The 57,671-nt window shown below is 40.5% G+C and carries 60 protein-coding genes (1 of these 60 running past the window's edge); 9 read left to right on the top strand and 51 right to left on the bottom strand.

Annotated features, from left to right (window positions below; translation table 11 throughout):
- From ftsZ to ACRD64_RS19750, 14 genes are all read right to left on the bottom strand, one after another.
- Nucleotides 1-1,045: the 5' portion of a cell division protein FtsZ gene (ftsZ, locus tag ACRD64_RS19815; protein ID WP_430935282.1), read on the bottom strand. 449 nt of this gene lie to the left of the window's left edge; 1,045 of the gene's 1,494 nt are visible here — the first part of the coding sequence; it begins with the start codon at nt 1,043-1,045; its stop codon lies off the left edge, out of view.
- Nucleotides 1,046-1,164: 119 nt separating this feature from the next.
- Nucleotides 1,165-2,511 carry a cell division protein FtsA gene (gene ftsA / locus ACRD64_RS19810; RefSeq protein ID WP_430935280.1) on the bottom strand — a complete coding sequence of 449 codons (1,347 nt, stop codon included), beginning with the start codon at nt 2,509-2,511 and terminating at the stop codon, nt 1,165-1,167.
- Between the two features lie 3 nt (nt 2,512-2,514).
- On the bottom strand, nt 2,515-3,330 hold the full coding sequence (locus tag ACRD64_RS19805; RefSeq protein WP_430935278.1) for a cell division protein FtsQ/DivIB: 816 nt from the start codon (nt 3,328-3,330) through the stop codon (nt 2,515-2,517).
- A gap of 197 nt (nt 3,331-3,527) precedes the next feature.
- The gene (murC, locus tag ACRD64_RS19800) at nt 3,528-4,901 is read right to left on the bottom strand and encodes a UDP-N-acetylmuramate--L-alanine ligase (protein WP_430935276.1); all 1,374 of its coding nucleotides are present in this window, start codon (nt 4,899-4,901) and stop codon (nt 3,528-3,530) included.
- Nucleotides 4,902-4,903: 2 nt separating this feature from the next.
- Nucleotides 4,904-5,989, bottom strand: a complete 1,086-nt coding sequence (gene murG / locus ACRD64_RS19795; RefSeq protein WP_430935274.1) for an undecaprenyldiphospho-muramoylpentapeptide beta-N-acetylglucosaminyltransferase — start codon at nt 5,987-5,989, stop codon at nt 4,904-4,906.
- 69 nt (nt 5,990-6,058) lie between these two features.
- The gene (locus ACRD64_RS19790; RefSeq protein WP_430935272.1) at nt 6,059-7,240 is read right to left on the bottom strand and encodes an FtsW/RodA/SpoVE family cell cycle protein; all 1,182 of its coding nucleotides are present in this window, start codon (nt 7,238-7,240) and stop codon (nt 6,059-6,061) included.
- A 29-nt stretch (nt 7,241-7,269) separates the two neighbouring features.
- Nucleotides 7,270-8,610 carry a UDP-N-acetylmuramoyl-L-alanine--D-glutamate ligase gene (gene murD, locus ACRD64_RS19785; RefSeq protein WP_430935270.1) on the bottom strand — a complete coding sequence of 447 codons (1,341 nt, stop codon included), beginning with the start codon at nt 8,608-8,610 and terminating at the stop codon, nt 7,270-7,272.
- Between the two features lie 5 nt (nt 8,611-8,615).
- Nucleotides 8,616-9,848 carry a phospho-N-acetylmuramoyl-pentapeptide-transferase gene (mraY, locus tag ACRD64_RS19780; protein ID WP_430935268.1) on the bottom strand — a complete coding sequence of 411 codons (1,233 nt, stop codon included), beginning with the start codon at nt 9,846-9,848 and terminating at the stop codon, nt 8,616-8,618.
- Nucleotides 9,849-9,897: 49 nt separating this feature from the next.
- Nucleotides 9,898-11,358, bottom strand: a complete 1,461-nt coding sequence (locus ACRD64_RS19775) for a UDP-N-acetylmuramoyl-L-alanyl-D-glutamate--2,6-diaminopimelate ligase (RefSeq protein WP_430935266.1) — start codon at nt 11,356-11,358, stop codon at nt 9,898-9,900.
- Nucleotides 11,359-11,360: 2 nt separating this feature from the next.
- A complete protein-coding gene (locus ACRD64_RS19770) occupies nt 11,361-13,469 on the bottom strand; it encodes a penicillin-binding protein (RefSeq protein WP_430935264.1) in 2,109 nt (702 codons plus the stop codon).
- 56 nt (nt 13,470-13,525) lie between these two features.
- The gene (locus ACRD64_RS19765; RefSeq protein WP_430935262.1) at nt 13,526-13,906 is read right to left on the bottom strand and encodes an FtsL-like putative cell division protein; all 381 of its coding nucleotides are present in this window, start codon (nt 13,904-13,906) and stop codon (nt 13,526-13,528) included.
- Between the two features lie 2 nt (nt 13,907-13,908).
- Complete coding sequence (gene rsmH / locus ACRD64_RS19760; RefSeq protein WP_430935260.1) at nt 13,909-14,814, bottom strand: 16S rRNA (cytosine(1402)-N(4))-methyltransferase RsmH; 906 nt, start codon at nt 14,812-14,814, stop codon at nt 13,909-13,911.
- Nucleotides 14,814-15,290, bottom strand: coding sequence for a division/cell wall cluster transcriptional repressor MraZ (locus ACRD64_RS19755; RefSeq protein ID WP_430935258.1), 477 nt, complete (start codon nt 15,288-15,290; stop codon nt 14,814-14,816). The genes rsmH and ACRD64_RS19755 overlap by 1 nt, the downstream gene beginning before the upstream one ends.
- A gap of 291 nt (nt 15,291-15,581) precedes the next feature.
- Nucleotides 15,582-17,501 carry a DUF4914 family protein gene (locus ACRD64_RS19750; protein ID WP_430935256.1) on the bottom strand — a complete coding sequence of 640 codons (1,920 nt, stop codon included), beginning with the start codon at nt 17,499-17,501 and terminating at the stop codon, nt 15,582-15,584.
- A 234-nt stretch (nt 17,502-17,735) separates the two neighbouring features.
- On the opposite strand from ACRD64_RS19750, the gene ACRD64_RS19745 reads away from it, so the two are divergent.
- The 7 genes from ACRD64_RS19745 to ACRD64_RS19715 all read left to right on the top strand — a co-directional run bounded on the left by ACRD64_RS19745 (nt 17,736) and on the right by ACRD64_RS19715 (nt 27,605).
- The gene (locus ACRD64_RS19745) at nt 17,736-18,572 is read left to right on the top strand and encodes a 1-acyl-sn-glycerol-3-phosphate acyltransferase (RefSeq protein WP_430935254.1); all 837 of its coding nucleotides are present in this window, start codon (nt 17,736-17,738) and stop codon (nt 18,570-18,572) included.
- 28 nt (nt 18,573-18,600) lie between these two features.
- Nucleotides 18,601-19,557: a GNAT family N-acetyltransferase gene (locus ACRD64_RS19740; protein ID WP_430935252.1), complete on the top strand. Its 957-nt coding sequence runs from the start codon at nt 18,601-18,603 to the stop codon at nt 19,555-19,557.
- Between the two features lie 213 nt (nt 19,558-19,770).
- Nucleotides 19,771-20,136, top strand: a complete 366-nt coding sequence (locus tag ACRD64_RS19735; RefSeq protein WP_430935250.1) for a DUF6686 family protein — start codon at nt 19,771-19,773, stop codon at nt 20,134-20,136.
- Between the two features lie 183 nt (nt 20,137-20,319).
- Nucleotides 20,320-22,548: a formate C-acetyltransferase gene (pflB, locus tag ACRD64_RS19730; protein ID WP_430935248.1), complete on the top strand. Its 2,229-nt coding sequence runs from the start codon at nt 20,320-20,322 to the stop codon at nt 22,546-22,548.
- A gap of 216 nt (nt 22,549-22,764) precedes the next feature.
- A complete protein-coding gene (gene pflA / locus ACRD64_RS19725) occupies nt 22,765-23,508 on the top strand; it encodes a pyruvate formate-lyase-activating protein (protein WP_430935246.1) in 744 nt (247 codons plus the stop codon).
- A gap of 111 nt (nt 23,509-23,619) precedes the next feature.
- Nucleotides 23,620-24,402: a formate/nitrite transporter family protein gene (locus tag ACRD64_RS19720; RefSeq protein WP_430935244.1), complete on the top strand. Its 783-nt coding sequence runs from the start codon at nt 23,620-23,622 to the stop codon at nt 24,400-24,402.
- A gap of 275 nt (nt 24,403-24,677) precedes the next feature.
- On the top strand, nt 24,678-27,605 hold the full coding sequence (locus ACRD64_RS19715) for an FAD-binding and (Fe-S)-binding domain-containing protein (protein ID WP_430935242.1): 2,928 nt from the start codon (nt 24,678-24,680) through the stop codon (nt 27,603-27,605).
- 41 nt (nt 27,606-27,646) lie between these two features.
- Here ACRD64_RS19715 and ACRD64_RS19710 read toward each other — a convergent pair whose 3' ends face one another.
- From ACRD64_RS19710 to rpsL, 36 genes are all read right to left on the bottom strand, one after another.
- Nucleotides 27,647-30,973 (bottom strand): two-component regulator propeller domain-containing protein, encoded by a 3,327-nt coding sequence (locus tag ACRD64_RS19710; RefSeq protein WP_430935240.1) that lies wholly within the window; start codon nt 30,971-30,973, stop codon nt 27,647-27,649.
- Nucleotides 30,974-31,371: 398 nt separating this feature from the next.
- On the bottom strand, nt 31,372-32,676 hold the full coding sequence (locus ACRD64_RS19705; RefSeq protein ID WP_430935238.1) for a citrate (Si)-synthase: 1,305 nt from the start codon (nt 32,674-32,676) through the stop codon (nt 31,372-31,374).
- Nucleotides 32,677-32,974: 298 nt separating this feature from the next.
- Nucleotides 32,975-34,276, bottom strand: coding sequence for a phosphopyruvate hydratase (eno, locus tag ACRD64_RS19700; protein WP_430935236.1), 1,302 nt, complete (start codon nt 34,274-34,276; stop codon nt 32,975-32,977).
- Between the two features lie 111 nt (nt 34,277-34,387).
- On the bottom strand, nt 34,388-34,966 hold the full coding sequence (gene rplQ / locus ACRD64_RS19695) for a 50S ribosomal protein L17 (protein WP_430935234.1): 579 nt from the start codon (nt 34,964-34,966) through the stop codon (nt 34,388-34,390).
- Between the two features lie 5 nt (nt 34,967-34,971).
- Complete coding sequence (locus tag ACRD64_RS19690) at nt 34,972-35,964, bottom strand: DNA-directed RNA polymerase subunit alpha (RefSeq protein WP_430935232.1); 993 nt, start codon at nt 35,962-35,964, stop codon at nt 34,972-34,974.
- Nucleotides 35,965-35,973: 9 nt separating this feature from the next.
- Nucleotides 35,974-36,579 carry a 30S ribosomal protein S4 gene (rpsD, locus tag ACRD64_RS19685; RefSeq protein ID WP_430935230.1) on the bottom strand — a complete coding sequence of 202 codons (606 nt, stop codon included), beginning with the start codon at nt 36,577-36,579 and terminating at the stop codon, nt 35,974-35,976.
- Nucleotides 36,580-36,720: 141 nt separating this feature from the next.
- Nucleotides 36,721-37,110, bottom strand: a complete 390-nt coding sequence (rpsK, locus tag ACRD64_RS19680) for a 30S ribosomal protein S11 (protein ID WP_066632644.1) — start codon at nt 37,108-37,110, stop codon at nt 36,721-36,723.
- A gap of 10 nt (nt 37,111-37,120) precedes the next feature.
- A complete protein-coding gene (rpsM, locus tag ACRD64_RS19675; protein WP_430935227.1) occupies nt 37,121-37,498 on the bottom strand; it encodes a 30S ribosomal protein S13 in 378 nt (125 codons plus the stop codon).
- A gap of 11 nt (nt 37,499-37,509) precedes the next feature.
- Nucleotides 37,510-37,626: a type B 50S ribosomal protein L36 gene (gene ykgO, locus ACRD64_RS19670; protein ID WP_071792536.1), complete on the bottom strand. Its 117-nt coding sequence runs from the start codon at nt 37,624-37,626 to the stop codon at nt 37,510-37,512.
- Nucleotides 37,627-37,638: 12 nt separating this feature from the next.
- The gene (infA, locus tag ACRD64_RS19665; RefSeq protein ID WP_027472434.1) at nt 37,639-37,860 is read right to left on the bottom strand and encodes a translation initiation factor IF-1; all 222 of its coding nucleotides are present in this window, start codon (nt 37,858-37,860) and stop codon (nt 37,639-37,641) included.
- Between the two features lie 16 nt (nt 37,861-37,876).
- Nucleotides 37,877-38,662, bottom strand: a complete 786-nt coding sequence (gene map, locus ACRD64_RS19660; protein WP_430935224.1) for a type I methionyl aminopeptidase — start codon at nt 38,660-38,662, stop codon at nt 37,877-37,879.
- 22 nt (nt 38,663-38,684) lie between these two features.
- On the bottom strand, nt 38,685-40,010 hold the full coding sequence (gene secY / locus ACRD64_RS19655; protein ID WP_430935222.1) for a preprotein translocase subunit SecY: 1,326 nt from the start codon (nt 40,008-40,010) through the stop codon (nt 38,685-38,687).
- 6 nt (nt 40,011-40,016) lie between these two features.
- On the bottom strand, nt 40,017-40,463 hold the full coding sequence (gene rplO / locus ACRD64_RS19650) for a 50S ribosomal protein L15 (RefSeq protein WP_430935220.1): 447 nt from the start codon (nt 40,461-40,463) through the stop codon (nt 40,017-40,019).
- 28 nt (nt 40,464-40,491) lie between these two features.
- Nucleotides 40,492-40,668 (bottom strand): 50S ribosomal protein L30, encoded by a 177-nt coding sequence (gene rpmD / locus ACRD64_RS19645; protein ID WP_430935218.1) that lies wholly within the window; start codon nt 40,666-40,668, stop codon nt 40,492-40,494.
- 11 nt (nt 40,669-40,679) lie between these two features.
- On the bottom strand, nt 40,680-41,198 hold the full coding sequence (rpsE, locus tag ACRD64_RS19640; RefSeq protein ID WP_430935216.1) for a 30S ribosomal protein S5: 519 nt from the start codon (nt 41,196-41,198) through the stop codon (nt 40,680-40,682).
- 5 nt (nt 41,199-41,203) lie between these two features.
- A complete protein-coding gene (gene rplR, locus ACRD64_RS19635) occupies nt 41,204-41,560 on the bottom strand; it encodes a 50S ribosomal protein L18 (RefSeq protein WP_430935214.1) in 357 nt (118 codons plus the stop codon).
- Between the two features lie 20 nt (nt 41,561-41,580).
- Nucleotides 41,581-42,132 (bottom strand): 50S ribosomal protein L6, encoded by a 552-nt coding sequence (gene rplF, locus ACRD64_RS19630; protein ID WP_430935212.1) that lies wholly within the window; start codon nt 42,130-42,132, stop codon nt 41,581-41,583.
- A 16-nt stretch (nt 42,133-42,148) separates the two neighbouring features.
- Complete coding sequence (gene rpsH / locus ACRD64_RS19625) at nt 42,149-42,544, bottom strand: 30S ribosomal protein S8 (protein ID WP_430935210.1); 396 nt, start codon at nt 42,542-42,544, stop codon at nt 42,149-42,151.
- A 63-nt stretch (nt 42,545-42,607) separates the two neighbouring features.
- On the bottom strand, nt 42,608-42,877 hold the full coding sequence (gene rpsN, locus ACRD64_RS19620; RefSeq protein WP_430935208.1) for a 30S ribosomal protein S14: 270 nt from the start codon (nt 42,875-42,877) through the stop codon (nt 42,608-42,610).
- A 6-nt stretch (nt 42,878-42,883) separates the two neighbouring features.
- Nucleotides 42,884-43,435, bottom strand: coding sequence for a 50S ribosomal protein L5 (gene rplE, locus ACRD64_RS19615; RefSeq protein ID WP_430935206.1), 552 nt, complete (start codon nt 43,433-43,435; stop codon nt 42,884-42,886).
- The gene (rplX, locus tag ACRD64_RS19610) at nt 43,435-43,755 is read right to left on the bottom strand and encodes a 50S ribosomal protein L24 (protein ID WP_430935204.1); all 321 of its coding nucleotides are present in this window, start codon (nt 43,753-43,755) and stop codon (nt 43,435-43,437) included. The genes rplE and rplX overlap by 1 nt, the downstream gene beginning before the upstream one ends.
- Before the next feature lie 20 nt (nt 43,756-43,775).
- Complete coding sequence (gene rplN / locus ACRD64_RS19605) at nt 43,776-44,141, bottom strand: 50S ribosomal protein L14 (protein ID WP_430935202.1); 366 nt, start codon at nt 44,139-44,141, stop codon at nt 43,776-43,778.
- 2 nt (nt 44,142-44,143) lie between these two features.
- Nucleotides 44,144-44,401 (bottom strand): 30S ribosomal protein S17, encoded by a 258-nt coding sequence (gene rpsQ, locus ACRD64_RS19600; RefSeq protein ID WP_430935200.1) that lies wholly within the window; start codon nt 44,399-44,401, stop codon nt 44,144-44,146.
- A gap of 7 nt (nt 44,402-44,408) precedes the next feature.
- Complete coding sequence (rpmC, locus tag ACRD64_RS19595; RefSeq protein WP_430935198.1) at nt 44,409-44,606, bottom strand: 50S ribosomal protein L29; 198 nt, start codon at nt 44,604-44,606, stop codon at nt 44,409-44,411.
- 8 nt (nt 44,607-44,614) lie between these two features.
- Nucleotides 44,615-45,043, bottom strand: a complete 429-nt coding sequence (gene rplP / locus ACRD64_RS19590) for a 50S ribosomal protein L16 (protein ID WP_430935196.1) — start codon at nt 45,041-45,043, stop codon at nt 44,615-44,617.
- Nucleotides 45,044-45,072: 29 nt separating this feature from the next.
- On the bottom strand, nt 45,073-45,777 hold the full coding sequence (gene rpsC / locus ACRD64_RS19585; RefSeq protein ID WP_430935194.1) for a 30S ribosomal protein S3: 705 nt from the start codon (nt 45,775-45,777) through the stop codon (nt 45,073-45,075).
- On the bottom strand, nt 45,778-46,200 hold the full coding sequence (rplV, locus tag ACRD64_RS19580; protein WP_430935192.1) for a 50S ribosomal protein L22: 423 nt from the start codon (nt 46,198-46,200) through the stop codon (nt 45,778-45,780).
- Nucleotides 46,201-46,235: 35 nt separating this feature from the next.
- Nucleotides 46,236-46,505, bottom strand: coding sequence for a 30S ribosomal protein S19 (rpsS, locus tag ACRD64_RS19575; RefSeq protein WP_430935190.1), 270 nt, complete (start codon nt 46,503-46,505; stop codon nt 46,236-46,238).
- A gap of 19 nt (nt 46,506-46,524) precedes the next feature.
- On the bottom strand, nt 46,525-47,349 hold the full coding sequence (gene rplB, locus ACRD64_RS19570) for a 50S ribosomal protein L2 (protein ID WP_430935188.1): 825 nt from the start codon (nt 47,347-47,349) through the stop codon (nt 46,525-46,527).
- 5 nt (nt 47,350-47,354) lie between these two features.
- Nucleotides 47,355-47,645, bottom strand: a complete 291-nt coding sequence (rplW, locus tag ACRD64_RS19565; protein ID WP_430935186.1) for a 50S ribosomal protein L23 — start codon at nt 47,643-47,645, stop codon at nt 47,355-47,357.
- A gap of 24 nt (nt 47,646-47,669) precedes the next feature.
- Nucleotides 47,670-48,290 (bottom strand): 50S ribosomal protein L4, encoded by a 621-nt coding sequence (gene rplD / locus ACRD64_RS19560; RefSeq protein ID WP_430935184.1) that lies wholly within the window; start codon nt 48,288-48,290, stop codon nt 47,670-47,672.
- On the bottom strand, nt 48,290-48,907 hold the full coding sequence (gene rplC, locus ACRD64_RS19555) for a 50S ribosomal protein L3 (protein WP_430935182.1): 618 nt from the start codon (nt 48,905-48,907) through the stop codon (nt 48,290-48,292). Before rplC ends, rplD begins: the two co-directional genes overlap by 1 nt.
- Nucleotides 48,908-48,990: 83 nt before the next feature.
- Nucleotides 48,991-49,296 (bottom strand): 30S ribosomal protein S10, encoded by a 306-nt coding sequence (rpsJ, locus tag ACRD64_RS19550; protein ID WP_027472457.1) that lies wholly within the window; start codon nt 49,294-49,296, stop codon nt 48,991-48,993.
- Nucleotides 49,297-49,308: 12 nt separating this feature from the next.
- On the bottom strand, nt 49,309-51,420 hold the full coding sequence (fusA, locus tag ACRD64_RS19545; protein ID WP_430935179.1) for an elongation factor G: 2,112 nt from the start codon (nt 51,418-51,420) through the stop codon (nt 49,309-49,311).
- 29 nt (nt 51,421-51,449) lie between these two features.
- Nucleotides 51,450-51,926 (bottom strand): 30S ribosomal protein S7, encoded by a 477-nt coding sequence (gene rpsG, locus ACRD64_RS19540; RefSeq protein ID WP_430935177.1) that lies wholly within the window; start codon nt 51,924-51,926, stop codon nt 51,450-51,452.
- 130 nt (nt 51,927-52,056) lie between these two features.
- Nucleotides 52,057-52,431: a 30S ribosomal protein S12 gene (rpsL, locus tag ACRD64_RS19535; protein WP_430935175.1), complete on the bottom strand. Its 375-nt coding sequence runs from the start codon at nt 52,429-52,431 to the stop codon at nt 52,057-52,059.
- Between the two features lie 592 nt (nt 52,432-53,023).
- On the opposite strand from rpsL, the gene ACRD64_RS19530 reads away from it, so the two are divergent.
- Nucleotides 53,024-55,546 carry a carboxypeptidase-like regulatory domain-containing protein gene (locus ACRD64_RS19530; RefSeq protein WP_430935173.1) on the top strand — a complete coding sequence of 841 codons (2,523 nt, stop codon included), beginning with the start codon at nt 53,024-53,026 and terminating at the stop codon, nt 55,544-55,546.
- Nucleotides 55,547-55,788: 242 nt separating this feature from the next.
- Here the strand turns inward: ACRD64_RS19530 and ACRD64_RS19525 are convergent, their stop codons facing one another.
- Nucleotides 55,789-57,024: a hypothetical protein gene (locus ACRD64_RS19525; protein ID WP_430935171.1), complete on the bottom strand. Its 1,236-nt coding sequence runs from the start codon at nt 57,022-57,024 to the stop codon at nt 55,789-55,791.
- Here ACRD64_RS19525 and ACRD64_RS19520 point away from each other — a divergent pair.
- Nucleotides 56,994-57,389, top strand: a complete 396-nt coding sequence (locus tag ACRD64_RS19520; RefSeq protein ID WP_430935169.1) for a hypothetical protein — start codon at nt 56,994-56,996, stop codon at nt 57,387-57,389. The two genes, ACRD64_RS19525 and ACRD64_RS19520, sit on opposite strands and share 31 nt — an antisense overlap.
- Nucleotides 57,390-57,671: the final 282 nt, after the last annotated feature.

Genomic DNA, 57,671 nt, shown 5'->3' with positions numbered 1-57,671 from the left:
CCTCCCCCTCATCGTCTGCTAAAGAAAAGCGTTGAACTTTCGGCTCGTTTCTCTGGGAAAATTCGGCAATGTTTTTGGTGTTGAAACCGGTAGCTATAATGGTAACGCTAACATTATTCTCCAATTTTTCGTTCGTGCCCGTTCCCCATATGATGGAGGCACTCATCCCCACTGTTTCCTGCACAAAATCGGTTACCTCACCAACCTCGTCCATGGTAATTTCTTCCACGCCCGAAGTAATGTTAAGTAAAATATTTTGTGCTCCACAGATATCATTGCTGTTTAACAATGGCGACTCCAACGCTTGCTGAATAGCCAGCAATGCTCTATTATCGCCGGAAGCAGAGGAACTGCCCATAATGGCCACTCCACTATTTTTCATCACGGTTTCCACATCGGCAAAGTCGACATTTATATAGCCGTGAACCGTAATGATTTCAGCTATTCCCTTGGCTGCGGTTGACAGCACGTCATCCGCTTTGGAGAAGGCATTGGATAGTTTTAGATCACCGTACATCTCGCGCAGCTTCTCATTGTTGATCACCAGGAGCGAGTCCACGTTCTTCTCCATTTCGGCTATTCCATCCAAAGCCTGGTTTATTCTTAATTTCCCTTCGAACTTAAACGGAATGGTAACAATACCGACGGTGAGAATACCCATATCGCGGGCTGCCTTAGCGATAATCGGGGCAGCGCCAGTTCCTGTTCCACCACCCATACCGGCGGTGATAAAAACCATTTTGGTGTTGTCCTGCAATACTTTTTCAACCTCACCGATATTCTCGATGGCCGCTTGCTTTCCTTTTTCCGGTTTGTTTCCTGCACCGCGTCCTTCGGTGAGCGACTCGCCCAATTGAATTTTTATAGGCACCGAGCTATTTTCCAATGCTTGCTCATCCGTATTGCATACTATAAAGTTCACATCTTTAATACCCTGATTGAACATGTGATTTACCGCATTGCTACCACCACCTCCAACTCCAATTACTTTAATAATACAATCGCGGTTTTGAGGTATATCGAAATTCATTAACTCCTCGCTCATGTTTTTTGTTTTTTAGATATCCTGCCCTACAAAGACAGGACACATAACTACATGTTATTATAATATATTCAGGCCTGAGCCAGCTGGCTTAGCAGTTGGCTTAGGCCAGCAGCTATTTGCTACATCTCCACATCTTTCTCGTCAAATATTCCTGCTATGGTCTTTTTAAAACTTCCAAACAGGTCTCCTGTCGTATATTCGGGTTTTTCTCTGCGTTTTTTCTCTTTACGCGGCTGGGATGTCACTTTTCTGCTTTGAACTTCGGCATCTTGAAATTCATCGGAAAACAACTCTTGCTCAACCACCTTTTTAACCGGATTATCCATGGCACTCAACAGCAGCCCGATACTGGTCGAATACATCGGTTTGCCGGCATCTTCCACATTGTTCTCTGCCAGATATTTGTTAGGTATACCAATACGTACCTCGAGTCCTGTGCGGAACTTCACCAGCTGCGGTAGGTTTTTCAACAACGAGCCACCACCTGTTATCACAATCCCCGCACCCAACTTATCGTAAAGCTTAGAAGATTCTATTTGATACATCACATAATCCACAATCTCTTCCATACGAGCTTGGATAATGTATGCCAGCGATTTAAAAGATATTTCCTTGGGCTCCCAACCTTCAATTCCAGGTATGGTAACCACCATATCCTCACGTTCCAGGTCGCCCAAGGCAGAACCAAATTGAGTTTTCAATGATTCAGCTTGTTTTTGCAATACCGCACAACCTTCTTTCACATCTGAAGTTACCACATTACCTCCAAACGGAATTACGGCTGTATGCTGAATGACCCCATCGTAAAATACGGCCACATCGGTTGTACCCCCACCAATATCCACCAATACCACGCCGGCCTCTTTTTCCTCATCTGTCAGCACCGACCGTGCCGAAGCCATTGGTTCCAGGATCAGATGATTCAGCTTTAAACCTACACGGTTGATGCACTTCTCGATGTTATTAACCGAAGCAATCCTTCCCAAAACGATATGATAATTACCCTCTAAACGACGGCCAGACATGCCGATGGGATTTTTGACTCCCGCTTCGTTATCCACCACATAATCCTGCGAAAAAACATGCAAAATATTTTCACCCGCTTCCAAAGGAATCTTGAAGTTATCCTTATATAACTGATCCACGTCGTACTGTGTTATTTCGTGACTCGTTTCTATATATCGGTAACCTCTGTTTCGCAAGCTTTTAATATGCTGACCGGCAATACCCACGTAAACCTCGTGCAATTTAACGTCATATTTGGCCTCTACATTAAAAACCAAATCCTTGATAGCATTCACCGTTTCCTCAATATTAAGCACAACCCCCCTCTTCACACCTGTCGACGGTACTTTTTCTATACCGACAATGTGCATTCTACCGTGCTCAGTTTTTTGTCCAACAACAGCTACAATTTTTGTGGTACCGATGTCGATAGCAGCAATTAAATTGGAAGTATCACTCATATGTTATTTTTTTGTACAAATTATTTGACCTTCGAACTGTAAATTAATCTCTTTGTAATTATTCCACTCCCTGGGATGCAATCCTTTGCGATACAGTGCATATAGATTCCTCATCTTGACCGGATAATTTTCGAGCGACCCCAAATAAATAATTTGATCGCCAACACGGGGAGCCAAAGAGAACTCTCCGTTTTGTTCAACATATACTTGCTCTATTTGCGCATTCCAGAACTCATTTGACTTGATGAATCTTGCAAATTCAATCACCTCAAACAGACTATCCAACTTGTTAACATGTCCGCTTATCACTAATACATGTGCAGCATAGCTATCAAACAAAGGCATTTTTTCACCTTCCTCATCAATGTAATACGAAGAGAGCCCTGAAAACACCCTACATAACGGTTTCCTTTGCTCCAGCCTCACATTCAAATGGCCTCCAACAGTGTAATAGGCCTCACACTCGCTGACTGCCTCATGCTTTTTTATGAAATGCTCAATCTCCTCACAATCTATGGCTTCCAGCTTACCACCTAAAACATTGGGATATTTATTGAGCAGCACATTACGCATTTGGGTTGAGGTAATAAAACCAGCTTCGATGCTGTCGTTGACCACAACATGTATGTCGGAGCAAACCACCTTACTTTTACCATTTGAAACAAAAGCAAAAAGCACGGGAAAGTATGCTATCACCAATCCCCACAGTATCATATTTTTAACTTTAGCTACCATTATCCTCTTACCTACTTCAACCCGTTTAAATATATTTGAATAAACAAAACTTACTTCTATCAAAGCCTGCTTTTTTATAAACAATCGGCAGGTTTTTATTAACGATTAACGAATATAATTTTCCAAAATATGGGAAAGCGTTTCCATGAAATGCATTTACGGGTAAAATCCCGCCTCGATTTTATTTTAAAAACGCAGTAGATTCAACCTCTGTATATCTATAAAAAACAATCTATTCAATTCATTCACTCTGATTGTTACAAAACAATATATTTTAAATTTCACTTTAGAACCTCAACAACCTTATCAATTTCCTTATCGATATCACCGGCACCCATCATTAACAAAACTTCCGGCTTCATTGACTTTATTTCCTTTATCAATTCTTTTTTAATCGTCAACCTTTTCACCGGCAAGTCTACCAAATCCAAAATAAGCTTCGATGTGACCCCCTCCATTGGTTTTTCCCGTGCCGGATAAATATCAAGCATGATGAGTTCATCCAATTTGCCCAGGCTTTGCGCAAACTCTTTATAAAAGTCATTCGTTCTGGAAAACAAATGGGGCTGAAAGACACCCGTCACCTTACTATCCGGGTACAACGCCCGAACGGATCGAATCGTGGCTTTTATCTCTTCGGGATGATGGGCATAATCATCAATCAGCACCAGGTCATCACGTTTAATCCGATAATCGAACCTGCGTCTGATTCCTTTAAATTCAGACAAGGCCGACCTTATCTCCATGCCCGTAGCCCCAACCCAATAGGCTACCGAACAAGCACCCACCGCGTTTTCAACATTGACCAGGCCCGGAACGCCTACTGTAATATCTTCAATCAACACGCCCTGTGCATTCAAATCAAAATGATAAAGACCATCCACCAAACGAATGTTTTCGGCAAAAAAATCCGCTTCTTTATCTTCCAAGGAATAAGTTATATGCTTCACGCCTTCACCTGCCTTAAACGCCAGATCGATCTCCTTTTTGGTAAGCAGAATACCACCCGGCTTCACCAAATAGGCAAATTGCTGAAACGACTCTTTCACCGAACTATCGTTGCCATACACATCCAAATGATCGGCATCTGCACTTGAAACCAAAGCCAAATAAGGCTTCAACCTCAAAAAAGAACGATCAAATTCATCTGCTTCCAAAACCACAAAGTCGGACTTATCCGAAAGCAACAAATTTGTTTTATAGTTCTGGGACACCCCTCCCAAAAATGCACTACAGCCTACATTTGACTGCTTTAACAAATGTGCAATCATGGTTGATATTGTTGTTTTCCCATGCGTTCCGGCCACACAAATACCTTTGTGCTGATGGGTTAGCAACCCCAGCACTTCGGACCGCTTTTTCACGGTAAACAAATGTTCTTTAAAATAAGTCAATTGTTTATGGTCGGGAGACACCGCCGGGGTATATACCACCAATGTGTATACCGGATTTTTATATTCACCCGCTATCAACTCCACTTTATCCTCAAAATGAATTTCAATCCCTTCTTTCTGCAGCTCGCCAATCAAAACAGTTTCTGTACGGTCGTATCCAGCCACCGCATATCCATTGGCCTTAAAGTAACGCGCCAGGGCACTCATGCCAATCCCGCCAATTCCAATTAAATAAACACTATTTACCCTACTAAAATCCATTTTTATCTCTTAACCAACTTACATATTTCTTCTACAATTACTTTAGCGGCATCCGGCATTGCAAATTTTTTAACATTACGTTTCAACCGTTCAAGTTCCTCGTCATTATTTAACAGCGCCAACACTTTTGCCACCAGTTCATCTGACACGTTTTTATCCGCCACTATTTCGGCCGCCCCCTCTTTCACCAATGCCATGGCGTTTTTGGTCTGATGATCTTCCGACACGTTAGGTGACGGCACAAACACCGCCGCTTTTCCCAGCAAGGCTATTTCCGAGATGGACGAAGCGCCTGCCCTGGAAACCACCACATCAGCCAACGCAAATGCTGCTTCCATTCTATCTACAAAAGCCATGATTTTTATGTTCTCATTTTCGGGAACGGCATCCTTTATCTTCCCGTAATAATATTTACCTGTTTGCCAGATCAGCTGAACGCCTTCTTTTTCCAGCCGCCCGTAGCCTGCCTCAATCCCTTCGTTGATTGTCCTGGCTCCCAGGCTTCCTCCGGTTACAAACACCACTTTTTTATTTGGGTCAAGCCCGAAATATTCAGCGGCCTCTTTCCTACTCACTTTACCCAACAAGTTTTGCCGTATGGGATTACCCGTTCGTATAATCTTATCCTTTGGAAAAAATCGTTCCATTTCGGGATAGGCAACACATATTTTACTCACCTTTTTTGACAATATCTTGTTCGTTACACCCGGATAGGAATTCTGCTCCTGGATAACGGTAGGAATATTTCTATTGGTCGCCACCCGCAAAACCGGGCCACTCGCATAGCCACCAACACCTACCACCACATCCGGTTTAAACTGCCGCACCACCCGTCGCGCCTTCATCATACTTGCCGCCAATTTAAAAAAGAAGGTCACGTTTTTCAAGGTAAGTCTACGCTGGAAACCCGCCACAGGTAAACCCACAATTTCATATCCTGCCGCCGGTACCTTTTCCATCTCCATCTTCCCTTCGGCCCCAACAAATAATATTTGTATTGACGAATCCAATTCTTTTAAAGCATTCGCTATTGAAACTGCCGGAAATATATGTCCTCCGGTTCCTCCTCCACTTATTATCACCTTCATAACTTATTCGACTTAATATTACAAGACTAGAGACAATTAACTGATTTAACCCGCCATATGCATTAGAAATTAAACACCAGCTACCTCCGCTTCTTCTTTTAAACGCTGCGCTTCTTCCATATTATTTCTGCTGACCGCCAAAATAGCGCCCATAGCAATACAGGTAAATATAATAGACGTACCCCCCATGCTTACCAATGGCAACGGTTGTCCGGTAACCGGAAATATACCTACCGCTACACCCATATTAAAAAAGCCCTGGAACACCAGCAGGTATGACAAGCCGATGGCTAAAAAAGCCGGAAACGTACGTGTGCTCCCACGGACAATCACACCTGCCCTAAACAAGAACACTACGTAACACATGATTACAAAGAAGGCCCCAATTGTCCCCCATTCCTCAACTATGATCGCAAAAATAAAATCGCTATACGGGTGAGGCAGAAAGTTTCGTTGCTTACTGTTCCCCGGACCTTTGCCAAACAAGCCGCCGGTTGCGACCGCCATTTGTGCCTGTCGGGATTGGTAACTCCCCTCCGACTCCTGGTCTTCATCGTTTACAAATCTTTCGATACGTGCTTTCCAGGTTTCGGCCCTATGTAAGAATGGCAAATAAGGTGATGCCAAAAACAAAATAGTGACCAACATAACTACCACCCCAACTGTTCCGAACAAATATTTGAATGGCACACGACCAATAAACATCAGTAAAAATGCGATAAATCCAATCAAAAAGGCCGTAGAGAAATCTTCCGTAAAAATGAGCAGGCACACGATTCCGACATAAGTCATGATGGGTTTAAACGCCCCTTTGGCCCCATGCTCATCGTCCTGGTTACGGGCAAGCGTTCGGGCGATGTACATGATCAAAGCTAACTTTGCCAGTTCGGAAGGCTGAAACGAAATACCGATACCCGGAACCGTCAGCCACCGCGAGGCCTGGTTCAGGCTTATACCAGTAGCCAGGGTTATAAGAAGTAACCCAATGGAAACCCATAATGCCACCGTGGCATATTTGGCAAACATCCGGTAATCCATCTGGTGAATCCCCCAAATTACAGCAATCCCTACCAACAGAAACACAAAATGCTTGAGCATATAGTAATACGTATTCCCTCCCTGGTACTTGTACGCCAACGAACCGGTTGAACTGTATACAGCCAACAACGAAACAGCCGCCAACATGGCTATCACCCCCCACAATATGGGGTCTCCTTTAAAGTACTTTTGTAAGGTAGCCTTTAGTCCCATTTAATTATATTCAATTAGCACAAACAGTACTACAGATTTCTAACACATTCTTTAAACAAACGACCACGCTCTTCGTAATTCTCAAACAAATCGAAACTCGCACAGGCCGGGGATAACAATACCGAATCACCTTTATCCCCTAAATAATAAGCTGACTTAACAGCCTCGGCCATACTGGAAACTTCAACAACAGTTGGCACGACTCCCTTAAAGCTTTCCATCAGTTTTTTATTATCAGTGCCCAAACACACCAAAGCTTTCACCTTTTTTTTAGCCAGCTCTATTATGTCGGAGTAATCATTTCCTTTATCCACTCCCCCTGCAATCCATATCACCTTGGTATCCATACTCTCCAATGCATACCACGACGAGTTAACATTGGTAGCCTTGGAGTCATTGATAAAATTCATGCCCCTAACCTTCAGCACCTTTTCCAAACGATGTTCTACCCCCTTAAAGCTGAGGAGGCATTCGCGAATGCCAGGCTTTCGGATTTGAAACAGATGTGCAACGATACCCGCTGCCATCGTATTATAACGATTGTGCTGTCCCTGAATGGCCAGCTGCTCCATAAATACACTCATGGCATCCCCCTTTAGATTAAACACTATTTTGTCATCTTGAAAAAAAGCTCCCTCACGGATCTCTTTAAAATTTGAAAACGGTAACTGTTGCGCCTTTATATCACGCACTTGCAACTCCCGTGAAATATTTTCATCGTCCAAACAATAAATAAAATAGTCATCCGCTGTTTGGTTTTGGATAATTTTAAATTTAGAAGCAATGTAATTTTCCATTTTGTAATCATACCTGTCCAGGTGATCCGGTGTGATATTTAACAAGACAGCTATATCTGCTTTAAAATCAAACATTCCATCTAGCTGAAAACTACTCAACTCCAACACGTACCAATCCTTAGCCTTTTCAACCGCTATTTGGCGGGCCAGGCTGTGCCCAATATTCCCGGCCAAGCCAACTTTTAATCCTGCACCTGTCAATACATGATAAGTCAGCAGGGCGGTAGTGGTTTTTCCGTTGCTTCCGGTGATTGCCACAAATTTTGCATCGGTATGTCTTGCTGCAAATTCTATCTCCGAAACAACAGGAATCTTCCGCTCCCTTAACGCCTTTATTATTGGAACTGAATCAGGAATTCCAGGACTTTTCACCACTTCATCTGCCCTATAAATTTTATCTTTCGAATGCTGTTCCTGCTCATACACTATCCGATTGTCATCCAACTCCTTTTTAAAAGCCTCTTTTATAGTTGACTTATCAGACACAAAAACATCATATCCTTGCTTTTGTGCCAACAACGCCGCACCTACACCACTTTCTCCGGCCCCTAATATGACAATCCGCCTTCTCACTATTCCTATCTTACTTTAAGTGTTACAATTGTTAATACCGCCAGAATAATTCCTACAATCCAAAATCGGGTCACAATCTTAGATTCTGTATATCCCATCTTTTGATAATGATGATGCAATGGTGCCATTTTAAAAACCCTACGACCTTCACCATATCTCTTTTTAGTGTATTTAAACCATGATACCTGGATCATGACTGAGATATTCTCCACCAGGAAAATCCCACAAAGGATAGGAATCAACAATTCCGTTTTAATGATAATGGCAAAAACCGCAATTATACCACCCAGTGTCAAACTACCGGTATCCCCCATAAAAACCTGGGCCGGGAAAGAGTTATACCATAAAAATCCGATAGTGGCACCGATAAAGGCACTCATAAAAATCACCAGCTCCGCCGATTGCGGGATATACATTATATTAAGATATTCGGCAAATACGGTGTTACTGGAAACATAGGCAAGTATACCCAGAGTGGTACCAATGATGGCGGATGTCCCCGTTGCCAGGCCATCCAAACCGTCGGTCATATTAGCGCCATTAGACACCGCAGTGATGACAAAAATAACTGCCAGCACAAACACCACCCATCCCCACTTGGCAGCACTTTCCCCCATAAAACTCACAAACCAGGCATAGTCGAACCGGTTGTTTTTCATGAATGGAATCGTTGTTTGGGTAGTTTTAATATCCACGGTTGCCGGACGTTCAACCTGCTCACCCGCGTCGTTGGTCACAACAATTGTTTCGCCGGGAATTTTCTCTCTCACCACAACCGAATCACTAGACCACAAAGTCAAACCAACAATCAGTCCCAGTCCTATTTGACCGATGATTTTGAAACGCCCTGCGAGACCTTCCTTATTCTTTTTAAATACTTTAATATAGTCATCTAAAAAACCAATCACCCCCAACCAAACGGTAGACACCAGCATCAAGATAATATAAACATTGGACAGCTTGGCAAACAGGAGGGTTGGGATTAGTATTGATGCAATTATGATGACACCGCCCATTGTTGGCGTCCCTTTTTTTGCATATTGCCCTTCGAGATTTAAATCGCGAACGACTTCCCCAATCTGCTTTTTCTGCAACAGATTGATCACGCGCTTACCGTAAATGGTACCTATCAAAAGGGAAAAAATCACGGCCAAACCCGAACGGAACGAAATATATTGAAACATTCCTGCTCCGGGAATATCCATCTGCTCCAAGTATTCAAAAAGATAGTACAACATACTTTTGTTTCTTAACCTATAAAAACACGATTACAATAAGACTCTCGACTTATGATATCATTTTAAAAATTTCCTTAATCACTTCTCTATCATCAAAATGATGTTTCACCCCTGCTATTTCCTGATAATCTTCATGTCCTTTGCCCGCCACCAAAATAATATCGCCACGCTTCGACAACATGCAAGCCGTTTTAATGGCCTCTTTTCTGTCAATGATCGACACCACTTTTATTCGATTTTCAAAATCCACCCCTTCCATCATATCATCTACAATAGCTTGCGGATTTTCCGATCTGGGATTATCCGAAGTCAATATCACCCTGTTACTTCCCAATACAGCCACCCTGGCCATCTCGGACCGCTTAGATTTATCTCTGTCGCCACCGGCCCCTACAACTGTAACCAATTCCTGTCCCAGCTGACGGATTTGATTGATGGTTTCTATCACATTTTTTAACGCATCCGGGGTGTGGGCATAATCCACAACCGCCGTAATACCCGACCTGGAACGTATAGTCTGAAACCTCCCATCTACCGAATGCAAGCGGCTTAAACTCAACAACACCTCTTCTTTATCTCTGCCTAAAGACATCGCAGTTCCATATACCGCCAATAAATTCTGTGCATTGAACTTTCCTATAAAAGGGGTCCATACCTCATTATTATTAATTAACAGTTGCATCCCCTCGAACATACTCTCCACAATTTTTGCCTTATAGTCTGCCATTGCACGTATCGAGTACGTTTTTATACGGGCTTTGCAGTTTTGCACCATTACCATGCCGTTCTTATCGTCCACATTTATCATGGCAAAAGCATCCTTCGACAATTCGTCGAAGAAAGTTTTTTTAGCTTTCAGATAACCACTGAATGTCTTATGGTAATCCAGGTGATCATGCGTTAGGTTGGTAAAAATACCTCCCTTATATCTTAATCCTGCTATCCGTTTTTGATCGATGGCATGTGAACTCACTTCCATAAAACAATACCTACATCCTGCATCCACCATTTGGCGCATGATTTTATTCAGAGCAACCGGATCGGGTGTAGTATGCGTAGAAGCCAATTTTTTGTCGCCAATATAATTTGCCACCGTACTAAACAACCCCGATTCAAAGCCCATATCGCGAAAAAGCTCGTACAACAGGGTGGCGACGGTTGTTTTACCATTGGTTCCTGTGACTCCAATCAGCTCCAGCTCTTCCGATGGTTTTCCGTAAAAACCCGAAGCGATTTCCCCCAAGGTCAACGCGCTATCCTCAACAACCACAAAGGTGATATTAGCATAACACTCCTTGGGCAATTCTTCGCAAACCACAATAGAACAACCAGAGGCAATTGCCTTGGCAATAAAAGAATGACCATCCACATTCACCCCCCGCACCGCTACAAACAATGTATCGTCCGAAGCCTTCCGAGAATCAAAAGTGATCCCGGTAAAGACAACATCGTTGTTACCGACCAGCGTTTTCACCTGTGTCCATTCTTGTATTTGCGAAACCTTTGTCATTTCTATCCTAGCTTAATAAATACCTTTGTTCCGTTTCTCAATCTCGTTCCCGCCTGTACCGATTGGCCAATCACCCTTCCGCGTCCCGATACGATCACCTTCATCCCCAAATTCTCCAGCAGGGCAACAGCATCTTTAGCACCCATTCCTTGAACATTAGGCACCAACCCATTGGAAAACGTTTTTCTGCTAAAATTAACTTTATGCTCCTGCGCACTGGTAGAAATCCACTCCGACTGAACATCTTTACCATCAATGGTCACATTCAATTCCTCAAAGACGGCCAGCAGGTCTTCTTTTTTTCCTCCTTTGGAATAGGGAAGAATGCCTTCTGCAGGAATCTCTACCGGATGTTCGTCCAACATATCAAAACCCGAGGCATACACCCTGTCAGAAATTTGCTTAAACACCGATCCGGCTACGATATTCCCATAATACACATTATTCGATGGTCCGTTAACTACCACGATACACGAATACCGGGGTCTATCCGCAGGAAAATATCCGGCAAACGAAGCCTGATATTGCACGCCGCCATTCTTGTAGCCCCCACTCCCCTTTGCAATTTGAGCCGTACCTGTTTTTCCGGCTATCTTATAATTTTTGTTTTTTATATTCCGTCCCGTGCCGTTTTCAACCACACCCACCAATAACTCATGAACCTTTTCAATGGTTCCCAAAGAACAAATAGACGGATTCAGCACCACGGGCTCATACGATTTCACTTCCTCACCATGTTGATAAACCCCTTCCACAAAATAGGGCTTCATCATTTTCCCGTTATTGGCCACTGCATTATAGAAGGCCAATATTTGCAAGGGCGTCAATTTTGATTCATAACCAATCGAAATCCAAGGCAAAGAAACACCAGACCAAGATTTTGATCCCGGGTACTTAATCATTGGCTCCCCCTCACCTTTAATTTCCAATCCGTGTTTCTTATTCAAACCCATAGCATAAAGCCTATCTATGAATCGTCTGGGATTTGAATTATAATTTTCAAATATCATCCTGGATATCCCAACATTGGACGATTTCTCAAAAACCTGTCGGTATGTAATTTTCCCATAGCCACCATGATGGCTATCCTTCATATTACGATCGTAAAAGCGATGGACTCCCCGCCCTGTATCAATGGAATCATCCAGATTTATATATCCATCCTCCAAAGCAGCCATGATACTGGCCAGTTTAAATGTTGACCCCGGTTCGGTGGCCTCACCTATGGCATAATTAAAATAATCCTCAATATAAACCCCTTCACTTTTCCTGTGCAGATTCACCAAAGCTTTGATAGCTCCGGTTTGAACCTCCATCAATATAGCCACCCCATGATGCGCATTATGCTTTACCAATTGTTGTCGCAAGGAATTTTCTGCGACATCCTGAATTTCAATATCTATAGAAGTAAGAATATCCATTCCGTTCTGGGGTGGCATTACCTCCTCCGGCACCCATCGTCCCGAAATACGGGTAAACGTGCTCACCCCGTTCTTGCCCTTTAAATCTTCGTTAAAAGCACGCTCCAAACCCACCATGCCACCTTTCTCTTTTTCCTCGTACAATTTTCCGATAGTACGGGAAGCCAAAATCCCAAAAGGTTTTTTACGCTGATCTAATTGCTCGGGGATGAAGCCACCGACGTTTTTGCCGAGTCGGAAAATTGGAAATTCCTTTATTTTTTTCAGTTCGGTAAACGAAACCCTTCTGCGATGGATCCGGTAATACCTTTTATGCTCCTGTCGGGCTGCAGTCAGATTGCGTTTGTAGGTATTTGCCGAGCGATCCTTAAAAAACTTCGACAAACAAATGCTCAGACTATCTATATTTTTATTAAAAATATCATTGGTAAGTCCGTGTGCCATCATATCCATATACAAACGATAACTGGGCACCGAACAAGCCAGCTTGCGACCATCACTGGCTAAAATATTACCTCTATTTGCTTCAATTTGACGTTCCTTATTGGTCATTTTTTCTTCCAAGGCACGCCACTCAGCCCCTTCAAACGCCTGCAAGTGCACCACCTTACCAAAGACAAAGACCGCCAATACTACCACTGCCAGATAGATGACACCAACTCTCCATGTTATGTCTCTTTTAATTGTCATTCTCTTAGTCTTTGTAACAAAGCACCAAATACTTGGAGTTTATTATCCTCTATGCACTAATCCGCTTTCTTTACCACAATTTTTCTTGGAGGCACCGTTAGCTCTTGCAGCTCTACCCCCGCCTCTCTTACCTTGTTTAAAATAACAGACTGCTTACTGAAATACATCAAGTCTGATGATGTCGTAATGGCTTCAATCTGCAATTCCTGAATCTCCTTATTTAATTCTGCCGCTCTCTTGAGCAACTTTTCAACTTTAAAATGATTGGATATATACGCGAAGGCCAACATTGTTAGAAATAGGAAATAGGGCAGCTGCTGCACCACTACTTCCCTTGTAAAAATCCTGCCCGAAACAAAATCCCTGAGCGATATCTTTCTAAAAGCAACGTCGCCTGAACCAACAAACTCTTTATCTTTCCTTTTCTTTTTAGCCATAACTACAACTTTTCACATATTCGTAGCTTTGCACTTCTTGACCGAGTATTGATTTTTAATTCTTCCTCCGATGGCAAAATAGGTTTTCGACTAATCGGCTTAAACGGGACAATACTTTTACCATAAAAGTCCTTTTCGGGCTGTGTTTGCTCACAATCACCGGTTTTCATAAAGTTCTTCACCAACCTATCCTCCAGGGAATGATATGAAATCACCACCAAACGCCCCTCCTCGGCCAACACATCCTTGGTCTGCATCAACATTTCCTTTAATGCTTCCATTTCCCCATTTACCTCAATCCGAAGTGCTTGAAACACTTTGGCCAGAAACTTATTTTTATCACGGGAAGGAACGCAGGTTTCGGCTATCTCCAATAAATCCGAGATCATTTTAAAATGACTGCCCTGCCGCTTTGAAAGAATACCTCGTACTAACTTACCCGCATTCTTTATTTCGCCATAATTTTTAAATATCCGATACAGACCATCCTCTTCGTAATTATTAAGCACATCCGCAGCTGTTAAACCCGATTGCTTATTCATTCGCATATCCAGCGCGCCTTCAAAGCGAAATGAGAATCCTCTTTCCGGAGTATCAAAATGGTGAGACGAAACACCCAGGTCCGCTAAAATCCCATCCACTTTTTCTATGCCGATATATCTGAGAAAGTGTTTTAAATAACGAAAGTTGTGACGGACAAAAATCAAACGCTCATCCTCAGGTCTATTCAGATAAGCATCCTCATCTTGGTCAAACACAACAATACGACCGCCTTTCAGGTGTTTTAAAATCTCCTTGGTATGTCCGCCACCTCCAAAAGTGACATCAACATACACCCCACCTTCCTTCAAATTAAGACCTTCGACACACTCCTTTAACAGAACCGGCACATGGTATACATTCTCCATTACACGCCCTCCTTTTCTTCGCTATTTGACTTTCCTCCAAGTTTAGCTTGAAGATAAGCATCCAATTCACTTTCACTCATTTCTCCTACTCCATAATCCGCACTATTCCACACTTCAATTTTCTCGTCTACCCCTGCCATCACAACCTCTTTGGGCGATTCAATAATTTGCATTAATCGTTTGGGAAATAACATTCTGCCATTTGCATCAAAAGATACCTCGGCTGCAGTTCTTACATATTGACGATAGGCTAAACTATCAGACCTGTCATGCATATTCAGCTTTGATCGAATGTCGTCAATATGCAACTCCCAGGCCGGATACGGGTACGCAAACAGGCAGTTTGTATGCAGATCTTTCCTAACCACAAAACGGTTCTCCTCCATGGCATTCATCACTTTTTTAAAGTGCGAAGGCAACACGAAGCGTCCCTTTGCGTCGGCTTTACAAACAAAATCACCTATAAATGTGGCCATTAGGATTGATAATTATTTTTGGTAAAAGTATGAATTTTTCAAACCACAATCAACCACTTTACGCCACTTTAATCCACTTTGTTGATAACTTTTTTCCCTTTTCCTTGCAAACATCATTTTTCAGGATGAAATCTGCCGGAATTCAGTTGGGTACTCCGCGTTGAGAAACGGATATAAAAAAAACAGCTACATTCTAATGCAGCTGCCTATATGTTTGATAAAAAGAGAGTTTACATTGTCTCTTTTTAATCACTTTGCCTAGCTAATCGAAACCGTTCATGAAAGCATTACTCAATCTTGGTGGCTGTTAAAAAACGAATATTGAAAATCCATGGGCATAATTTCTAAATATTCATCAACGGTCGCGTTGGACAAACAAGCCTCAATAATCCGTTTTCCAGTAACGGATATTTCAGATTTTAAATACTTTGGCAATTGACTTCTGAAAAATTCATGAAGTATTTCTGCTCCATCATCAAAAGCAGATTCTCCTACCTCAGCTTGTTTATGAACCTGCAAAAACCTTTTTGGTATTTCTTCTCCCTCAATCGTGATATAATTTAACTCAAAACCCAATAACGAACAGCGCGCTTTTTGAAATTGATCACTCCTAAGTTTGGCGTTACCCCGCCTTGTTAAGTATTCCCTCATTAACAATTGGGGTCTAAACCCAACCTTCCAGGCACCAATGTACTGATTGGGCACAAGCGTGTATCGCATTCGGGGGGTATTGATGATTTGCTCCAATAACAAATTGGCATGTGTTATCATTTTGCCTGCGGCAAATGGCCAGTAGGAACCAACCCCTTCACTTCCCATTCCTCCACCTCCAACAATGCTAGGGTTAGCATGTCCCCGAGGAGACACAAGCCTCCACAGCCACGCTAATGCAGGCGGCAGAATGTGGAATAACCCAAGAATCCCGTACGTTGGATTTTCTTTTGTACAAGGCGGAGTCCGGACACCAAAGCTCCTGATGTCTACCGTTGCCGGCGTTTTAATAACATTGGGGACAATATTTCTGGGAACTACTACTCTTGGATTCGGGCATCTTACACCCGGACTGTCTTCGATATGGTTCCAAATTAATGCAGTGCATTCCGGGTTCGATTTTATATTTAAAAACAACAAGGGCTCCTCGGTCTTTATCGTTAGTTTCTCAAGAAAAGGGTCGTCTCCATAATCATTTACACTATCAACCCTTATAAACCAGGAATTTTCAGCATCTAAAACAGTTAACTTACCGTTATTTTTTTGGACAGATGGATGGCATAAGGCCATATCATCCGTCACTGGATTGAAAGAACAGAACAAAGGAATATTGATTAATTTTTTTTCACCAGTCAAGGAATTTTCACCAATCAAAACTTGTCCGTTTTCTTCCCTAACAATTTTTTGGTGCATCTCACTTTTTCCTCCGCCACTGGCGCCTTCGTGCATAAAGGTGGTGACATTATCGTATGGACTTACCACCTGCACTGTTGAACAGTGGGCCGTAACCCAACCCTCCCTTTCGCCTTTTGTCAGCAAAGCTCCATACAGTCCTTTTTTGGCACTAGGCCCGGGATATAGATTGTATGAAAATATCTCATGCAGATCCTCAGATCTTTTGTGCACCACTATTTGTTTTCCGTCAAAATGCGTATGCCGGAAGGTAGGTGCTACATAAATAGCCGATTCTACATCAAAATCCCAGGGTAGTTCATTAACGGGTATGATACGCTGAAGCATGGCCAACCCCATAGCGAAGAAACCCGCATTTTTAGGCGCTATAGCAATACCTCCTGAACCGATATTTTCAAATCCTGCAAAGTAAAAGAATATGGCTAATTCCTGGTCCTGAAGCCATTCTAAAGTTTCTTTACGCAAAGTATCAAAACCGTACCCCAACCGATCTTCAAAGCGTTCTTTATCTGTGGGTAGGTCATCAGCAATTAACATGGTATCGGGATCTCTGCGCCTCATATATGGTTCTACGTAATTAGCCGACACGCCATTGCTAACCCTATGAACAATCGCTTCGGTAACTTCACCCTTACCCGGTATTGTATATTTCACCTCGTAACAACTATTGTCGCCTCCCACAGCAGCTTTCGCCAATTGCTTCACGGTATCAAAAGTTTGAAAAGTTTTGCAACCGCCAAGAACTACATAAACATCATCGGGCAGACTAATTCTTTTCTTTTCAAGTTTTTTAAACAAATCTTTCATAATAAAAAGTATTTATAAGATCCTCCAGTCAGGCCATACCAAATCTTTCACTATTAAAAGATAACAAATTAAATAGGATGGACGAAGAATTAAGAGGTCTTTTTAATAGCAGGTTTTGTTAGACCATAACTTAAGGGTCATATCAAAAAACAGTCTAATCAAATATTCACTTTTTTACATATGGGCTATATGTTTAATTTTTTTTTTATAAAATTGAGCCTCATTTTATAAAACATGGAGGAGAAAGCAAAACAACAATTCACCAAAATCGATATCGAAAAGGTTTTTAGGGATAAAAACCCCGGTATTTTAAAATGGATTCCTAAATTCGTTATCTCTTACCTAAAAAGGGTAATTCATCAAGATAGCCTAAATTGGATGTTAGAAAAATATCCCGATAGCTATAATGTAGAATTCGGAAAAGTTTGCACGAGTCATTTCGGCGTAAAAAGCAAAAGTTTTGGATTGGAAAACATTCCAAAAGACGGGCGATATCTGTTTGTATCAAATCACCCTTTGGGCGGTCTGGACGGAATAATATTCATGAACGAAGTAGGCCGTGTTTTTGACAACATAAAATTTCCCGTAAACGACATCCTGTTACAAATTGGCCGCTTTAACGATATTTTCGTCCCTATTAATAAACATGGCGGACACTCTCGACAAGCCGCCAAACTTATCGAAGAGGCATTTGAATCTGAAAATCAAGTACTGTTTTTCCCTGCCGGATTGGTTTCGCGCAAACAAAAAGGAGGCATTAAGGACCTGGAATGGAAACCTAACTTTATTAAAAAGGCAATCAAACACCATCGAACTATTGTTCCGGTTCATATAGAAGGACGTAACTCGAACTTTTTCTATAATCTGGCTCGCTTGAGAAAATTTCTTGGACTTAAGGCAAACATTGAAATGCTTTACCTCGTAGATGAGATGTTCAAGCAAAAGGACAAACATATTACCCTAAGATTTGGGACGCCCATAAGCTGGAATGAACTAAAAAATGGAGAGTCGCCGAAAACTTGGGCCGAAAAAATAAAGGAAACAGTCTACAGCTTACCAAAATTAATTTAATTTTGCATTTGCTAACATGTATAAGTTCATGGACAACAACAAACACATAATTGCGCCAATAGCCAAGGAAAAGCTTGAGGCCGAATTAACTAAAGAAAGATTTGTTCGCCACACCAACAAGGGCGGCAATAAAATATACGACTTTAGGGGGGACGAAGCCCCTAATTTAATGTTGGAAGTAGGCCGTTTAAGAGAGGAATCATTTCGTCAGGCAGGGGGAGGAACCGGTAAAGAAGCGGATATTGACGATTACGATACTGCAGAAGTACCTTACCGCCAATTAATAGTTTGGGACCCTGAAGAAAAGGAGATACTGGGCGGCTATCGTTATATAATGGGCAACCAAGTTCCCCGAGACAAAGATGGCAACGTTAAATTGGCCACCTCGCGACTTTTTCATTTTTCCGACCGGTTTCTGAATGATTTTTTCCCGTATACCATAGAGCTGGGAAGATCATTTGTTCAACCTCAATACCAATCGAGCAAGCAAGGCGCTAAAAGTCTTTTTGCGTTGGACAACCTATGGGATGGCTTGGGTTCGTTAATTGTAAACAATCCCCAGATGAAATACTTTTTTGGGAAAGTAACGATGTATACCCACTTTAACCAGGAAGCTCGTGATTTAATCTTGAGCTTTATGAACAAATACTTTAGCGATCCTGATAAATTGGTTTATCCTTTAGACGATTTTAAGGTAAAAATAGGTCTTTCTCAAGAAAAAATAGATGAGATTTTTCATGGCCCTACATTTGTTGAAGATTATAAAGTGCTGAATAGGAGAGTAAGAGAACTTGGCGAAACCATTCCGCCATTGGTGAATGCCTACATGAATCTATCTCCTTCGATGCGATCCTTTGGAACAGCAGTAAACGACCGTTTTGGTGATGTTGAGGAAACCGGCATCATTATCACCATTAAAGACTTTAATCAAACGAAGACCGAACGTCATGTGGAAAGCTATAAGCCCGATGATCCGCACGACTAGACCCGCTCAGTCAGATAGAATAATCATTAAATAAGACACAAAAGCACTTTCGGAAACGAAGGTGCTTTTTTTATGCGAACCCCCACAATTAGGTATTGCCAGTATTTTTTACAATCCTCATTTTTACAGTATGGAATTAATCTAAATTAAAATAAAACATTTCATAAGTTTGGACTGTTTTAGTTAGAAACATTACCCAAAAGGAGGAGAAATATGGAAAAGATAGATATTAAAACATTACACGGACATATATTTACTTGCGAGAAGTGCAACAAATTTCATTTTGAGTTTAATCAATTAGCTATTGACTTTTCGTCCTTAAATATCCTGGATAACTTTTACGATTACCTGAACAAGCTGGAAGGTAATGAGTTCGAAAAAATCAACTTTAACACGCTTTATCACAGAAAAATTCACATCCCTTTCCCTAATACTGCTATTAAAATGGTATTGTCGCAAGTGGATTTAAAGGAGCTTAAAATACTTATATCCATGTTCCTGAAAGAATACAAAACTGCTGAAGAGGAATCTCTTATGATGAAAAATCTGACGCACATATCAGAAAAACAATTGAACTGATGGTTCAAATCGGTTTTTAACAATCATTAGTTTTTAAGTAATTCATTACCTGTTTTACCTGATTGATAATATCATACAACAAATCTCCCGATTAATCCGAAGGATAAAGCACCCTGTCACAACAAGTTGGGATTTTCTATGAAAAAAATTAGCTATACTTTTGCACAAATTTTAAAAACAACTATGGAAACGAAAGATTTTGCCCCCGGCAATTGGAACAACGCCATTGACGTTAGAGACTTTGTAAAACAAAACATAACTCCATACACGGGAGACTACTCATTCCTGGAAGGAGCCAGCCCCAAAACAAAAAAGCTTTGGGACATTTGTCTTCAAGCCCTTAAAGAAGAAAGAGCAAACAACGGACTTAGAAATGTTGACACTGAAATTGTTTCAACAGTAAATTCGTTTGCCGCAGGATATATCGACAGGGATAACGAAGTGATTGTTGGTCTGCAAACCGACGAATTACTCAAAAGAGCCATGAAACCCTATGGCGGTTTCAAAGTGGTACAGAAAGCACTTTCGGAGCATGGCCTAAAACCATCCGACATTGTAACCGAAGCATTTGGTAAGTATACGAAAACGCACAACGATGGTGTTTTTGATGCGTATACCGACGAAATCAGAAAATTCCGTTCGTTAGGTTTTCTAACAGGACTGCCTGACAATTACGCCCGCGGCCGTATTATTGGCGATTACAGAAGGGTTGCCCTATATGGAATCCATCGATTAATCGAGGCTAAAAAAGAGGATCTAAAGGGTATAACAGGACCAATGAGCGACCATACTATTCGTTTGAGAGAAGAAGTGGCAGAGCAGTTGAAAGCCTTAAATCAAATGATTGACATGGGTAATCATTACGGCTTAGACTTATCCCGTCCTGCCGAAAACGGAAGGGAAGCTGTGCAGTGGACTTACATGGCTTATCTGGCTGCCGTTAAAGAACAAGATGGTGCTGCCATGTCATTGGGTAGCGTTTCTTCGTTCCTGGATATTTTCATTGAGCGTGACCTACAAGCCGGAATTATCACCGAGCAGGAAGCCCAGGAATATATCGATCAGTTTGTGATGAAGCTCCGCATGGTCCGTCATCTGCGCATGGAAGCTTACGAGCAGATCTTTGCCGGTGACCCAACCTGGGTAACGGAATCAATAGGCGGTATGTTAGTCGATGGAAGAAGTAAGGTAACCAAAACTTCGTTCCGATTCCTGAACACCCTTTATAACCTGGGACCTTCCCCTGAGCCCAACATCACCATCCTTTGGTCGAACAGCTTGCCACAAGGATTTAAAGAGTTCTGTGCAAAGGTTTCTATCGACACTTCATCTATCCAGTACGAGAATGATGACCTAATGCGTTGCCATAGAGATAGTGACGATTATGGAATCGCTTGTTGTGTTTCGTTCCAGGAATTGGGAAAACACATTCAGTTTTTCGGGGCACGAACCAATCTGGCCAAAACATTGTTGTTAGCTTTAAATGGTGGGCGTTGCGAAAATACAGGCACCCAAATGGTTGATGGCATTCCCTCTATAGTCAGCGACGAGTATCTTGATTTTGACAAGGTAATGGCCAATTTTGACATAGCCATGAGAGAAGTTGCCCGTGTTTATAATGAGTCGATGAACATCATACACTACATGCACGACAAATACTATTACGAAAAAGCTCAGATGTCGTTAATCGATACCAATCCAAAAATTAACCTGGCATACGGTATCGCAGGACTATCAATTGTAGCCGATTCACTTTCAGCCATCAAACATGCCAAGGTGAAGCCTATCCGCAACGAAGATGGATTAACTGTTGATTTCCAAATTGAAGGAGAATTCCCAAAATATGGTAACGATGACGACCGTGTAGATTTAATTGCCCGTAGCCTGGTAAATCATTTTAGCGAAGAGTTGAAAAAGTTACCCGTTTACAAAAATGCCAACCCAACATTATCCGTTTTAACCATTACATCAAATGTTGTTTACGGTAAAAAAACAGGTGCTACGCCTGACGGTAGAGCCAAAGGTATTGCTTTTGCTCCCGGAGCAAACCCTATGCATGGACGCGATACACACGGTGCTATAGCTTCGTTAAACTCAGTGGCTAAAATAAATTACGAAGATTCGCAGGATGGCATTTCAAATACTTTCTCCATCGTTCCTAAATCATTAGGTTCAAACGAGAAAGATAGAATTGCGAACCTGGTTGCCGCTTTGGATGGCTATTTTGGAAAAAACGCCCAACACCTTAACGTAAATGTTCTGAATAGGGAACTTTTAAAAGATGCCATGGAACATCCTGAAGAGTATCCCCAGCTGACCATTAGGGTTTCGGGGTATGCGGTAAACTTTACACGTTTATCGCGCGAACAACAGCAAGAGGTTCTGTCTCGTTCGTTCCACGATTCGATGTAGTTTTTTACCCAAAAACGTCAAATACTGTGTTACGCTCAATAGGGGAATGCTCATTTACACAAGTTAAACTGTGCTTTGCCTATTTTTCCAGCCCTTGTATTTGAAGCTTTCTATGTAAAAACACTTCTTCGGAAAGGAAACACATACTCAAACACTGACTTGTTTGTGTATCTTTGCGCAAACAGGTCTTTGTTTTTCCTACTAACAGGATATATTATGACAGCATCAAAACTAAAAGTCCACTCTATAGAATCCTTTGGCACTCACGACGGTCCGGGTATCAGAATGGTTATCTTTTTACAAGGTTGTAACCTAAAGTGTTTGTACTGTCACAATCCTGACACCATTCCTTTAAAAGACGGAACAGAACATGAGATAGATTCTTTGGTAAAACGAGCCGAAAATATGAAAACTTACTTTGGAAAACTGGGAGGTATCACCGTTTCCGGTGGTGAACCCTTGTTGCAAAGCAAGGCCTTAATTCCATTTTTTAAAGCTTTAAAAGAAAAAGGAATTCATACCAATGTGGATACTAACGGCTCTGTTTTGACTTCTTCTGTAAAAGAACTGTTGGACGAGTATACCGATTTAATCATGGTTGACATCAAACACACGCACGCTGTGGGCTATCAGCAACTTACAGGCGTAGATGGATTTGGCTCTTCACTAAAACTTATTCAACACCGCGAAAAGACCCGAAAGCCGGCATGGTTAAGGTACGTTCTAATTCCAGGTTATACAGATGACCCCGACGAGTTAATAAAAATGGGCGAACGGTACAAAAGCTTTGAATGTATCGAAAAAATAGAAATTCAACCTTATCACAAACTGGGCACGCACAAATGGGAAGCTTTAGGTGAAGAATATCAACTGAAAGATGCCCTTGAAAATACTCCCGAACAAATTGAACAAGCCAAAACCATTCTCCAACCTTACTTTAAAGAAGTCAAAATTAATTAGTTCGTAAAGTTAAAAGTCCATAAAGTTCCAAGTTGAAAGTTAAAAGTTATTTTCAACCACGGCATTACAGACTTTATAAACTTTCAACGTTATAAACTTTCAACTAAAGATATGTCCTTATACTCTCCTCCCGAAATAATTAAAATAGCCGGTGATGCGGCCATCACAAAAGACAAATATTCAGCTAAAAAGATACTTACGCTAAGCTTTATGGCCGGGGCATATATTTCCTTCGGAGGGCTGCTTTCTATCCTGATAGCGGGTGGAATGCCGGAAATATCTGCTAAAAACCCGGGAATCACCAAATTCGTTTTCGGTGCTGCATTCCCGGTGGGACTGATGATGGTAGTAATGGCCGGGGCCGAACTATTCACCGGTAACAATGCCTATTTTATGCCAAATGTTTTAAGCAGGAAACAAACCTGGAAAGCTCCTTTACGGAACTGGGGACTTGTTTATTTCGGCAACTTCATCGGCTCTGTATTTGTTGCCTATTTTTTAACCCACCTAACCGAAGTAGTTTCTCACGAACCCTGGTTAGATATGGTGTTTAAAATTGCAGAAGACAAAACTTCGAACCCGTTCTACAAAACTTTCCTTAAAGGGATAGGTGCCAACTGGCTGGTTTGTCTGGCCCTTTGGATGGGAATGTCGGCGCAACATACCACAGGCAAAATAATGGGCATTTGGTGGCCGGTGATGGCTTTTGTGACCATGGGTTTTGAACACTCCATTGCCAACATGTTTTTTATCCCGTTGGCCATTTTCCAAGGAGCCGATATAACGTGGCCCAGCTTTGTAATTGACAACTTGATTCCGGCAACGCTGGGAAATATTGTTGGAGGCGCCTTTTTTGTAGGAACGTTATACTGGTACGCATACGAGAAAAAGTAAGACCTACACAGGGCTCCGCTTTAAGCGATAACCTGAACAATACCGTAGTTTTCACTACTGAAGAAAATATCCTGACGGTTATCGCCCTAGCATTAGGTATGTAATGAGTAGCCGGTCTGGCAGCTCATAACGAATTGTTTTGAAGTTACCAACATGGGTATCGGTCTGGGAGATGCCCTTTTTTTAGGCCCTGGTCCGCCAGAAACTTCGTTTATAAAGACATCCTCGGTGGATTCCGCTTTTTTTCATATTTTTACACTAAATAAAATATATCAATGAATAATCCCGATTCTCAATCACCCCTCAGACAACTTTCTTCTTTACTTAAAGGCGAAGTATCTTTCAAAGACCTGGATAGGGCCCAACATGCAACGGACGCTTCTGCTTATCGTGAAAAACCCGTAGGAGTTGTTTGGCCGCGGGACAATTCCGACTTGCATTTGATCGTTGACTTTGCCTACAAAAACAAAATTGAAATTATTCCAAGAGGTGCAGGAACATCGCTTGCGGGACAAGTGGTAGGAAGCGGGCTTGTGGTCAACATGTCCAAATACATGAACAATATCCTTGAATTGAACACAGAGGAAAGATGGGTGATGGTAGAACCTGGTGTTGTGCTGGATGAGCTCAACAAATATCTGGCTCCACATGGATTATTTTTTGGACCTGAGACGTCTACTGCAAACCGCTGCACTATCGGAGGAATGACTGGAAACAACTCATGTGGATCACATTCATTGGTTTATGGTAGTACCCGCGACCATTTATTGGAAGTTCATGGTTTCCTGTCCAACGGGGACGAAGTAGTATTTAAGGAACTCCAGAAGTGGGAATTCGACAAAAAATGTCAACAAGAAGGTTTGGAAGGGGATGTCTATCGCGAAATCAATAATATTCTCTCCAAACCGGAACATATTCGAGAAATAGAGAAAGAATACCCACATAAAGACATTCATCGCAGGAATACAGGATATGCTTTAGATTACTTGTCGCAAATGCTCCCGTTCAAGGAAGACGGGGAAAACTTTAACATGTGTAAGTTAATAGCTGGCTCCGAGGGCACATTAATGATGGCCAGCAAAATAAAGCTTAACCTTGTTCCAACTCCACCAAAACAACAAGCATTAGTCTGTGTTCATTTTCATTCATTGGATGAATCATTATATGCCAACATCGAAGCGCTAAAGCACTCGCCTAGAGCAGTGGAGCTAATTGATGATAAAATAATAGAGCTGACCGGGAAAAGCGCTGCTCAACAAAGTAACCGTTTTTTTATATCGGGCAAACCAAAAGCCTTATTGGTAATTGAATTTGCAGAAAATAGCTCTAAAAACCTAGACAAGAAAATACAAGGACTTATCAATGATTTTAAAGGCCAGGACTTAGGTTATGCTTACCCGATTGTTGAAGATAAAAACATAAACAGGGTTTGGGCATTACGCAAGGCAGGACTCGGTGTTCTTTCGAATATGAAAGGAGACAACCTGCCCGTTGGCGTTATTGAAGACACGGCTCTAAGACCACAGGATTTACCTGCTTTTGCACGGGATATCAAACAGTTGTTAGGTGGATTTGGAAAGGATTGCGTGTTTTACGCCCACGTCGGTAGCGGTGAATTACACCTTAGACCCGTATTAAACCTAAAGGATCCACAAGATGTGATTCTCTTCCGCAAAATAGCAAAAGAAACTGCCCTCATTGTAAAAAAATACAACGGTTCGTTAAGTGGCGAGCATGGCGACGGCCGGCTAAGAGGAGAATTTATTCCGCTTATGGTGGGTGATTTAAACTACAAGCTCTTCTTACGTATCAAACAAATATTCGATCCTGAAGGTCTGCTTAATCCTGATAAAATTGTCAATACACCACAAATGAATACTTCATTGAGGTACAGACAACCCAATCCGCTAAAAAGCCTTAATACCATACTTAGCTGGGAGGATACTGAAGGCATTGTAAGGGCTACCGAAAAATGTTCTGGTTCGGGCGACTGTTTAAAATCAGAAATTATTGGAGGCACCATGTGCCCAAGCTACATGGCTACCCGCGACGAAAAACATACGACACGTGGCAGGGCTAATATATTAAGGGAATATTTTACGGGAACGTTAGATTCCGATAATCTTTACCTCGAAGACGTGCAGGAGGTTTTAAGCCTTTGCCTTTCTTGCAAGGCTTGTAAGTCCGAATGTCCATCCGGTGTTGATATTGCCAAGCTTAAGGCAGAGTTTTTACAACATTACTACAGCCAAAAAGGTACTCCGGTTAAAGCCCTGTTGATTGGGCACATGCCTGACATTAATCGTATGTTCTCATCCTTTCCCTGGATTTATAATACAGCCGTAACAACTCCCGGCTTAAAATCATTATTGCCCAAAATGTTAGGGTTTAGCTCAAAAAGGTCAATCCCAACTATGAACAATATTACGCTAAAGACTTGGAGCAAGTGGCATAAAAAAGCAAACCCAAAACAAAAAACGGTCTATTTTTTTGCCGATGAGTTCACCAATTATTTGGATAGCGATATTGGCATAAAGGCAATTTTACTATTGGAGAAGTTAGGTTATAGGGTAGTAGTGCCTCAGCACTTAAGTAGCGGAAGAACTTATATTTCAAAAGGCCTATTGAAGAAGGCTAAAAAAATTGCCAATAGAAATATTGAGATGTTGGCTCCCATGGTTTCGTCATTAAGCCCTATCGTGGGGATTGAGCCATCGGCCATTCTTACTTTCAGGGATGAGTACCTGAATTTGGCAACCGATGCATTGCTAAGCGAGGCACAGAAAATAAAAAAGTGCACGTTTACCATTGAAGAATTCTTGGCGAATGAAATGAATAAGGGAAGAATACGAAAGGATCAGTTCACAACAGAGGAGCGAAAAATCCGTTTTCACGGACACTGCTATCAAAAAGCCCTTTCAAACACGAAATACATCAGGCAAGCATTATCGTTCCCCGAAAACTATGAAGCCGAGGAAATCGATTCGGGATGTTGCGGAATGGCAGGTTCTTTCGGTTTTGAAAAAGATTCTTATGCTATCTCCATGAAAATAGCTGAAATGAAGCTATTACCAGCTATTAGGGAAACCGAACAGAGTACTTTGTTGGCCGCTTCGGGTACTTCGTGCCGGCATCAAATCAAAGATGGATCGGACAGGGAAGCGAAACACCCTGTAGAGATATTATATGAAGCATTGTTATAATATTATTTTTAGGCTATAATTTTGAACAACACGAATTTAACCTACTCTTCTAAAGGTTTTATTCCCATCACAATCATATCATCCAGCTGTTCAAAATTACCCATCCATTCTTCAATTTTTTGATGCAGGATAGCTTTTTGATCTTCTGCCGGTAGTCTATGGATGTTCAACAGCAGGTGCCTGAACCTCCTATATTTAAATTTCTTACCTTCATCTCCGCCAAACTGATCCGCATACCCATCCGAGAAAATATAAAAAACATCATTTTCTTCCAGAGCAATTTCATGTTTTGAGAATCTCATTTCCTTTTCACCGTTATATCCAATTGGGAAACGATTGCCTTTATAAACAAACATTTCATTATCCCTAATCAAATATAATGGATTGTAAGCCCCGGCAAAAGATAGTTTTCTTTCGCTTTTATCGATTATACATAGTGCTATGTCCATTCCGTCGTTCACGCTTAAGGTATCGCTCCGTTCGGCGCTGGAATTCTTTTTAAAAGTATTGATTACCTCCTTGTTTAACCTTTCTAAAATATAAGCCGGACAGTGCTCAATCTTCGAATTTATAATACCCTTTAACATATCGTAGGCAATAATGGACATAAAGGCACCGGGAACACCATGTCCCGTGCAGTCCACCGCTGCAATAAATATTTTACCATTGATCTCATGTTTCCAGTAAAAATCGCCACTTACCAAATCTTTAGGCCGATAATACACAAAGGACTCGGGAAGCACCTTCTTAATTTCAAGTTCTGACGGAAGAATGGATTCCTGAATTCTTTTGGCATAATAGATACTGTCCGTTAGGCTTTGGTTAATCTTTGAAAGCAATTCCCGTTGGGCCTCAATTTTCTTTTTGTCACCTGCTTTTTCTTCCAGGGATTTATAGGCTGATTTATAATTTCTGATACGGAAATTAATAATGGATTGGATAAGAAACACCAGTGCAATCAGATAAAATGCATAAGCATAGCTCGACATCCAGATGGGGGGAACTACAGATATGTCTAAGGTAACCGGTTTCTCTGTCCAAATATGATCGCTGTTGGCCCCTTTAACGTGAAGTGTATAATCCCCCGCAGGCAAATCAGATATATCAAGCGTGTTCTCCGATGTCACCGGCCTCCAATCATCGTCAAAACCTTCCAAATAGACTTGATACTTGTTTTTGGCTGATTCCGAAAATTCCAACGCAGCAAACCTTACCTTAAGCATAGAGCTTTTTCTGTACTTAAGCTTAATCTGGGGGGTATCCGTCTTAAAACTACCTTTGATTTTACCCTTATGAAACAATTCGATCGAAGTAAATACGACTTCCGGCCGATGCAAATTATAATGGATGGAATCAGGATTTATAAATGCCACCCCTTCTACACCTCCAAAATAAGCCATGCCCGAATTAGACTGTTCAACAGCTCCAACATTAAATACATAACCAGGTAAACCGTCGGCAATATCAAAGTTATAGATTTGTTTGTTGGCCTTTATTAAAGATATTCCTTTATTGGTACTCAACCATACCCCTGAATTATTATCGCAAATTACGCCATAAACCATGTCGTTTGCTAATCCCGAAGAGTGCGTATAAAAGCCGGACACATCCTCTTTCTTACTATAAAAGCTGATACCCGATCTAGTCCCGAACCATATCCTGTCCTGATCATCTTCGGCAATAGACAAAATATAGTTGTTGCTCAATACTGATATTGAATCCCCGGAATTTCTAAGATGGCCGATTTTTTTAACCGTATCGTCATTACTGTCCAAAAAGTTAACACCATCACTGGTTCCAATCCATAATATCCCTTCCGAATCGAGTAACAGGTCGTTAATCTCATCGCTACATATACTCTCTTCGTTGCCTTTTTCAGCAAAAAAATTATTAATGGAATTGCCGTCATATTTGTAAAGCCCGAACTGGGTTCCGAACCAGATATTTCCCCTGGCATCTTCTTCAATGGCATTGATTCTATTTTCCTCGAGCAATGCTTTTACTTCTTTGCTTTGGGTATAGGTAAATTCACTTATTGTGCCTCTTTCCAGGTAAAAGATATAAATACCTTTAGCCGTACCAATCCATATCCGATCTTTCGAATCCCTGCACAAAGCCAATACCATGTCTTCCCCAATTTTATTCAAGGAACGGTTCACGGGATAACTATATACATCACCTCTTTCAGGGTCGAGTATTTTTAATCCTTTATCAGCTGTACCCAACCATATCAATTCTTGTTCATCAATATAAATACTCTTGATATCATAGCTGTTCAGATCACTGTATTTTTTATCGCCACGCATGATGCGTTTAAACTTTTTGGGCTTAAAATCCACTTTTAACAGTCCGCTATATCGTGTACCCACCCATAACAAACCCGAATTATCTTCAAACAAAAAGGTAACTTCGTCCTCAGTTATCAAATTTTGTTTTTGATTATAAAACGAATCCTTATTGTAATCCAATACATCCTTGCCACGGCTATACTCTGCTATTCGCAAACCTGCTTTAGTACCAAGCCAAATTGATCCCGAAGAGTGCCTGATAACAGCATTAATAGCATTTTCTTTTCCGGATAGTGAATTTATTTTTTTATTGCTATAGGACTCATCTCGTTGGTTAAGGTGATATAAACCCTGCGATCCTGCCAGAATAAATGATTTTGCTGATAATTCCAGTATCCCGGTGATTGCCCCCAGTTGGTTTGAATAGGTTCCATATTCATCATCAACAATTACCCTTTCGTATAGCTTCTCCCTGGTATTAAATTGCGCTATTCCATCTTTTGTTCCAATCCACAGTATATGGGGATTTTTGTAAAATATAGGTATGTTCAGTTTTTCCTGATATTTGAAAATACTACTATATAAACCATACGTTGATTTTGAAAGAGGATCAATTTTTAAATTCAACAAATAATTATTTGTTTTTACCCACAGTGAAGAATCCTTATCAAAGGATAGTCCATATATATTGTCTTCCGGCAATTCATATGCCCCTTCCAATTTACTATTATAACAGGTAAATGTTCCCGTTATTCGATCCCATTTGTTCAGCCCGTTGCCAATAGTTCCAATCCAAAGGTTACCGTCGACATCCTCACTTATACATTGTATATGGTTACCTGATATTGAAGTACTGTCCTCAAGGTTGTGACGAAAAACTTTAAACGAATACCCATCGTACTTGTTTAAACCATCCTGTGTACCCACCCATAAAAATCCTTTGCTATCCTGAAAAATGGATGTGATACCATTACCCGATAACCCTTCATGAATCGAATATGAGCTTATACTAACATCTCCCTGTGCTTTCAGTACATCCATAGATACTAAACCACACAGAATAACAGATGCTAATAACAACGTGCACCGATTAATTATTTTAAGTTTCCATTGAAAAAATTGACATTTCATACGCGCAGCTAAATTAGCAAAATGTCTTTATTTTAATATTCGTTTAGAAAAAAAACACAAATTAAGTCATGATGTTGCACCATTAAAGTGTATGTAACATAATTCCAATCAACCCCAACATGAATCAACTCCATTTGGGCCATCCAAACTTATCTGGGACTTATTGGCTTTAGGCGAAAGAAATAATTTTCATGAAAAACCGGGATTAATAACTTCTTAATCGAAGCAAAAAGCCCCTTGTTAACAATATAACAAGAGGCCACCATGTAAAATATGATTAATCGAAACCAGCATGTCCGTCCGTTTAACACAGACACACGGCAAATGATAGAATTGTGGAAAAATATTTATTTGACCTTATCCATAAACCATTGCAAATTCTGAGACTTAGGTCTTTCAATGGGCAATCCGTAAAGTCGGTCCCAAATAAGTTGTGTCAACACCCCAAGTGCCCTTGAAACTCCAAATAAAACCGTATAAATTGGATACTCGACTATTCCGTAACTGGTAAGTAACGATCCTGAGATAGCATCCACATTAGGCCAAGGATTTTTTACCTTACCGGTTGCCGCCAACACATCGGGCACCACATTATATATCCTATTCACCAGCTTAACGTATGGCGCATCCGGAATATATTTATTGGCAAAATCAAGTTGTACCTGGAATCGAGGATCTGTTTTTCGTAATACCGCATGACCATATCCGGGTATCACTCTTCCCTTACTTAATGTTTCTTCGGCATAAGCTTTAATTTGAGCTTCCGTTGGGTCTTCGCTTCCAATCTCCCGCTTCATTTTATTTAACCAGTGCATCACATCCTGATTGGCCATCCCATGTAGTGGCCCGGCCAAACCATTCATACCCGCCGAAAAACTATAATATGGGTTTGATAATGCTGACCCCACCAAATGGGTGGCATGTGCAGATACATTGCCTCCTTCGTGATCGGAATGGATCAGCATGTACAAGCGCATCAGCCTCTTTACCTCTTCGCTATCATGCCCCATCATATGTGCCAAATTACCAGCCCAATCCAAACCGGGATCAACCGGGATATGTCTTCCCTGATGGAAAACCCTTCGATAAATGTATGCTGCAATGATAGGCAATCGTGCTATCAGGTCCATTACCCCTTCGTAGGTAGGGTCCCAATAATCTTTTTTATCCATACCCACCAAATAAGCTTTGCGGAATTGTGATTCTGTCGACATGGCCAAAATAGCCGTATTAAACTGAATCATTGGGTGAGCATCCTTTGGTAATGCTTCAATCACATCGTACACATGAGGGGGAATTCCTTGTGCCCGCAATGCCCATTGCTCACTAATATATTTAACATCTTCATCGCTAGGTAATTCGCCTGTAAGCATCAAATAAAAAATGCCTTCGGGCAATGGCTCGCCATCCTCATGTATCTTAGGTAATTTTTCTTTTAGTTCCGGAATTGAATATCCCCGAAATCGGATACCCTCTTCTGCATCAAGCTTGGATGTACAGGTCAATAAGCCAACTACGCCTTTCATACCTGTTAGCACCTGTCCAACGGTTACTTCTTGTATAACTTTATCGCCATGCTCTTTAATAAGTTCCTTAACCATATTTGCCTTAGGGATAGCAATATCGATTAGTTTTTGTTTTATATAGTCCATAAGTAATTATTTGATGTTTGATAAATATACGAAATAACGAAACATATACTTAGCCAAATAACACCTTAATTAATTTTTTCTGCCACAACGAAGAAGTACCAAAGAATACATTTCCAAAGCCTATCCTTCTCTCAGTGACCATTAATCCCCGCTTAACATCAATTGTTATTTATCCTAATTTGAAGAATGTTTCCCAACATCATAAGAACAGCCATTGTTAAATTTTGTTCGTTAATTTAAAAAAACAAAAAAAGGGTGCCCTCAGGACACCCTCTAAATCATTATATACGAAATACAGTTAAGCTTTTTTCGCTTTAGCATAACCATAAATAGCGCTTGCGCCTAATTCTTCTTCAATACGAAGCAATTGGTTGTACTTGGCCATACGGTCAGAACGGCTCAAAGAACCTGTTTTGATTTGACCTGAGTTAGTAGCAACGGCGATGTCAGCAATTGTAGAATCCTCAGTTTCACCGGAACGGTGAGAAGTAACTGAAGTATAACCTGCTCTGTGAGCCATTTCAATTGCATTTAAAGTTTCAGTTAAAGTACCAATTTGGTTTACTTTAATAAGGATTGAGTTAGCAGCTCCTAATTCGATACCTTTCTTCAGGTAATCAACGTTAGTTACAAATAAGTCATCACCTACCAATTGGCACTTATCCCCAATTTTGTTGTTTAATGCAACCCATCCGTCCCAGTCGTTCTCGTCCATTCCGTCTTCGATAGAATCGATAGGGAATTTTTCGGCTAATTCAGCTAAGAAAGCAGCTTGCTCCTCAGAAGTTCTTTTAACTCCGTTTGGCTCAAAAATGCTATAATCGTAAACACCATCCTTGAAGAACTCAGAAGAAGCACAGTCCATAGCGATAGAAACATCACCTCCATCTTCTGCACGTCCTGGCTTGTAACCCGCGTTTTTAATAGCAGTAAGGATACAGTCGATAGCCTCTTCGGTACCACCTAACATTGGAGCGAAACCTCCTTCATCGCCAACAGCGGTAGAAAGACCTTTTCCTTTAAGAACTTTGGCAAGCGCATGAAATACCTCAGCACCCATACGTAATCCTTCTTTGAAAGTAGGAGCGCCGATAGGGCGGATCATGAACTCTTGGAAAGCGATCGTCGCATCAGAGTGAGAACCTCCGTTAATAATGTTCATCATTGGAACAGGAAGTGTACAGGCGTTTGTACCACCGATGTAGCGGTAAAGGGGCATACCCAGGTACTCAGCAGCAGCTCTGGCTGTAGCTAAAGAAACACCTAAGATAGCGTTAGCACCTAATTTGCTCTTGGTTTTAGTTCCGTCCATTTCAAGCATCTTGCTATCCACACCAACTTGATCTAGCACGCTAAAACCGATTAATTCTGGAGCAATTACATCGTTTACGTTGGCAACCGCTTTTTGAACACCTTTACCTAAGTAACGGCCTTTGTCGCCATCTCTAAGCTCTAAAGCTTCGTGCTCACCAGTAGACGCTCCCGAAGGAACAGCAGCACGACCAACAAAACCACTTTCTAGTGTTACTTCTACTTCGATAGTAGGATTTCCACGTGAGTCAAGAATCTCACGAGCATGAACATTTGAAATTTGTCCCATAATATTGACTTATTTAAAAATTGAGTTTACAATTCTATAAAAAAAGGATAATAGCACGAGGCAATTATCCTTTTATTTTATCATGAATACATGTATTTAACTACAAATTCACTATTCCTTTGCATTTTCTTCATCTGAAGGTGCTTCAGTCGATTCATCCGCAGCTTTCGCTTCAGGAGCAGCAGATTCGGCAGCCGCATCCGCGGAGGCAGCTTTATCTTCTTTTTCCACAACTGCAGTTTCCACTGCTGCTGTTGAATCAGAAGATTTCTTACGACGTGTACGACGTGTTTTCTTCTCAGAAGATGCTTTGCTTGCAGACAACATGTTTTCGTTGTAATCTACCAGCTCGATATAACACATATCTGCATTATCACCAATACGGTTACCCAACTTTAAAATACGGGTATAACCACCAGGTCTTTCGCCAATTTTGCCTGCTACTTCTCTGAACAGCTCGGAAACGGCCTCTTTATTTTTTAGGTAACTAAAAACAACTCTTCGTTGTGCAGTTGAATCATCTTTAGATTTAGTAATAAGCGGCTCAACGTACATACGCAATGCTTTTGCTTTCGCCACCGTGGTTTTAATTCTCTTATGCATGATAAGAGAATTAGCCATGTTTGCAAGCATTGCCTTACGGTGAGCGCTCTTTCTACCTAAGTGATTGAACTTTTTTCTATGTCTCATCGCAATTATTCCTTGTCTAATTTATACTTAGTAATATCCATGCCAAAGGTTAAGTTCATCACCTGTAACAAATCATCAAGCTCTGTTAATGACTTTTTACCGAAGTTACGGAACTTCAATAAATCGTTACGGTTAAACTGCACCAACTCTCCCAGTGTTTCCACATCAGCTGCTTTTAGGCAATTAAGTGCACGTACCGAAAGGTCCAGATCAACCAATTTGGTTTTAAGAAGCTGACGCATATGAAGTACTTCTTCATCAAATTCTTCGTTACCAAACTTCTCGTCCGAATCCAGCGTGATTCTTTCGTCGGAAAACAGCATAAAGTGGTAAATCAAAATTTTCGCGGCTTCTTTTAAAGCATCCTTGGGATGGATAGAACCGTCTGTTTCTATTTCAATAATTAATTTCTCGTAGTCAGTCTTCTGCTCTACACGATAGTTTTCAATCGCATATTTTACATTCCTGACCGGAGTATATATAGAGTCGATCGCGATAACGCCAAACTCAGCATCTACCGAACGGTTTTCCTCTGCGGGAATATAGCCCCTACCCTTATTAATGGTTAGTTCCATTTTAAGGTTTACATCAGGGTTCATCAAGCAGATGGTTTTATCAGGATTCAATACCTCAAAGCCTGTCATGAAGTTGCTCAACTCGCCGGCTTTTAATTCATCTTTACCCGACACGCTGATAGTTACTTTTTCACTATCTACCTCTTCAACAATCTGTTTGAATCTGATTTGCTTAAGATTAAGAATTATGTCGGCTACATCATTAATTACGCCAGGTATAGTTGAAAACTCATGATCAACACCTTCGATTTTTACAGATGTAATAGCGAAACCTTCTAATGAGGATAACAAAATTCTTCTTAAGGCATTTCCAACTGTAATACCATATCCCGGCTCTAGCGGGCGAAATTCGAATCGGCCAAATTGCTTGTCCGACTCTAGCATAATTACTTTATCTGGTTTTTGGAATGCTAATATTGCCATAAGAATAAATTATTTAGAATACAATTCAACGATCAATTGTTCTTTAATGTTTTCAGGAATATCTTCCCTCTCCGGCACATTTAAAAATTTACCGCTTACAGAGTCGTTGTCCCACTCTAACCAAGAGAAGTTATGCACTGAAGATGCTGCCAAAGATTCCGTGATTGCCTCAAGTGACTTAGACTTTTGGCGAACCCCGATGATTTGATCAGCTTTAACAGTGTATGACGGAATGTTTACGATTTCACCGTCCACTGTAATATGCTTGTGAGATACAAGCTGACGAGCAGCAGCTCTTGTAGGCGCAATACCTAAACGATATACTACGTTGTCTAATCGACACTCTAGTAAACCAAGTAAAACCTCACCGGTAATACCCTTTGAGCGAGATGCTTTTTTAAACAGGTTACTAAATTGCTTCTCTAATACACCGTAAGTATATTTAGCTTTTTGTTTTTCTTTTAACTGAACACCGTATTCCGATGTTTTTCTGCGACGGTTGTTACCGTGCTGTCCTGGAGGATAGTTCTTTCTTTCAAAGCTTTTATCCGAACCATAAATTGCCTCACCAAATTTACGGGCAATTCTTGTTTTAGGTCCAATGTATCTAGCCATTCTTCTAAATTTTTGTTTTTAAATTTTTGTTTTCAAATTATGAATATGAAGGCCGCGAGATTATAGAGAGGAGGTTCTATATATAATCATCCATAATTCAAAATCCAAAAGCTCAATTTATGGTTAATAACTAGTAATTAATTATACTCTTCGTCTTTTTGGAGGACGACATCCATTATGAGGCATTGGCGTGATGTCCACAATCTCTGTTACTTCTATTCCACTGGAGTGGATAGAACGAATTGCAGACTCGCGACCGTTACCCGGTCCTTTTACGTATACCTTCACCTTTCTCAATCCAAGATCAAATGCTACTTTGGAGCAATCGGATGCTGCAGTTTGAGCTGCGTAAGGGGTGTTCTTTTTAGAACCCCTGAATCCCATTTTACCCGCACTTGACCAAGAAATTACCTGACCATTCTTATTGGTCAAAGAAATAATAATGTTATTGAAAGATGAGTGAATATGTGCTTCTCCCTGAGCCTCTACTTTTACGACTCTTTTCTTCTGACTCGCTGTCTTCTTTGCCATATTTCAATTATTATTTAGTTGCTTTCTTTTTGTTTGCAACAGTTTTCTTCTTCCCTTTACGTGTACGAGCGTTGTTTTTCGTTTTTTGTCCACGTAACGGTAAACCGATACGATGACGGATTCCACGGTAACAACCGATATCCATCAAACGTTTGATGTTCAACTGAATTTCAGAACGAAGTTCACCTTCTATTTTGTACTCTTCAGCAATAATCTCACGAACTTTAGCTGTTTGTTCGTCTGTCCATTCGCTAACTTTTAAGTTAACGTCTATCCCAGCAGCGCCAAGGATACCTTGGGCAGCGCTCTGCCCGATTCCGTAAATATATGTCAATGATACCACACCACGCTTGTTGGTTGGTATATCAACTCCAGCAATTCTAGCCATAATATTAATAATTATCCTTGACGTTGTTTAAACTTTGGATTCTTTTTGTTAATCACGTATAAGCGTCCTTTGCGTTTTACGATCTTGCAATCGGCGCTTCTCTTCTTAACAGATGCTCTAACCTTCATTTTATTATAGAATTAATTTTTATACCTATATGAAATTCTACCCTTGGTAAGGTCGTATGGAGACATCTCCACCTTCACTTTATCGCCCGGCAAAATTTTAATATAGTGCATTCTCATTTTACCCGAGATATGCGCTGTAATGATATGCCCGTTTTCCAATTCCACTCTAAACATGGCATTTGAAAGGGCTTCTATTATCGTTCCGTCTTGTTCTATCGAGGCTTGTTTAGCCATAATGTGTTACCTTTTTTTAAATTTCAGACTGCAAAGTTAATATTTCTTCAACAAATTTGAAACTTGATAGTATATCTGCTTCATTTTTTCCCACGGCAACAGAGTGCTCGAAGTGAGCAGATACCTTTTTGTCGATGGTCCTGATGGTCCACCCATCATTTTCCTGAACAATATTTCGCTTACCTAAATTAATCATGGGTTCAATGGCGATTACCATTCCTGGCTTTAACAATGTACCATTTCCTCTCCTGCCATAATTAGGCACTTCCGGCGCTTCATGCAAGTTTCTTCCCACTCCATGTCCTACCATTTCGCGCACCACTGAATATCCTCTTGCCTCACTGTGTTGCTGTATCGCATAACCAATATCACCTAATCGTTTACCGGCTACTGCATTTTCAATTCCTTTGTAAAGCGATTCTTTGGTAGTGGTCAGCAAATCTTTTTTTTCCTGACTTACTTCACCTACCTCGAAAGTATAGGCAGAATCACCATAAAATTCATTTTTCAACACACCACAGTCAACAGAAACAATATCCCCGTTTTCGAGCGGTTTATTGTTTGGTATTCCGTGTACAACTTGTTCATTTACCGAAGTACAAAGGGTATTAGGATATCCCTGGTAATCAAGAAAACCAGGAATACCACCGTTATCCCTTATAAACTCTTCGGCGACTTTATCCAACTCCAAGGTGGTAACGCCAGGCTTAATCAGTTTTGCAACTTCACCTAGTGTTTTAGCCACCAACATGTTACTTTGTCGAAGTAACTCAATCTCCTCGTCTGTCTTAAGATATATCATTGTACGAACGACCTCTCATTAATTAGTAAACAGCAGGTCCGCCACCGGTTCTACCTTTGATTCTTCCCGACTTCATTAATCCGTCATAGTGACGCATCAACAAGTGACTCTCAATTTGTTGCAATGTATCCAAAACAACGCCTACAAGAATCAATAAAGAAGTACCTCCATAAAACTGGGCAAACATTCTATCTACACCTGCAATCATTGCAAAAGCAGGCAATATCGCTACCAAAGCCAAAAATACCGATCCCGGCAAAGTGATCTTTGACATTACTGAATCTAGGAACTCCACTGTTTTTTTACCTGGTTTAACACCCGGTATAAAACCACCGTTTCGTTTCATATCCTCGGCCATTTGCGTTGGATTGATAGTAATAGCCGTATAAAAATAGGTAAAAGCAATGATTAAAAAGGCGAATGTTACATTGTAACCCACTCCCGTAAAATCGGCAAACATTGCGGTAAACCAACTATTTCCACCGTCTCCTACATATCCGGCCAATGTAATAGGCACAAACATAATTGCCTGGGCAAAAATGATAGGCATTACACCAGCAGCGTTCACTTTTAATGGTATGTATTGACGAACTCCTCCGTATTGCTTATTTCCCACAATGCGCTTAGCGTACTGTACCGGAATACGGCGAGTTCCCTGTACCAACAAAATTGTACCTGCAAACACAAAGAAAAGAACCACGATCTCAATCAACAACATCACCAATCCACCACCTTCTTCTAAACGAGATACGAATTCGGCCACCGCGGCAAACGGCAATCGCGCAATAATACCGATCATAATAATCAACGATATACCATTACCAATCCCTTTTTCAGTTATTCTTTCTCCCAGCCACATTACAAACATAGTACCTGCCGTAAGTATAACGATTGATGTAATTTTGAACATCAATCCTGGAGTAGAAATGGCTGCATCGGGAAGGTTAGCCAAATAAGCCGGTGATTGAAACAATAGTATGATAACTGTCAGATAACGTGTAATTTGGTTAATCTTACGTCTTCCGCTTTCACCTTCGCGCTGTAATCTTTGAAAATAAGGAACAGCGATTCCTAACAGTTGAATAACGATAGAAGCAGATATGTAAGGCATAATACCTAACCCAAATACAGATGCATTAGAGAACGCACCTCCTGAGAACATATCTAACAGTCCCATAACTCCTTCAGCAGTTTGGTCTTTTAATGCACTTAATTGAGTTGGATCGATTCCCGGTAGTACAATAAACGAGCCCAGGCGGTAAATCAATACCAGGCCGATTGTTGTAAGAATACGGGATTTAAGATCCTCAATCTTCCAAATGTTGCGAATTGTTTCGATCAGTTTCATTATGATTTACAGTTTTACAACGGTTCCTTGAGCCGCTTCGATTGCGCTCACCGCTGATTTAGAAAAGGCATGAGCTTTCACTTCAATTTTGGCTGTTATGTTTCCGTTACCAAGAATCTTCACCCGGTCATTCTTGCTGATAAACCCGGCTTCGCGAAGAACGTCAACGTCGATTACAGACAAATTGTTCTTTTCGGCAAGCAGTTGCAACAAGTCAATGTTAATTGCCTTGTACTCTACTCGGTTGATGTTTTTAAACCCGAATTTAGGAACACGTCTCTGTAAAGGCATTTGACCACCCTCGAAACCAATTTTTTTAGAATAACCAGATCTGGACTTGGCACCCTTATGTCCACGGGTGGATGTACCTCCGTGGCCAGAACCTTGTCCTCTACCAATTCTTTTTCTGTTTTTGGTAGAACCTTCTGCAGGTTTTAAATTACTTAAGTCCATATCTAAATTTAACTTAATTCGTTATCAATTATTTTTCTACACTAACCAGGTGTCTCACCTTTTCAACCATACCAAGAATTTGAGGAGTTGCCTCAAATTCCTTAGTTGCATTTATTTTTGTTAGTCCAAGAGCCGTCAAAGTTCTTTTTTGACGTTCGGTAGAACCGATTTTGCTCTTCACTTGAGTTACTTTTATCTTAGCCATTTTTGCTATCCTTATCCGTTAAATACTTTGTCTAACGTAACACCTCTGAGCTGGGCTACAGTCTGTGCGTCTCTTAATTCTTTGAGCGCATTAATGGTAGCTTTTACAAGGTTGTGAGGGTTCGATGAACCTTTCGACTTTGCCAAAACGTCGGTTACACCAACACTTTCGAGTACAGCACGCATCGCACCACCGGCTTTTACCCCGGTACCGTGTGAAGCTGGCTTCATGAAAACGCTGGCTCCTCCATACTTGCTATACTGCTCGTGAGGGATGGTTCCGTTTAAAACAGGAACCTTAACCAGGTTTTTCTTGGCGGCTTCAACACCTTTAGCGATTGCCGTTGTTACTTCGTTAGCTTTACCTAAGCCCCAACCTACGATGCCATTTTCGTTACCAACTACAACAATAGCAGAAAAACTAAAAGTTCTACCACCCTTTGTAACCTTGGTTACACGGTTAATGGCAACTAACCTATCCTTTAAATCAAGGTCGTTATTGCTTCTTACTTTTTGATTATCTCCTGCCATAGTTATTAAAATTTAAGACCTGCTTCACGTGCAGCATCGGCTAATTGTTTAACTCTACCATGGTACAAAAATCCGTTACGGTCGAATACCACGTCTTCTATTCCGGCACTTTTTGCCTTTTCGGCGATCAATGTGCCTACTTTAGCGGCCTGCTCGGTTTTAGTAACTTTTTGTGCAGCGATCTCTTTCTCTAGCGAAGAGGCTGCCAAAACAGTTTTCCCGTTTACATCATCTACTAGTTGAACAGAAATTTGCTTGTTACTTCTGAAAACCGACATTCGGGGCTTCTCTGAAGTACCCGAAATCTTACCCCGGATACTTTTCTTTATTTTTAGTCTTCTCTCTATTTTAGAAAAAGCCATAATTTTAAATTTTAATCAGATTAAACTTTAGCAGATTTACCAGCTTTACGTCTGATTTGCTCTCCCACAAACTTAACACCTTTACCTTTATAAGGCTCTGGCTTACGAAGCGAACGGATTTTAGCGCAAATCTGACCCAGCAATTGCTTATCTGCAGATTCTAAGGTAATAATCGGATTACTCTTTCTGTCGGTTACAGCCTCTACTTTGATTTCGGCTGGCAACTGAATATGAATGGGGTGAGAGAATCCTAAAGATAGCTCAAGAATCTGTCCCTGGTTTGTGGCTCTGTAACCTACACCCACCAATTCCATTTTCTTAACGAATCCATTTGATACTCCTTCAACCATATTGTTGATAAGCGAACGACATAAACCGTGCTGAGAACGGTGATTTTTAGACTCTGAAGGTCTTTTCACCTCAACCTGCCCATCATTCACCTCTACTGTCATTTCTGGATTAATTTCTTGCGAAAGTTCTCCTTTTGGCCCTTTAACGGTAACAAGGTTTTCCTTAACTGTTACTGTAACTCCGGCCGGTATCGAGATGGGTTGTTTTCCTATCCTTGACATACTGTTTCCTCCTTAATTAATAAACGTAACATAAAACCTCACCACCAACTTGAGCCGATCTAGCTTCCTTATCGGTCATAACACCTTTAGAAGTAGAAAGGATGGCGATTCCTAAACCATTTAACACCCTTGGCATTGTTTTGTAGCCAACGTACTTACGCAAACCGGGTGTACTTACGCGCTTAAGCGTCTTTATTGCAGAAAGTTTCGATTGAGTATCGTACTTAAGTGCAATTTTAATTATTCCTTGCTTGTTGTCTTCCACAAACTTGAAGTTAAGGATATAACCTTTGTCGTAAAGAACTTTGGTCATTTCCTTTTTTAAGTTTGATGCAGGAATTTCAACAACTTTGTGTTTTGCCATAATGGCATTTCTGATACGAGTCAGAAAATCTGCTATTGGATCTGTCATTTTAAAAAAGTTTAAATTAATCCCGATAACGGGACAATATTTATACTTGAAACCTAATATTTTCTACCAGCTGGCTTTTTTCACTCCAGGTATTAGACCTGCAGCAGCCATCTCGCGGAATTGAATCCTGGACAAACCGAATTGTCTCATATATCCTTTTGGACGACCTGTAATTTTGCAACGGTTGTGCAAACGTACAGGAGAAGCGTTTTTAGGCAATTTTTGTAATGCTTCATAATCACCTGCTTCTTTCAATGCCGCTCTTTTTTCAGCGTATTTGGCAACAAGCTTGGCTCTTTTCACTTCCCGAGCCTTCATTGATTCCTTGGCCATATCTAACTATTTTTTGTTTTTAAATGGTAAACCAAAAGCCTTTAATAAAGCAAAAGCTTCCTCATCGGTATTTCCAGAGGTCACAAAGGTAATATTCATACCCAAAATCTTACTAACTTCGTCAATATTTATTTCGGGAAAAATAATTTGTTCCTCAATACCTAAGGTATAGTTTCCACGCCCGTCAAGCTTGCTGTTTACCCCTTTAAAGTCGCGAATACTTGGCAAAGAAATACGAATAAGTCTTTCCAAGAACTCGTACATGTTGTTTTTTCTAAGTGTTACGCGAACACCGATAGGCATTTTTTTACGCAACTTAAAGTTAGAAACGTCCTTCTTTGAAAGACAAGGAACAGCTTTTTGACCGGTGATGGCGGTAAGCTCCTTAATTGCGATGTCAACCATTTTTTTATCGGCCACTGCTTGACCGACACCTTGGTTGATCACAATTTTCTCTAATTTCGGAACCTGCATTACAGTTTTGTACTCAAATTCCTTCATCAATGCAGGAACAACTTGCTCCTTGTACATTGTTTTTAAACTAGGTGTATAGCTCATTACTTGATCTCCTCCCCTGATTTTTTAGCAAACCTTACTAATTTACCTTCATCGTCTTTGCGGCGTCCGATACGGGTAGCCTCTCCGTTTGAAGGATCTTTAAGGTTTAAGTTAGAGATGTGGATGGGAGCCTCTTGCTTAACGATACCCCCTTGCGGGTTGTCAGCGTTTGGCTTGGCATGCTTAGACACCATATTGATTCCTTCCACGATAGCTCTATTTTTACTCACAAGGACTTCAAGTACCTTACCTTCTTGTCCTTTATATTCTCCGGCGTTCACAATTACTGTATCGCCTTTTTTAATATGTAACTTTCCCATTGCTATCTTTTATTAAAAATTTATAGCACCTCAGGAGCCAATGAAACGATTTTCATGTAGCCGTCGCGTAATTCTCTGGCAACAGGGCCAAAGATACGAGTACCGCGCATTTCACCTGCTTGGTTCAACAACACACATGCATTTTCGTCGAAACGGATATATGACCCGTCGGCTCGTCTGATCTCTTTTTTTGTACGAACAACTACTGCCTTAGTAACTGTGCCTTTCTTCATTTCTGTAGAAGGCATTGAACTTTTAACGGTTACTACGATACGGTCACCGATGGTGGCGTATCTTTTTTTTGTGCCGCCAAGTACCCTGATGCAGAGTACTTCTTTGGCACCACTATTATCGGCAACAGCCAATCTGGATTCTTGTTGTATCATGATTACTTAGCTCTATCGATAATTTCTACTAATCGCCAGCGTTTAGTTTTGCTCAACGGGCGAGTTTCCATAATTTTTACTGTATCACCAGCATTGCAGTCATTTTTTTCATCGTGAGCGTGAAATTTCTTGGTCTTTTTCACGAATTTACCGTAAACCGGGTGTTTTTCACGAATCTCAACAGCAACCACGATAGATTTATCCATTTTGCTGCTAGCAACGATACCGATACGTTCTTTTCTTAAGTTTCTTTTTTCCATCACTAAACTATTTTTCGGTTAATTGCCTTTGACGCAAAATAGTTTGCAATCGTGCAATGTTTCTACGTAAGTCTCTTATCTGCAAAGGGTTTTCCAATGGAGATATACTATGATTGAGTTCTAAACGAATAAGCTCTGCACGCTCGGTATCAATCTTTTCGATGATCTCGCTGATCGCCATTTCATTAATTTCTGATACTTTCATCTTACTTCTTATGCTTTAGATTCAACATAGTCTCGTCTTACAACGAATTTAGTAGTAACAGGCAATTTTTGAGCTGCTAAACGCAATGCTTCTTTTGCTGTTTCGTATGGTACTCCTTCACATTCAATAATGATTCTTCCCGGAGTAACAGGAGCTACAAATCCTTCTGGGCTACCTTTACCTTTACCCATACGTACCTCTGCAGGTTTCTTGGTAATTGGTTTGTCAGGAAACACCCTGATCCAGATTTGTCCTTGACGTTGCATGTAACGGGTTACCGCAATACGAGCCGCCTCAATCTGGCGTCCGGTAAGCCATTTACTTTGTAAGGATTTAATTCCAAAAGATCCGAATGCCAGCTCTGCACCACGTTGTGCTTCGCCCTTCATTCTGCCTTTTTGCCTTCTTCTGTATTTTACTTTCTTTGGTTGTAACATCTTTCTAACTCATTTACATTAGCTGATGATTACTTTCTTCTCTTCTTGAAACTCCCACCTTTGCGGCCGCCGCTATCTTTGGCAGCGAAGTTTGGTGATAGATCCGGTTTCCCGTAAATCTCTCCTTTACAAATCCAAACTTTGATACCTAGCAAACCTGTTTTGGTAAGAGCTTCCGCCTGAGCGTAATCGATATTTGCACGGAATGTGTGTAGCGGGGTTCTTCCTTCTTTGTACATTTCCGATCTGGCCATTTCTGCACCGTTCAAACGACCTGAAACTTGAATTTTGATACCTTCCGCTCCCATTCTCATGGTTGAAGCAATAGCCATTTTAACTGCACGACGGAAAGCGATACGGCCTTCCAACTGACGAGCGATGTTGTTGGCTACAATAATAGCATCCAATTCGGGTCTTTTCACCTCAAAAATGTTGATTTGAACCTCCTTGTCGGTGATTTTCTTCAACTCCTCTTTCAGTTTGTCAACCTCCTGGCCGCCTTTACCGATAATGATACCCGGACGAGCCGTGTGTACAGTAATCGTTATCAGCTTTAGTGTACGTTCAATAATAATTCTCGAAATACTAGCTTTAGCTAGACGCACGTTAAGATATTTACGGATTTTAGTATCTTCTAATAACTTGTCGCCGTAATTCTTTCCGCCAAACCAGTTAGAGTCCCATCCTCTGATGATACCCAACCTGTTACTTATTGGATTTACTTTTTGTCCCATCTAGCTAACTTTTATTTCTTCTTGTTTATTCACGTTGCTATCAATATAAATGGTTACATGGTTCGATCTTTTTCTGATGCGGTGAGCACGCCCTTGCGGAGCCGGTCTCAATCTTTTCAAAATCCTTGCTGAATCAACGTTAATTGATTTCACGACAAGATTTGCATCTTCCATGCGTACCCCTTCGTTCTTCTCTTTCCAGTTTGCAATAGCGGAAAGAAGTAATTTCTCTACCCTGCGCGAAGCTTCTTTAGATGAATACTTCAACAGGTCAAGAGCTAAGTTCACCTCTTTACCTCTGATCATATCTGCAACCAGGCGCATTTTACGTGGAGAAGTAGGCACATTGCGAAGTGAAGCAAAGCTTACCTGCTTATTTGCTTCCTTATTTTGTTCTGCTCTGAGTCTTTTTCTAGCACCCATTTTAATTCTCTTTATTAAGTTACTTTACCGTTAGGTTACCTTTTCTTATTACCTCCGTGACCTCTGTAGGTACGTGTTGGTGAAAACTCGCCTAACTTGTGACCTACCATATTTTCGGTCACGTAAACAGGAATAAATTTATTTCCGTTGTGCACTGCGATAGTATGTCCCACAAAATCAGGAGATATCATCGATGCTCTTGCCCAGGTTTTAATTACCGTCTTTTTACCTGAATCGTTCATCTTAAGAACTTTAGCTTCAAGCTTATAATCGATAAATGGGCCTTTTTTTAATGATCTGCTCATAATTTCTTCTGATTACACGTTATTTTTTACGTCTTTCAATAATGTACTTGCTTGTCGCTTTTTTCTTGTCACGAGTTTTAAAGCCTTTAGCTAATACACCTGTACGTGATCTTGGATGACCTCCAGACTGACGTCCTTCACCACCACCCATTGGGTGATCTACCGGGTTCATGGCCACACCACGAACGCGAGGACGACGACCTAACCAACGTGAGCGACCTGCTTTACCAGATCTTTCAAGCGCGTGGTCTGAGTTACCAACCGCACCGATTGTGGCACGACAAGTAGTCAGGATCATTCTAGTTTCACCAGAAGGTAATTTAATCACGGCAAATTTTCCGTCACGAGCAGCCAATTGAGCAAAAGTACCAGCACTACGTGCCATAATTCCACCCTGTCCCGGGCGTAACTCAATATTGTGGATGATCGTTCCCAGAGGGATCTCTTTTAGGGTTAACGTGTTTCCCAGATCCGGGCTTACGCCTTCTCCGGAATTCACTGTTTGACCGACTTCTAATCCATTAGGAGCGAGAATGTAACGCTTTTCGCCATCGGCATACGCCAACAATGCGATACGTGCACTACGGTTTGGGTCGTATTGTATAGACTCAACTGTAGCAGCAACACCGTCTTTATTTCTCTTGAAATCGATTACCCTGTAACGTCTCTTATGACCCCCACCCTTATAACGCATGGTCATTTTTCCAGTGTTATTTCTACCGCCGGATTTTTTGATGGGTTTCAGTAAGGACTTCTCTGGTGTACTTGAGGTAATCGTATCAAATGCACCAATAACTTTGTGTCTCTGCCCCGGTGTTGTGGGCTTTAGCTTTCTTACTGCCATTTTACTTAAATATTGCTATAAAAATCAATCTTATCTCCTTCTGTCAAAGTAACAATTGCCTTTTTGTAAGCAGCAGTTTTACCTACTTGCACACCACTTTTTGTATAACGGCTTTTCACTTTACCGGCATAATTCATGGTGTTTACTTTTTCAACTGTTACATTGTACATTTCCTCAACCGCCTTCTTAATCTGTAGTTTGTTAGCGTCTTTGTTCACAACAAAACCGAAACGGTTTAGCTTTTCACTTATCTCGTTGAGTTTTTCAGTAACTATTGGCTTAATTAATATTTGCATTTTAAAATCTCCTTAAGCTTTAAATTAAAGATTACCTAATCCTTCAACTGAACTTTCCACTAGAACCAAAGCTCCGGCTTTCATAATACTATAAGTATTCAATTCAGCTAATGTTACTACTTCCGATTTTGGAATATTTCTTGAAGCAAGGTATACGTTTTTGTCAGCTTCGTTTAAAACCACCAATGAACGTTTTCCCTCTACTTTAAGGCTCTTACGAATTTGAGCGAACTCTTTGGTTTTTGGAGCTTCCATGTTGAAATCTTCAACAATGATGATGCTTCCGCTTTTAGCTTTATATGATAAAGCCGACTTGCGGGCAAGCTCTTTTAACTTTTTGTTCAATTTAAATCCGTAGTTACGCGGACGCGGACCAAAAATACGACCACCACCTCTGAATACAGGCGACTTGATGCTACCAGCACGGGCTGTACCGGTACCTTTTTGCTTTTTGATCTTACGTGTACTACCTACGATTTCTGCTCTTTCCTTTGACTTATGGGTTCCCTGACGTTGATTTGCTAGGAACTGTTTTACATCAAGATAAATAGCATGATCGTTGGGCTCAATACCGAAAACTGCATCTTCTAACTCAACAGTTTTTCCGGTCTCTTCTCCTGTTATGCTTAATACTTTAAGTTCCATTACATTTCAACAATTAGATATGAACCTTTAGCTCCTGGAACCGAACCTTTCACAATAATAAGGTTGCTTTCAGGAATCACTTTTAATACTCTAAGGCTTTCTACCATCACTCTGTTTCCGCCAGTACGCCCAGCCATGCGCATACCTTTAAAAACACGAGCAGGGTAAGATGCTGCACCGATAGAACCTGGGGCTCTCAAACGGTTGTGCTGTCCGTGGGTTGAACCACCTACACCACCAAAACCATGACGCTTAACCACACCTTGAAATCCTTTACCTTTAGAGATTCCGGTAACGTCAACAAAAATATCTTCTTTGAAGATGTCAACTTTTACCTCATCACCTAAGCTCAATTCTTGTTCGAACCCTTTGAACTCAACAACACTTCTTTTGGGAGTTACGCCTGCTTTTTTAAAGTGGCCTAGCTCTGCCTTAGTAGTGTTCTTTTCCTTCTTGTCGTCGAACGCCAGCTGTACAGCCTCATAACCGTCGGTATCCACAGTTTTCACCTGCGTAACCAAGCATGGGCCAGCTTCGATAACAGTGCATGGAATGTTTTTTCCATCGGCACTGAAAACGGAAGTCATTCCGATTTTTTTTCCAATTAATCCTGGCATTGTTACAAAAATTAAATATTAAATAATCGATTCACACCGCCCGTGCTTCGACCTACGGGCCATGTGAACTTATTTTTCTTTTATCAAACTTTGATTTCCACTTCTACTCCGCTAGGCAATTCTAACTTCATCAGCGCATCGATAGTTTTAGCTGTTGAGCTATAGATATCGATCAAGCGCTTGTAGGATGAAAGCTGGAATTGCTCTCTCGACTTCTTGTTTACGAATGTTGAACGCAACACTGTAAATACCCTTTTGTGAGTTGGAAGAGGAATAGGACCGCTTACTACAGCTCCTGTTGTCTTTACCGTCTTAACGATTTTCTCGGCTGACTTGTCAACCAAGTTGTGATCGTAAGATTTTAATTTGATTCTTATTTTCTGACTCATCTTGAGATCTTATTATAATAATTCTACTTTACCTTCAGCTTCTTTTACTACTTCCACAGCAATCGCTTTAGAAACCTCTTCGAAGTGCGAGAACACCATAGAAGAAGTTGCACGACCGGAAGAAATAGTACGTAAAACTGTTACATATCCGAACATTTCGGCAAGAGGCACCTTAGCTTTTACCACGCGAGCACCAGCTTTAGATTCCATTCCTTCAACCTGACCACGACGCTTATTGAAGTCACCGATAATGTCTCCCATATATTCTTCGGGAGTAACCACTTCAACTTTCATGATAGGCTCCAGAAGAACCGGTTTTGCTTTGGCACTTGCTGCTTTAAAAGCCTGACGACCCGCGATCTCAAAAGACAACTGGTCAGAATCCACAGGGTGGAAAGAACCGTCATTAAGTACAACTTTTAGACTGTCGACAACAAATCCTGCCAACACTCCGTTTTGCATAGCATCCTTGATACCTTTTTCAACTGAAGGGATAAATTCTTTAGGGATATTACCACCTTTTACCGCGTTGATAAACTCAAGGCCTTCTTTTCCGTCTTCTCTAGGACCAACAGTGAGGATTACATCGGCAAACTTACCGCGACCTCCAGATTGTTTCTTAAACACTTCTCTGTGATCCACGGTTTGCGTGATCGCTTCTTTGTAGGTTACCTGAGGACGTCCCTGGTTACATTCTACTTTAAACTCACGTTTTAAACGGTCAACGATAATTTCAAGGTGAAGTTCACCCATACCGCTAATTACCGTCTGCCCGCTATCTTCGTCGGTTTGAACACGGAATGTTGGATCTTCCTCGGCCAATTTAGCCAAAGCCACCCCTAACTTGTCCATGTCTTTTTGTGACTTAGGCTCTACCGCCACTCCGATTACCGGATCCGGAAAATCCATAGATTCCAGGGTAATTGGGTGTTTTTCATCACATAATGTATCTCCGGTACGAATATCCTTAAAACCTACACCTGCACAGATATCACCTGCCTCGATCACGTCTTGCGGTAACTGCTTGTTAGATTTCATTTGGTACAGGCGAGAGATACGTTCTTTTTTACCTGTACGCGTATTTAAAGTATAAGAACCTGCTTCTAATCTACCTGAGTAAATACGCATAAATGCCAGACGACCTACAAACGGATCGGTAGCAATTTTAAACGCTAATGCAGAGAAAGGAGCATTTACATCGTTAGGGCGTGAATCTTCGTTACCAGTATTTGGATTAATTCCGGTAATATCAGGAATATCCGTTGGTGCAGGCAAGAAAGCCACCACAGAGTCAAGCAAACGCTGAACACCTTTGTTTTTAAAGGCAGAGCCACACATCATAGGCGTAATAGTCTGGTTGATGGTAGCCTTACGGATTACCGCAATCATTTCCTCCTTGGTGATCGATTCCGGATCCTCGAAATAACGCTCCATCAGCTCCTCGTCAGATTCGGCCACAGCTTCCACTAACTTGTCTCTCCACTCTTGCGCTTCAGCTTTCAAGCTTTCACGAATTTCTTTTAATTCGTAACGCGATCCCATTTGCGCATCATCGAACCAAACCACCTCTTTATTTTCAATTAGGTCGATAACCCCTTCGAAATCATCTTCCGCTCCAATAGGAATTTGAAGGGGAATAGGATTGGCACCTAACATTTCCCTTACCTGACGGACTACTTCGAAGAAGTTAGCACCCGAACGATCCATTTTATTGACGAAACCGATACGGGGCACACCATATTTGTCGGCTTGTCTCCATACAGTTTCTGACTGTGGCTCCACACCACTTACAGCACAGAATAAGGCAACAGTACCATCTAACACCCTTAAAGAACGCTCCACCTCTACGGTAAAGTCAACGTGACCCGGGGTATCGATAATGTTTATCTTGTACGATTCGTTATTATAGTTCCAGTTGGTTGTAACAGCAGCAGAAGTAATGGTAATACCTCTTTCTTGCTCTTGCTCCATCCAGTCCATGGTAGCAGCACCATCGTGAACCTCACCAATTTTATGGGTAATACCAGTATAAAACAGAATACGCTCTGTTGTAGTGGTTTTCCCTGCATCGATATGCGCCATGATACCGATATTTCTGGTGTGTTTTAAATCTGAATTTCCCATTTTATTTTTTCCCTTAAAAGATTAGATGATTAGAACCTAAAGTGAGCAAATGCTCGGTTAGCCTCCGCCATCCTGTGCATATCTTCTTTTTTCTTGAAGGCACCGCCTTCGTTGTTATAAGCCGCAACAATTTCAGCAGATAGTTTTTCTGCCATTGATTTACCACTTCTTTTGCGCGCAAAAAGTATCAAGTTCTTCATAGCTACAGAAACTTTTCTTGAAGGACGAATTTCGGTTGGAACCTGAAAAGTTGCCCCACCTACTCTACGACTCTTTACTTCTACTGCAGGAGTGATGTTTTCCAACCCTTTTTTCCACATTTCCAAAGCTGGTTTCCCTTCTTTTTCTGCTTTATCAGCCATGCGGTCCAATGCATCATAAAAAATACCGTAAGCAGTTGATTTTTTACCGTCGAGCATCAGGTTGTTGATGAATTGTGTTACCAAAGTATCGTTGAACTTTGGATCTGGAAGCAATATTCGCTTCTTTGGTTTACCTTTTCTCATTTCTTCTTGTTTATCAGTTTATTATTGGCTGTCAATGTTTCTGTGTCTTCAAAAGCAAGGTATTGCCTTTTACTCAACCTTCTGTTTTAACTACCAATAAACAAAACTATCAGTTAAACACTTGTTTAAATTACTTCTTAGGACGCTTAGTTCCATATTTAGAACGACGTTGAGTACGTCCTTCAACTCCTGATGCATCTAAAGCTCCACGTACTAAGTGGTAACGTACACCTGGAAGATCTTTTACCCTTCCTCCGCGCACAAGTACAATAGAGTGCTCCTGAAGATTGTGTCCTTCTCCTGGGATATAGGCATTCACCTCTTTCCCGTTAGTTAGACGAACCCTTGCTACCTTTCTCATGGCCGAGTTCGGCTTCTTTGGTGTAGTCGTGTACACCCTCACACATACACCTCTTCGCTGAGGACAAGAATCTAGTGCTCTAGACTTACTTTTCTCAACCATTGTGGTGCGTCCTTTACGAACTAACTGTTGAATCGTTGGCATATAACTAAAATTGTTTAAATAAAATTCTTTTAAAACCGCTTATAACTATCGCTTTTCCTCTACTAAAACACACTGATTTACAGTACCTTTTCATATTTTTAGACAAAAAAGCGATGCAAAAGTACTAATTTTCAACGAAAAACGAACAATTTATTGCAATATTTTTTCGAATCTTTTAAGTACTTGTTGCTAGAATACAAATTGTTAGTGATATTTGGTGCTCGGTAGTCGGTAGTTGGTGATCGATTTACAGAGGCTGGTTCTTCCCTATTGTTCCCTGGAAGAGGAAGTACTCCGCAAAAGACGGTGTGATGGGGGTTGATAAGCCATGTAAATCACTACACCCCCATCCCTTTTACTGTGTAAAAGTACTTCCCCCGACTCTGTGTCGAGGGAAGAGCTTTTAGTGTGGCGTTTGTTTTTTTAGCTTGAGTTTGGGTGTTAAAATTAATATTAGTGTTGGTTCTTCCCATTTACGTGGGCTACAGAAAGAGGAAGTACGCCGCAGCAAGCGAAGGGATGGGGATTTATATTTTACTTGAACCCAACTATCTTTTTGCCTATATTGTAATGAAAACTAACGTACACTTTTATGCATACTGCGGTAATCAGAACATATCAACAAGGCAACAAAGATATAGCAATCAGACCAACATATAACTATGCCAAAGCTAAACAGCACTTTAGCGACTATGTGCAACATAACCGACATATGCAAAATGTAAATGCCCTTAAAAGCATAGATTGCGCCCTGCATAAGCGACCAGGCTATACTGAGTATTTAAAAGAAAAAGCATACCTGTTACAAAAAACAGGTTATAACAACGAGGCTTATAAAATTTACAGGTTAGCTCTTGAAACCGATAAAAAACGTACAACTATTATTATAGTTAACGACAGGTTGAAAAACAGGGATGATGTGTACACGGAAGCGGAGGCCAGAAAAAAAAAGGTTATTGAAAGATTCGATTATAACCATACTGTTTTCCATCCCAGGCAAAACAAAAAAATGCGCACCTTAAAAGGTTGCATGAGCGGTTATGCCACGCGCGTAGTATGTTCTTTACTATTACCTGTGTTGTTTTCACTGATAAGCAGCGTAGCACAGGCCCAAAGCGTAAATGGTTATATACGTAACAGTTCGGGTACAGGATTACAAAATATTATGGTTGAAGTAACCCAGGTAGATGAACCCACCAATACACATTCCGCTACAACCGACGCCAACGGTTTTTACCAAATTTCCAATGTTTCCACGGATATTGAAAATGAAAATGCCCTTAACAAACCAACAATTACAATAAGCGAATCGAAATTACATATTACATATCGAAACTATACCAACCATGTGCGTCTATATAATTTAGAAGGGAAACTTCTTAAAACCGAAAAAGCTTTAATGCTTAACGAACATTGTTACAAGACAAGCTTTGATTTAGGAAATATCAATGAAAAAATACTACTAGTATGCAGTAGCCGTAATGCAACGAAGATAGTATACTCAAATAAGGGCAGTATGGGTAGCGACAAGGCTACACCTAAATTAAAAAGCAAAACAAGAAACTTTGTAAACTTCCATTTCGATTTATCTGATCCGCAGGGCATGTACCAAAGCCTTAGCGAGCTTAAGGAAATTGATATAGAAGGGAGTAATCAAGTTGATTTTGAATTAGAAGAACACGTAGCATATTTTTGGCGAAAATTCGAACCCGAAATAAGTGAAAGTGGAACAACAGCAACATTAATTATTAAAAATGATGAATTCAATTATAACGATACAATATTTAACGTTGGTCTAAATAGTTGGTGGAAAGATACAGTACCAGTAAATCCAAATGGAACAACAGAATATGAATTAAAATATATCACACCAGTACCAGAGGGAGAGATACCTCATTATGACTTAGTTAAAACGATTGAACTAAGTAAAGATGAACAATCAATAGGTAAAGATAATCCAAAAGCATTAGAACAACAACAAAAAATCAAAGGTAAAGTTACGTATTTCGATAATAAAGCAAATGCAACAGGAGTTGATTTAATATTTAGAGATAGTGATGGAAATATTGTTGATTCACTAAGAACAATTGATGGATATTATGAAGTGGGACCATACCCAGTTAACACAGATGTAAAAACATTAGATGTTCACGTTCCAGAAGATCATCCAACAAATAAAGATGAAGAATATTTTGGACACAAAGGAATACCTATAATCTATGAAAGTCAAGTTGGAGACTACGGAATTAATACAGGACGATTAACAAGAAAAGAAAAAGTTACTCACATGAACGACAGTATTAGACAATATAACATAACATTAACTCCGACTAAATGGACTGATCCTGAAAGTGGAGAACTAGCACAAGTAAACCCCGCACACCTAGTTATAATGGATGGAACTGCAGGATGGGATTTACCAAATTTAAGAGAAAGACCAATTAATGTTTATTTCAAACCAACAAGCCAAAATAATCAATGGTTATACGTAATGGCAGACAAAATAGAAAATAATTTTGGAATTCCATTTCAAATTAACGAAGTTAGTGAAGAATTATCCACTTCAAATTTACCAAATGTGACTAGTCTTGATGAAGAATTTTTGAATAGTATTGAACATAGAACTGGAATGAATGTGGAAGTTAATGAACATCCGGGATTAACATATCCATCAGGTACAGCTGAAAATTATGATAACATACCATTTTTCACAGTTGAAGATATAAGAATAAGAGGACCTCCAATAGGAGGCCTAACAGGAACAGAATATATGATAAACGAAGATTTTAGAGAATTGCTCGGAAGAAGACTAAAAAGTAATGAAATTTCAAATGAATATTACCTTAGTGTAATAAATCCCAATACCCCCATCAATCTAGATACTGCAAAAATGATTTATGATCAAATTAATTTTAACATAATTCATAACCACAGAAAAGCAAGAATTAATAGTGATGAAAAAGAAAGAGTTCACAACGGTCAATATACTCTAAGACCAAATAAAAATAGTGATTTTTATAGTACGAAAACTCAAAATGAATTATACGATGAAGAACGATTTAAACATTGGGACACGACAGGCATCCCTGAATTCAATCAAAAGTTCTTTGATTAGAACTTTTGAAAATTGAATAAATTCAACAAATACAAAAGTTATTTGACTAAAACTCTTGAAAATAGAATAAATACAAAAATTATTTGAACTGATGAATAAGTTTAAAGAAAGTTAACAAGGAAAAGATATTTTGAATAAAAAGTGTATTAAGAGCAATGATTTTATTATAATTTAATTGTTCGTTTCTTTTTTAATTCTAAAAATAAAATTGTCAACAAAAACATGTTGACTGTAAAAAATATTTAGTATATACGAATGTTAGTCTCAGCGGTATCAATAGTATAAACATCATAAGAACCAACACGATAATCTAAACAACAAGACTGCTCATACAAACCATCACTACCAAGAACCTGACCAGAATAGCTATCAAGGAAACAAGAAGACCTGTAAAGATCAAACAAATCACCAGTACTAACTTCTAATAAATCATCACAAACAATGTCGGAAGGAAAACCAGCATCACAATTACCAGAAAAGTCAATCTCACAACGACCAGCAGAAGAAACATACACGAAACCAACAGGACAAAAAGGCTGACCCTTCAAATCAATAGTAGAACCAGAAGAACAACTAACAAAACCAGAACTAGAATTAACAAGACGAGTGTAATAATCACCATTCAAATCAACAGCACCAGTAAACTCAGGTAAACAAACAAAATCATCAGAACCATCACAAGAACCAGAAGAACAAAAGACCTCATCCTCACAAACAACATCAGAAACATAATTGGAAAGTGAAGCATCATAAGAACAACTAATACCTGAACAATCAGAAACAAAATCAGTCTCACAAGAAAAACTCTGACTCAAATCAACAAAATAACGACGAGACTGAACAACATTAGAAATATCGTAAACACAACTAGAAGATTGACAATTACGATAAGTAACTTCATCACTGCAAGTATAAGCACTATCATCACAAACAAGCTCACAAAAAGAAGAACTATCAGGATTAGAAGAATCACAAGCAGCCCAACAAGAACTAGGATTAGTTAACTCACAAACACGCTCAGTAACAATATCACAACTAGAAGTATCACAAGAAGAAACATCAACAAGAGAAGGATAAGAACCAACAACAACATCGTCAACAACTAAAGAACCATCATTACACTCATACAAGTTAGTAAAATAATTAAGAGAGATACTAGAAACACTAGCATCACAAATAGATGACTTTTCACATAAATCAAAAGATTGACCTGAAACACAAAAATCTAAACCACAACTACCAACAGGACAATCATGATTATTACTAAAAAATCCAGGTTTAGGCTCAACACCTTCTGTAACAGAACCTAAAGAAACATAACAACCAGTCTCACCAAGAACACACAAAGGCTTACCAACACTAGGGCCCTCATTATTACAACAATAACCACTAGGAGAAGAAGTCAAACCATCAACCCAAACAGGAGCACTAGTCCGATTCCCAGATCGTGCCCGATCTTGCGCAACGTATATTTGCATCTTATGCAGTAAACAGCTGGAGTTTTGACAAAGGTTTCTGGCACAAAGACAACAAAGAAAAATTACAGGGAAACGTGGAAACACTGGTGTTGCTCAAAAAAGGCAAATGCAACAAAGCAGAATACAAAGAAGAGCACAGTCAAAGGTTTCTGAAGCTGAGAAACAAGCACAGCGCGGTTGAATCGAACGTGAACGAGTTGGAGCACAGGGGGCTAGACCGCTGCCCAGACAAGGGTTACCATAATTTTAAAAGATACGTGAGCCTTTCGGTAAGTGCATACAACCTCCGAAAAATAGGAGAGGAACTAATTGCGGAAATGCGTGCCACTGAAAAAACAGACAGGCTTCATATACATGTCGCATAAAATACCTCAAATAACAATATATAAGGCATCTGTGCAGGACTACCTATGTCCTTACATTTGCAAAACTGACAAAAAACAATGGTAAAATCAGTCTGGTTAACAATAAGTAATCGGGCGGCCTGCTCCACCACTTTTACTGTCCAAACAAATTAGCTTGGGTGTATCCATTTTGGATAAAAAGTAGCCTTTTCTTGCCGACGCTAATTAGTCTCTGCACGTAAACCCGATATGTATTCACGCTCAACTGGTTAGTGTTGAAAACTAGTTAGAATCTTTATGGGT

It is taken from the genome of Saccharicrinis sp. 156 (assembly GCF_050589685.1).
In the GTDB taxonomy this organism is placed as follows: Bacteria; Bacteroidota; Bacteroidia; order Bacteroidales; family Marinilabiliaceae; genus Saccharicrinis.
This window is presented reverse-complemented; position numbering and strand designations above follow the sequence as displayed.

Excerpts from the sequence above, each read along its gene's own strand:
- rplQ (WP_430935234.1), bottom strand. The coding sequence starts at position 34,966 with ATGAGACATAGAAAAAAGTTCAATCACTTAGGTAGAAAGAGCGCTCAC.
- rpmC (WP_430935198.1), bottom strand. The coding sequence starts at position 44,606 with ATGAAAGTATCAGAAATTAATGAAATGGCGATCAGCGAGATCATCGAA.
- infA (WP_027472434.1), bottom strand. The coding sequence starts at position 37,860 with ATGGCTAAACAAGCCTCGATAGAACAAGACGGAACGATAATAGAAGCC.
- map (WP_430935224.1), bottom strand. The coding sequence starts at position 38,662 with ATGATATATCTTAAGACAGACGAGGAGATTGAGTTACTTCGACAAAGT.
- fusA (WP_430935179.1), bottom strand. The coding sequence starts at position 51,420 with ATGGGAAATTCAGATTTAAAACACACCAGAAATATCGGTATCATGGCG.
- rpmD (WP_430935218.1), bottom strand. The coding sequence starts at position 40,668 with ATGGCTAAGATAAAAGTAACTCAAGTGAAGAGCAAAATCGGTTCTACC.
- rplW (WP_430935186.1), bottom strand. The coding sequence starts at position 47,645 with ATGCAAATATTAATTAAGCCAATAGTTACTGAAAAACTCAACGAGATA.
- ftsA (WP_430935280.1), bottom strand. The coding sequence starts at position 2,511 with ATGAGTGATACTTCCAATTTAATTGCTGCTATCGACATCGGTACCACA.
- rpsK (WP_066632644.1), bottom strand. The coding sequence starts at position 37,110 with ATGGCAAAGAAGACAGCGAGTCAGAAGAAAAGAGTCGTAAAAGTAGAG.
- rplV (WP_430935192.1), bottom strand. The coding sequence starts at position 46,200 with ATGGGTGCTAGAAAAAGACTCAGAGCAGAACAAAATAAGGAAGCAAAT.
- rplR (WP_430935214.1), bottom strand. The coding sequence starts at position 41,560 with ATGGCTTTTTCTAAAATAGAGAGAAGACTAAAAATAAAGAAAAGTATC.
- pflA (WP_430935246.1), top strand. The coding sequence starts at position 22,765 with ATGACAGCATCAAAACTAAAAGTCCACTCTATAGAATCCTTTGGCACT.
- ACRD64_RS19765 (WP_430935262.1), bottom strand. The coding sequence starts at position 13,906 with ATGGCTAAAAAGAAAAGGAAAGATAAAGAGTTTGTTGGTTCAGGCGAC.
- rplC (WP_430935182.1), bottom strand. The coding sequence starts at position 48,907 with ATGCCAGGATTAATTGGAAAAAAAATCGGAATGACTTCCGTTTTCAGT.
- rplO (WP_430935220.1), bottom strand. The coding sequence starts at position 40,463 with ATGGACTTAAGTAATTTAAAACCTGCAGAAGGTTCTACCAAAAACAGA.
- rplF (WP_430935212.1), bottom strand. The coding sequence starts at position 42,132 with ATGTCAAGGATAGGAAAACAACCCATCTCGATACCGGCCGGAGTTACA.
- ACRD64_RS19715 (WP_430935242.1), top strand. The coding sequence starts at position 24,678 with ATGAATAATCCCGATTCTCAATCACCCCTCAGACAACTTTCTTCTTTA.
- ACRD64_RS19720 (WP_430935244.1), top strand. The coding sequence starts at position 23,620 with ATGTCCTTATACTCTCCTCCCGAAATAATTAAAATAGCCGGTGATGCG.
- rpsJ (WP_027472457.1), bottom strand. The coding sequence starts at position 49,296 with ATGAGTCAGAAAATAAGAATCAAATTAAAATCTTACGATCACAACTTG.
- rpsL (WP_430935175.1), bottom strand. The coding sequence starts at position 52,431 with ATGCCAACGATTCAACAGTTAGTTCGTAAAGGACGCACCACAATGGTT.
- ACRD64_RS19735 (WP_430935250.1), top strand. The coding sequence starts at position 19,771 with ATGGAAAAGATAGATATTAAAACATTACACGGACATATATTTACTTGC.
- ACRD64_RS19790 (WP_430935272.1), bottom strand. The coding sequence starts at position 7,240 with ATGGGACTAAAGGCTACCTTACAAAAGTACTTTAAAGGAGACCCCATA.
- rsmH (WP_430935260.1), bottom strand. The coding sequence starts at position 14,814 with ATGGAGAATGTATACCATGTGCCGGTTCTGTTAAAGGAGTGTGTCGAA.
- rpsM (WP_430935227.1), bottom strand. The coding sequence starts at position 37,498 with ATGGCTAGAATTGCTGGAGTTGATATACCAACCAACAAGCGTGGTGTG.
- murC (WP_430935276.1), bottom strand. The coding sequence starts at position 4,901 with ATGGATTTTAGTAGGGTAAATAGTGTTTATTTAATTGGAATTGGCGGG.
- rpsH (WP_430935210.1), bottom strand. The coding sequence starts at position 42,544 with ATGACAGATCCAATAGCAGATTTTCTGACTCGTATCAGAAATGCCATT.
- ACRD64_RS19525 (WP_430935171.1), bottom strand. The coding sequence starts at position 57,024 with ATGCAAATATACGTTGCGCAAGATCGGGCACGATCTGGGAATCGGACT.
- ACRD64_RS19530 (WP_430935173.1), top strand. The coding sequence starts at position 53,024 with ATGCATACTGCGGTAATCAGAACATATCAACAAGGCAACAAAGATATA.
- eno (WP_430935236.1), bottom strand. The coding sequence starts at position 34,276 with ATGGGACAAATTTCAAATGTTCATGCTCGTGAGATTCTTGACTCACGT.
- pflB (WP_430935248.1), top strand. The coding sequence starts at position 20,320 with ATGGAAACGAAAGATTTTGCCCCCGGCAATTGGAACAACGCCATTGAC.
- rpsD (WP_430935230.1), bottom strand. The coding sequence starts at position 36,579 with ATGGCTAGATACATTGGACCTAAAACAAGAATTGCCCGTAAATTTGGT.
- rpsS (WP_430935190.1), bottom strand. The coding sequence starts at position 46,505 with ATGAGCAGATCATTAAAAAAAGGCCCATTTATCGATTATAAGCTTGAA.
- ACRD64_RS19690 (WP_430935232.1), bottom strand. The coding sequence starts at position 35,964 with ATGGCAATATTAGCATTCCAAAAACCAGATAAAGTAATTATGCTAGAG.
- rplN (WP_430935202.1), bottom strand. The coding sequence starts at position 44,141 with ATGATACAACAAGAATCCAGATTGGCTGTTGCCGATAATAGTGGTGCC.
- rplE (WP_430935206.1), bottom strand. The coding sequence starts at position 43,435 with ATGAGCTATACACCTAGTTTAAAAACAATGTACAAGGAGCAAGTTGTT.
- rplP (WP_430935196.1), bottom strand. The coding sequence starts at position 45,043 with ATGTTACAACCAAAGAAAGTAAAATACAGAAGAAGGCAAAAAGGCAGA.
- ACRD64_RS19755 (WP_430935258.1), bottom strand. The coding sequence starts at position 15,290 with ATGGCCACATTTATAGGTGATTTTGTTTGTAAAGCCGACGCAAAGGGA.
- ykgO (WP_071792536.1), bottom strand. The coding sequence starts at position 37,626 with ATGAAGGTTAGAGCATCTGTTAAGAAGAGAAGCGCCGATTGCAAGATC.
- ACRD64_RS19740 (WP_430935252.1), top strand. The coding sequence starts at position 18,601 with ATGGACAACAACAAACACATAATTGCGCCAATAGCCAAGGAAAAGCTT.
- rplD (WP_430935184.1), bottom strand. The coding sequence starts at position 48,290 with ATGGAACTTAAAGTATTAAGCATAACAGGAGAAGAGACCGGAAAAACT.
- rplB (WP_430935188.1), bottom strand. The coding sequence starts at position 47,349 with ATGGCAGTAAGAAAGCTAAAGCCCACAACACCGGGGCAGAGACACAAA.
- ACRD64_RS19745 (WP_430935254.1), top strand. The coding sequence starts at position 17,736 with ATGGAGGAGAAAGCAAAACAACAATTCACCAAAATCGATATCGAAAAG.
- mraY (WP_430935268.1), bottom strand. The coding sequence starts at position 9,848 with ATGTTGTACTATCTTTTTGAATACTTGGAGCAGATGGATATTCCCGGA.
- murG (WP_430935274.1), bottom strand. The coding sequence starts at position 5,989 with ATGAAGGTGATAATAAGTGGAGGAGGAACCGGAGGACATATATTTCCG.
- rplX (WP_430935204.1), bottom strand. The coding sequence starts at position 43,755 with ATGGGAAAGTTACATATTAAAAAAGGCGATACAGTAATTGTGAACGCC.
- secY (WP_430935222.1), bottom strand. The coding sequence starts at position 40,010 with ATGAAACTGATCGAAACAATTCGCAACATTTGGAAGATTGAGGATCTT.
- rpsC (WP_430935194.1), bottom strand. The coding sequence starts at position 45,777 with ATGGGACAAAAAGTAAATCCAATAAGTAACAGGTTGGGTATCATCAGA.
- rpsG (WP_430935177.1), bottom strand. The coding sequence starts at position 51,926 with ATGAGAAAAGGTAAACCAAAGAAGCGAATATTGCTTCCAGATCCAAAG.
- ACRD64_RS19750 (WP_430935256.1), bottom strand. The coding sequence starts at position 17,501 with ATGAAAGATTTGTTTAAAAAACTTGAAAAGAAAAGAATTAGTCTGCCC.
- rpsN (WP_430935208.1), bottom strand. The coding sequence starts at position 42,877 with ATGGCCAAGGAATCAATGAAGGCTCGGGAAGTGAAAAGAGCCAAGCTT.
- rpsQ (WP_430935200.1), bottom strand. The coding sequence starts at position 44,401 with ATGGAAAAAAGAAACTTAAGAAAAGAACGTATCGGTATCGTTGCTAGC.
- ACRD64_RS19775 (WP_430935266.1), bottom strand. The coding sequence starts at position 11,358 with ATGACAAAGGTTTCGCAAATACAAGAATGGACACAGGTGAAAACGCTG.
- ACRD64_RS19705 (WP_430935238.1), bottom strand. The coding sequence starts at position 32,676 with ATGGACTATATAAAACAAAAACTAATCGATATTGCTATCCCTAAGGCA.
- rpsE (WP_430935216.1), bottom strand. The coding sequence starts at position 41,198 with ATGGCAGGAGATAATCAAAAAGTAAGAAGCAATAACGACCTTGATTTA.
- ACRD64_RS19770 (WP_430935264.1), bottom strand. The coding sequence starts at position 13,469 with ATGACAATTAAAAGAGACATAACATGGAGAGTTGGTGTCATCTATCTG.